Below are 55,300 nucleotides of genomic sequence, written 5' to 3'. Positions count from 1 at the left end.
CAGCGGCAACCTACTCAATAGCGCCCCCCGACCAGCCGCGGCACGCCAGCAAGATCGTGTTACGAGTTCTTAGGAGTGAGCACCACATAGGTAACGGCTGTCCCGTCATCCATGACACCCCTGAAAAATTGTTCGTTCAGCAAGGGTGAGGTGGTGAGAACGGATGCCAACACGCCCGCGGCCGAAGCGAGGAATTCTAGAACCGCAGGCGCCCCCACGAAGAGTGCGTCTTCGATTGCTTTCTGACCGGTCTCCGTTAGGAGGTCCGTCAGGAGCTCGCTGATGGCTTCTTCGACGTCACTTGGAGGGTCAGACGGGCCGTTATAGATCTGCACATAGTAGCCCCGCTCCTGGCGTGGACTGACCGTGATACGCGCATCGTCTCGAATTGGCTTACCCTGCGGTGCCTGTGAAGGTATCGGGATCAATGTGCCGTCCGGGTCGGGCGCGGCTTCAAATCGGGTCGTATCGTCGCTTGCCGGGTTGGGCAGTGCGTCTGCCATGTCGGACCCTCCGATGTTTGCCAAGTGCAATGATTGAGCTGAGCAGCAGATTCCCTCGGCGAGGAAGGCGGGATCATCGCCACCTTGGCCGGTGACGGGCGGCAGTGTGACCGGCCCATTCCGCGCACGACCGGTGCGTGTAGATCGACATCGGCCCGAGCCGCGTCCACCGCTACGCCACTGCGCTGGATGGCTCCCATGGTCCGCATCCTCGACGAGGCGTGAGTCGAAGTCTGCCCATGCACCGCGTGGCTGGGAAATGGAGCAGGTCAGGGGTTGAGGGTGATGCCGAGTGTGGTCGCGCGCCGAACGCCGTTCTCACCCATCAGTTCCGCCACGGCGGCGTTGAAGTTCGCGAGGGCCCCGTCTTCGAAGCCGTCCGCCTCCAGTCCGGCAACGATCTGCTCCGGGTAGAGTCGGCTAGCCAGCACCTTGCAGTTGCCCAGCGAGTGAAGCGTCAGGCGGTCGAGAACGTCGTCCGCGGCCGGGTCGACCTCGAACAGGACGTAGGCACGCACGATCATGGTCCATCAACCCCAGGTGGTTCAACAGGCGGCAACTTTGCCCCGCCACCGCCGTGTTCGGGCGCGCCGGGGAGTGCCTGCCACCCGTGCCGGGGCCCTCGGGAGGTACCGCGGGTGTCGTCGGCGTGGGAGGCGGCTTCAGGGTGGATTTCAGTCCACGCGGTACGTGACGTAGTACGCGGATCCCTGCGCGTCGTTTTTGGCGAGCTTGGCGAGGCTTCCCTGCCCCTGGTCCCCTTCTTCTATTTGGAACGAGCCCAGGTGCTCGTGACCGGACGTGTCTTCGTCCCAGAGGGAAACGTTCTGGGGGAACGCGACATCGATCGGGACGTTGACCGATGCCGAAGCTCCTGCCTCCACTTCCATCGAGTCCTCGTCCTCGACGTCGGCCCGGGGCCAGAAGGAGTTCTCAAGGCCGTCGTACGGAGTCTTCGTCATGTAGAGGTCGTCCGGCCACTCGCCAGCGGTGTCGATCGCCGCTGCGACTGCGGGAAACGACTTGATCGACTCGTCCAGCTGGAACACATCCGGGACGATCGCGGCCGCCAGCTCTGCCAGCCGGTTTAAGACCTCGATGTCCGTCCCGCTGGACGGCCGCACACAGAAGACGTTCTCGATCGTTGCCGTGGCCATGGTCTAACACCTCCGTCCGTCTCAGGCACTCCGAGTACCTTCCAGCGTAGATCTCCCCGGGGGCCGTCGCAGCTCCAACCAGCCAAGTCAATTTCGGTGTTCGCACCCGCATCCGCCCCTTTGGATGCAGGATCAACCAATGGGCGGAACCGCCCACCGGCTAGCGCCCGTCACTTGAATGGGAGCGCCGCTGAGGAGGCCGGCAGGAGCTGCGCACTGGCAGCCACCTGCTACCTGTGCGCTCCCCCACCCACAAGGAGCTGCTCGAGGCCGGCTGGTTGGACATGACGGGCAGCGGGGCAGCGTCAAGCACTAGCAGTTCGCCTGTCCCAATTCGAGGACCGCGACCAGGCGGGACGTCACCTGCGAGCCGTCGGAAGCTGAAGGCGATATCCGACGCAGCGTCGTGGAGTGATCGGACTCTGGAGTCGGATCGCTCCACGACGAGTGGAACTACAAGGATCGTCGCGACTCCGCTGTGCCCAGGCAATCACGGCTTGCTCAGGCACTCGGCGGCGAGACCGAGCAGCGCCTTACGCTCAGCCTCATCGGCTTCCAGGTCCCAGCGCAGCTTCGTCGATGTCCACTCGGCCGCGTACTGGCACCGGTAGTCGTCCGCCGGCGGCAGCCACCCGCGGGTCCTTGTCCGACTTGGACCGGTTCGACTTCGCGGTGACCGCGATCACGCGGGGGTCCACGATTCTCCGTCAAGTGCGCCGGCGTACTCTTCCGTCCGCGTTGCTGGGCCAAGCCCGCAGCACAACGAGCGGAGGCTCGTGAGGATCGAGGGGCATGTGGGACTTCTGGTAGCGAGGCGATCAGGTCGTGCTCACAAGGAACCCGGCGCCACTCACCGATTCGCTCACCACCGCCACCAGGTTGACATTACGGTTGGGGAGCACGCCGACTGGTGAGCTGGCGCTTTTGCGGCACGGCACACTGTTTCCTCACCACCGCAGGTCAGGGCCACCTCTTCTGCCTGAAGCACCGGGGTCGTGCAGAGGAGCGCCGGATCCAGCCAACTCACCGCGGCAGGAACCGAGTGCTTGGCCGTGCCACCCAGAAACTCACCACGCCACCCGTTGGCGATTGGCGGCCGCGGTGGGGGTCGTCGCCCGTTTGGTGACCATGGATCACACGGGCTTCAGCGTGAGGCTGTCGTGGGTGCTCGCCGCTGAGAGGCCTACGGCCAGTGAGTGCAGTCTCTTGGGTGGCAGATCTGACAGCAGCCCGAGTATCCACCGCCGCACCCGGCGTCTGGTAGCTACTCATCCCTGGTCCGATTCAGTGTCAGCGCGGGGGACCAAGCGTGGCGCGGCGGATCGCTTGATCATTCCCGTTAATCTCTCTAACGCTGCGTAGATGAACACGCCTCCTCTGCACCATATACGACAAATTGGAGAGCCCAAGATGGGTCGAACTATCAATCATCAGTCATTCTTTGACTTTGGTCTTGGTGTTGATTCGATCCAACAAAGAAACCGGGGGCGTGCCATTCGGCCCGCGGATGCGCGTCCAATGCAGGGGGCGGCCGGGCAATCAACGCTCTTCCGATTGGACATGATTGAGTCTCAACGCAATTTCGAGAAGGTTCTCAATATTGCCTCAAGCGCCTCATTGAGCTATGGGCTAGAAGCTCTGGGCGCCGGCGCCAGTGTAGATGCAAAATTCGATTTCGCAGAGGAGAACACGTACAGTGAATATAATCTCACCATTCTAGCCAGGGTGAAGGTCGAGAACCCTACACTATTGCTGCAAGCTCCTGAATTGCTGGACGAAGCGAAAGAACTCTATGCCATCAGCGCTCGTGACTTTCACGAGCGCTATGGGGACACGTTTATCAGCGGCCTCCATACGGGTGGCGAGTTTTTTGGCCTAATCATCGTAGAAACGAAGGATAAATCCAGCAAGGAATCTGTTCATGCGAATCTAACCGCATCCGGCGCCTTCGGCGCCTGGAGCGGCTCATTTGGTATTGACGTCAATAAAAAGACACTGGAAACTACTTCGACCAAGCGCACTAAGGTAATGATCTTGAGGAGTGGTGCGGGCGGAAGGGTGGAATCAGACATCAATGGGATGATGGAAATGGCGCGGAATTTCCCGAGCGAGGTCGCGGCGACAGCTGAAGGAAAAGGATGGCCGTTTGCCGTTGACTTGACGGAATATAAACTCCTCGACCTCCCACCAACGGCAAACGCATTCGACTTGGAGCGACAGCGGGAACTCCTTACATATCTAGGACAGCAGCGCACTGAGGCTCTGAGCAAGCTTAAGGAGTGCCAGTATATTCTGGCCAACCCCGGCGAGTTCGATACCACGACCGAAAGCCTTTCCCAGCTGGGGACAGAGCAGCAGCGTCTAGCCGTGCTCCTCGATGCCATTTACACACAGGCGTCGAGCTGCTTCAATAATTACAGCAAGTGCAGATTTGCTGAGGATCAATTTGTTGTTCCAGTCATTCAGCTACCCGACAGGAAGGTGCAATCCAAAGGTATCTCCTGCATCCTTACGGCAGGCCCCAATTCGTGGCCAAGATTCCCCATTAGGGAGATCAATAAGTTTCCCGACTTCGAGGCTACTGCAAAATTGACCGTGCACTACGCGGAGGAGCGGGTGCCGTCCGCGCGCTACGCAGGAATCGGAGTTTGCGACAGGAATTGGGCTGCAATGAACGCCGGTGCGGAATGGGAGGGCTTTCGCACCATGCGCGGAGTTCTGGTGACGGTAGCCAGAGCGGTTGGCTCTGCAGGCCAATTGATTGCCGCTTCGGGCGGCATGGTCTTGCGCCCCAGGCCGCCGTCCTCCCCTCCGCATGACGGCAGCTCACCAAAACCACTCCGCACACTCAGGAAAAGATCAACGGGATCCGTGCCGTCGTCAACTCCCCCGTCTGACGTATCCTCCTATAAAGGTCTGGCTAGTTCCGCAATCTACACCGACGAAACTGTGCACCTCAAATTGACTAAGATGGGGAATCTTATTTCTACCGCCTACAGCGCGGATGGGGCGGAATGGATCCCCCTTCAAAATGGATACAATGTAGGGGATCATCTTGGGGTCGATTTCGACGTTTTTCTGTTCGCTTACTCGGCCGACGCTACCCCTGTGACTGCACAATTTCATGACGTCGAAGTCAGCCCCCTGTGACCCTTCGATGCCCTTCGTCCGGGCGGAGGCGTACGCGATGTGTGCCCAACGACCTACTATTGGGTCGCTTCATCGTGTGGTGGGCTGTGGGCGGACGCGGTAGACGTGCGGCCAATGCTTCCCGGTGATGAGCAAGTCGTGAGTGGAAGTATCCACGGCGATGCCGTTCACGTTGCCGGGACGGCGAGCAGCGGGCGGAAGATCTGGGAGGGCGCCGATGTGCAGGGTTGCCTTCACGCGCCCTGTGATGGGATCGATGCGGGCGATGTCACCGGTGGGCCAGACATTGGCCCACACGTCCGTGCCGGTGCACTCAAGCTCGTTCAGCCCGCTGACGGGCCCGTTGCGGTCGTGGACCGTGATCCGGCCCAGCAGCTCGAAGGACTCCGGGTTGCGCAGCGACAGGGTTGCGCTGCCGTCACTCATCATGAGCCGACCCCTTGCTCGATCGCGGCACAGGCCCCAGCCCTCACCGTCGATTCCGGCCAGCTCACCGTGCGCCCGGAGTCGACGGCCTGAGCGACCAAGGCCCGGCTGGAGCAGACCCGGATCATCGCGGCCGCCAACAAGTCGGCGTGCCGCACGGTCGTGAACTCCCTGCGGGGCCTGCCGCCCGGAGCCGCGCCCGTCCCCAGTCCGGCCGATGCTGTCCCGGCAGACCCGGCCCCGGCCGCGCCCACCGGTCCGGCGAGGACCCGGGAGACGGCGTGCGAGGGCTACCGCCGCCCACCAGGAGGTCGCGCCGCCGCGCCGGGTGGACCCGGGCATCGCGGAGGCGGTGGAACGACAGACTGCCGCGATGCGGGAACTGTCCCGCCGTGCATTCCCTGAGACCGACGCCGCCGTTCCGGACGACGCACCGACCCCGTTCCATGCCGCCCGATCTGAGCGACGCCGCCAAGCTGAGGTCTCCCGGGCGGCCGCACTGCGCCGGGCCCGGCAAGAGCGCGCGGCCAGGGAGCCCGGGACGACGAACGGCGTCCCGGAGTCGGCTGGACTGCGGACCACGGCCTGAGCCAACTGATAGATCAGATCCCCCTGTTACTGGTGGTTGTCCCGGCGTAGCGTTACGGGTACACGTCTGGTACACCGTGCGTCGCGCACCGAAGGGGGAGTCGTGCAGGCAGGGACCGTGCTGGACGGCCGCTACCGGCTGATCGAGCCAGTCGGCGCGGGCGGGTTCGGGCAGGTCTGGCAAGCCCACGACCCGAAGGTCGACCGGCTGGTGGCGGTCAAGGTCCTCACCGGTGACGGCAGCGCCGACCACGACCGGCAGGTGGCCCGGTTCGCCCGAGAGGCCGCGGTTGCGCATCTGAGTCGCTGATGCTGTCATCTCATCCGCGCCGATTCGATGATGGATTCCGCTTCGGCCTGTGCGGCCTGGATGATGCGTTCCGCCTCAAGGCGGGCCGTGGACAAGGCCTCGGTGCCGCTATCCAGGAGGGGGTCCCGTTGCGTGCTGTGCCCGGTCTCGTGCTGAGGTTTCGATTGCTTCCGCCGCATGACGGACTGACGCTGGCAGAGCTTGACCCGCTTCCACTTCTCTCGCCATTGCTCCCGCACTCCTTGGTCAGGCCCAGCGAGCTGGCGAACCAGCTCCAGGGTGAGTCCAGCGACGGGAGCCGCTTGCCGCTGAACGCCTCGGAAATGGCAGAGGAGGACAGAGGTACGCGCCCCGCCGTCTCGGCTGCTGCCGAGATCGCGCGGTAGGAGGGGGACCCGCGGTCGACGTGCAGGACGTCTAAGGCCTCAGCGAAAGCAGTGAGTTCACGGGCGTACACGTCGGCAGGGTCGAGCTGCTCCTCGGTCGGATCGGTCGGCCTCCTCCTGGCCGTGCTGGTCACTGCCGCCAGCGTCTCCGACAACGCCGGCGGAATCCGCCTGCTCTCGAACATTGCCGAAGGCCACCCTCGCGTCACGAAGGCGTGGGCCGACAGCGGCTACCGCACCAAGGCCATCGACCACGGCGCCCGCCTGGGCATCGACGTCGAAGTCACCCAACGCGACCCCGCCCAGAAGGGCTTCAAGGTGATTCCGCGGCGCTGGGTCGTCGAGCGGACCTTCGGCTGGCTCATGCACCACCGCCGTCTCGCCCGCGACTACGAAACCCACCCACACCGCTCCGAAGCCATGATCAACATAGCGATGATCGACCTCATGAGCCGCAGACTCACCCGCGAATCAACCCATAACTGGCGCGACAGCTGAACGGCAGCAGAGTAGGGCCTCTGTGAGTCATAGCAGGTAGGGCCACAGGCTGACACTGTTCCTCTCCACAATGATCTCGACCCACGTCCCATCGACAGCAGTCGATGGCGGCGGGTCAGCGAGGTCGAAGAGGATGTGGGCTCCAGCTACTTCCAGCACGGCTCCGCCATCGCCCGTCAGGCCCAGCCGCCCCCGAAAGACGATCCGACCGCCTTCCTCCTCATCCACCCCGGGTGAAAATGAAGTGGTCGGTCGAGTGTTGCCGCCCCAAGCCGCGTCCTCTTCAACAGTCCACTCCACATGATGCTCGCACCCCACTCCCGTCGGATCACCGCACCAGAACGCCGCGGCGGCACCCACCTCCGAGCGCACCCGAACCGTCGCGCGACCGTCTGAGACCTGCCCCACCGCTTCCACTTGGACCAACACCCCGCAATCATCCATGGCAGCACTGCGTTACCAAACACTCCTGCCAGGACAAAACGCTCTTTCAAAGGTCCTGAGGTCCATGCCGGGAGTCGGCATCAGGACAGGAGCCCGCATCCTGATCGAGGTCGGCGACGGCAGCACCTTCCCAACCGCCGGCCACCTCGCCGCTTACGCCGGACTCGCACCCGCGACCCGCAGTTCAGGATCCTCGATCCGCGGCGAACAGCCCTCCAGGAGAGGAAACAAGCAGCTCAAACGAGCCTTCTTCCTCTCCGCGTTCGCCGCCCTGGGCGACCCGGCATCGCGGGCCTACTACGACAAGAAGATCGCCCAGGGCAAGCACCACACCCAAGCCTTGCTCTGCCTCGCCAGACGCCGGGCCGACGTCCTCTTCGCGATGCTCCGCGACAGAACGTTCTACGAACCGCAGCCGGTTCGGGCCGTCGCTCCGCAGACCTAGACCATGGCCAGGAGATGACCCGTGGGGCCGTAGTCGATCTTCCAGTCGGTATAGACCCCCACGGCGCCGTCCTTTTGGCACCGCAGCCCAACCGTCACCCAGCGGACCGATTTGTCACCGGCGAGCGAGAACGCGACTGCCGTCTCAAATTCCTCGCTCCCGCACGGGCAGCCGGCCTCGCCAGGATCCGCGTCCTCCCAGAACTCCTCGCTGTCCGCGATGAACGCACGGCCGCCGCAACCAGCGCACACCCGCTCGGCTCCGCCCTCGACATCGTCAACGAGGACGAAGAACACGCGCCCGTCACACCCGTCGCAGACGGAAGGAACGATCTTCACCGGACGGTCGTCGGCAGCGTTCCGGAGAAACGCCGCGAGCTCCGCAGAGACGCCTTCACCAACCTGATCATCAGCATGCACAGGCACATCGTTCCAGACGCCCGAACCGGCACCCATCTACCTTGACCAAAGACATAGGAGCACCCCCCAAGACATGCGATCGACAGGGGGAGACAGTCATGCCAACTCCGAAGGCCGGGCGCCCCGTTGCAGGGCAACCAAAACGGTAATGGGGACGTCGGCCGGCCGGAGCGCTGCGCGGGGCGGAGGAGTACCGAGGTTCTCAGCGGCGTCCGACCCATGCCTGGTGGTCAGGCGCGACGTGCCGTCCTTCGCGCACGCGGCCGCGCAGGACGCCGACGCGGGTGGCGACCGTGTTGCCCTTGAAGAACTTGCGGTACTCCAGGTAGCGCCCTGAGTGGTTCCAGGGGTAGTCGGCGAGCATGCGTTCAGCGCCCGGGAGGACCTCCTGCCAAGTGGTGCTGGTGTTCAGCCGCCGCGCCTCAGCGCAGATCGGGGAGGGGTCGTTGTCGCGGATGGCGGCGGCGGCCCGGCTGCGCGGATGGTTGACGGTGCCGTGCCGGGGCGCGCCGTTGTGCGCGGCCGAGCCCGAGCCGGAGCGGGGCCTCCGAGGGGACCAAGGACCTGCCCCCTCGGAGGCGATGGTGACCTCATTGGTGAACTCCGTGAACTCGCCGTCGCCGTCCATGGCGCGGATCTTCACCTGGTACCGGGCGTCGGGTGCATTGCCCAGGTCCACCCAGTGGGAGTTGGACAGGGTCCAGTCACAGGCCGGCCAGTACAGGAAGACGGTCTGCCGGGGTTGACCATTGATCCACTCTTCGTACATGTGGGGGTACGGCGCTTTGCCTTCGTTCCAGTCCGACGGCGGGGGCCATTGCCCCTGATCATGCGAGTTCGCCCCGATCAGCTAGCGCAAATCGATACCGAACATCTGTTCAGCGCCGTCGCTGCGCCGCTTGATCTGGGCACGCAGCTCAGAAGGAGCCGCGCTGATGAATGTGCTCATGGAGTCCCTTCGTTCGACCAGCACGTCGGTAGAGGCCGGTAGGCGGGCCCCTCAGCATGCTGACTGACTCGGGACCTGCCCCTCTCCAGGGCTGTCCATCCATCCGACATCAACATCGAGTGACTGAGCGAACACATCAAGTCGCCGAAGGGTACTGCAGTCGAGGCCGACGGGGCGCCAGCGGCGCGCTCAAGGTCTCATGTCGCAGTTCGCCGGCAGCGAGTGGCGTTTGGCACTCGGCCTGCAGCCACTACCCCTCCAGGGAGTCGTCGTGGTCGACGCCGCGGTCCTCTCCTCGCTTTTGAACCGGCGTCCGGACCCCTTCTACGCATACCTCCACAGCCTGCTGTCGGACTACGCCAGCACAATCCTCGGACAGGCAGATCACGGTTCCTGATCGCAGGTTGCCAACTAACCCGTGGAAGGGGAGCCCAGCCGGCCGAGTCCGGCGCCCGGTCGGCCAGGTACCAGCGCTCACACGGTTCGGGTGCGTGCCGGTTCGCGGGCGGTGGGGCGCATGTGCAGTCCGCGGGGGTTGAGGATGGCCCCGAGGGCGGGAGTGACGTCTGTGCCGGGGGTGTGGGTGAGGCACCAGCGGGCGGTGATGGTGGCTAGGGCGAGGGTGGCTTCGGTGACACCGAAGGTGTCGGCGATGCATTTGCGGGCGCCCCCGCCGAAGGGGATCAGCAGGCCGTTGCGGCCGGTGGCGCTCTGGCCCGTCCACCGGTCGGGATCGAAACGCTCCGGGTCCGGGTGCAGGTCTGGGTGGTGGTGGATGAGGTAGGGGCTGCACACCACGGTGGCGCCCTTGGGAATCGGGTAGCCGTCGAGGTCGGTGGGGGTGGTGGTGATGCGGGTCAGGAGCCAGCCCGGCGGGTACAGGCGCAGGATCTCGGTGATGATCCGGCCGGTGTAGGTGAGGTGGGGCAGCAGGTCGAAGGTGGCGGGAGCCCCGGCGGGCAGTGCGGCGTCGACCTCGGCGTGCAGGCGCTCTTCCGCTTGCGGGTGGCGGGCGATTTCGTGCAGGGCCCAGGCCAGGGTGGCGGCGACGGTCTCGATGCCGCCGAAGAAGAACGACATGACTTGATCGTCGATCTCGTCGTCGGTCAGGCGCTGTCCGTTCTCGGACGTGGTCAGGAGCATCGACAGCAGATCTGTCCCCTGAATGCCGCGGGCGCGGTGGTCGGCGATGATCGAGCCGATGGCTTGGTGCAGGTGCGCGCGGGCCTGGTTGTAGCGGCGGTTGGCGGGCAGGGGCAGCCGGTCGAGCGGGTGGGGCAGGAGCATTCGCTGGTAGATGCCGTGGGAGAAGATGTTGAAGCTTTTCAGCACGGCGGTGGTGTCGGTGCCGGGGGTGTCGGCGAACATCGTGGCCATGGTCGTGCGGGCGGCGATCTCCTGCATCACGGGCAGCACGTCGATGTCCCGTCCGTGGGTCCACCCGTCGACAGCGCGTGTGGCCTCGCGGGTCATGACCTCGGCGTAGGCGGGGATCCGCTGGGCGTGGAAGGCGGGCTGGGTCAGGCGGCGCTGGCGGCGGTGGTCGCCGTGCGGGCACGTTCCCAGCCCGTTGCCCAGTCCCTCGCGGACCCGCTCGATGAGCAGGCCGCCCTTGTCGAAGGTCCGGTCATCGGTCAGGACCCGCTGGACCAGGCCCGGGTCGCAGACCACCAGCGCGCGTACCGGCCCCACCCTGATCTGCACCAGATCACCGTGGGCGGGCAGCGACATCATGAACGCCAACGGGTCCCTACGCAGGGCCAGCCCGTGACCGAGCAAAGGCAGTGCGCCGGGGGCCTGGGGAACCGTGCGGACCATGCCCATGCTCACTCCTGCGGAAGAAGGGGATCGGGCGTGCGAGAGGAAGCCGAGAAGTGCGTTGGAGGTTATGTCTGAACGGTTTTCAGTGTTCCAACTCGACAAGCCCCGCACTGGAGGAAATCCGGCCATGCAGGATCTGTGAGCGTGGCCCGCACAGCCTCGTCAGGTCACCTCCGTCCCGCTCTGCCCCTGCTCCGCCGGCCCTGGTCCGGTCACCCACAGCACGACCGGCCCTGCTGGCCGCGTCCAAGCGGTTCGGGAACTGCGTCCCTGGTGAGGGCCCAGGCCGCTCTGGGCCCGGAAGGCGGCCTCGCCGTGACGGTTCATGGCTCGGCCGCCTGACCGGTGGAAGGGTGCAACCGGTCTGGCCGGTGGCTGCCCCTGCGGCCTGTTCTCGCTCTTACGCACTCCAGTGCCCTTCGGCTTCGCTGGGGTGCGATGCCTTTCCCGCGGGCGTGACAGCAACCGTGGCTGCGGTACGCGATCAAGCAGAAAGCCCGTTGTGAGCCGCACGGATGAGGACGGTCGGCATGCCGCAGGACATCGACTTCGCTCTGCCCTTCCCCTTAGGCGTCAGCGCCGACCTGGAAGGCGCGCGCGTTCGCAACCTGCGCTGGGTCCAGCAGCAGGGCCTGGTCACCAGCCAGGCCGGGTTGGAGTGGTACGTCTCGTGGGACATGCCCCGCCTGGCCGCCTACGGTTTCCCCTACGCCCAGGGCCCGGAACTGGACCTGGCCGCGGACGTGATGGGGTTCTTCTTCGTCTTCGACGACCAGCTCGACGGCCCCCTCTCCCGCCGTCCCGACAAGGTCGCCCGCGTCTGCCAGAAACTCATCGACATCGTCCACGGCGCCTCCCCGGGCCCGGGAGCCGACCCGTGCTCACGCGCGTTCGCCGGCCTGTGGCAGCGCAGCCGCCAGGGTGCGCCCGCCGGGTGGGTGGCGCGGGTGGCACACGAGTGGGAGTACTACTTCGCCGCCCAGGCCCACGAGGCCGCCGGCCGGCTGCGCGGCACCCCCACCGACATGGACACCTACCTGCAGGTCCGCCGGGGCATCGCCGGGACCGCCCTGACCATCTCCTGCGGTGAGCTGGCCGCCCACCTCGACGTACCCGCCGCCGCCTTCCACAGCCCGCAACTGCGTCTGATGCGGGAGATCGCCGTGGACGTGCCGCTGATGTGCAACGACGTGTACTCCCTGGAGAAGGAAGAAGCCCGCGGCGACATGGACAACCTCGTCCTGGTCCTCGAACACACCCACCAGTACACCCGCCCCTTGGCCGTCGAAGCCGCCCGCCGCGAAGTCACCACCCGCATCACACGCTTCCAGCACCTCGCCGGCAAGATCCCGGCTCTGTGCGCCCAGCTCGGCCTCGAGCCCCACCAGCAGACCACCGTGGAGCGGTACGTCGAGGTCATGACGGCCTGGATGTCCGGCTACCACGCCTGGCAAACCGAAACCCTGCGCTACACCCACACCAACCAGACCCTGCCGCCTTCCGGCCCCGGCTACTTCGACAACATCCTCGACGCCTGAACCTCCCGGCCGCCAAGCATCGGAAGTGCGCGCTGAACGTCGCGGAACGGCCGGCGACGCGACTGTGCGGCTGCACCCAGGAGCTGACGGACACGCACGGCTTCGCCCTCATCATCGGTTCCCCCCGACGCGGCTGACACCAGGGCACCGTCCCGTCGCAGTCCGGCCCGGCGGCCACGCACGGTGCGCACTACCGGTGCGCACTACCGGTGAGCGCGCCCCGATCTGCGCCGCCCGTCCCGTCGTCACACGCATCTGCCCGTGTCGGCTTGCCCTTGTCTCGCCATTGCTGGGGCGTTTCCTTGCGGCCGTTGGTTCGTTGGCAGCTGTGGGACATGCATATGGCCTGCATCGGGGCTGAGGGAGGGGGCGTTGATGGAGGCAGAGGGAGTCCATCATTCCTACGGCGGTCGCCGGGTATTGCGCGGTGTTGATGTCGCGTTGCCCGCGGGGTCGGTGGTGGGCATTGTCGGTGAGAACGGGGCGGGCAAGTCGACGCTGTTGAAGATCCTTTCGGGGGAGCTGCGACCGGACCGGGGCGTGGTCCGGCACGGTGGGCGGTTCGGGTACTGCCCTCAGCAGGTGGTGCTCAACGACGCGTTCACGGTGCGCCAGCACCTGGACTTATTCGCCGCGGCCTATGACGTTGCCGATCTGCGGCGGGCGGAAGAGGTCATGGAGATCCTGGGTTTCGACCAGTACGCCGGCGTCCTGGTGGGGACGCTCAGTGGCGGCACGCGGCAGAAGCTGAACCTGACGCTCGCGGTGTTGCACGACCCGCAGGTGCTGCTGCTGGATGAGCCGTACCAGGGCTTCGACTGGGAGACGTATCTGCGGTTTTGGGATCTGGTCGGAGACCTGCGTGTGGCAGGCCGATCGGTCCTGGTCGTCTCACATCTGGCCTACGACACCGAGCGGCTCGACCAGGTGTGGCGGTTGCGGGACGGTGTGCTGCATGGACGGCAGGAGGACGTGCGGTGAGGCGCGGGGTGCGGCTGTTCAAGATCGCTACGCGTTATGGGCTGGTGGAGCACGCCAGGAACCGGTTCGCCATGCTGCTCGTGGCGGTGTTTCTGCCGGTGTGGGTCATGATGACGGGCTGGGCCATCGCCCAGGAGCCGGTGCAGTTCCGGCTGCACGGCACCGGTCACGTGCTGACCGCCGGAGGTGACAAGATCACCCAGATCACCGGGGCGCTGAACGGGGTCACGCTGATCACCGGGTTCATGATGTTCGCGGCGACCTTCAGCAATGGGGCCTTCGACCGGCGTCTGTCCATGGCCGGGTTCCCCCGGGTTCCGCTGGGGCTGGCGAAGGTCGCCTGCCTGGTCATCGCGTCAGTGGTGGTCTGTTCCTACGCCACCGCGGTCATCTGCTGCTTCTGGTCGCCCAGGCAGCCTGTGCTGCTTGGCGCGGCGCTGTTTTGCACGGCGATGACCTACGGCACGCTGGGCGTCGCCCTCGGCACGCTTCTACGCCGGGAGGTGGAGGGCATGTTCACCATTGTGATGATCAGTGTCGTGGACCTGGGCTTGCAGAACCCCCTCGCCAGCGGCGGAGCGAACAGCGACATGGTGCGCTGGCTGCCCTCCTACGGTGCCATGCAGGCCGCGACGGCGGCGGGTTTCTCGACCACCGTGCCGGCGGTGGATTTCGCCGTCCAGCTGGCCTGGTTCACCGCCGTCGGCCTCATCGGCCTGCTGGCCTTCCACCGGCGCACCAGGTCCGCTCTGACAGCCACCGTACGGATCGGCCAGCAGACGGATGCCGACCCGGTGCCGTTGAGGAAGGCGGCGGATCGGTGAGACACCGTGTCCCCGCGCGGGCTGCCCGCGCGGGGACCCCGTGTCTTCAGCTCCCGGGACTAGCGCGTGGACGGGGCTGGGGCGGCAGGTCGGCTGATCTCACGGCGCAGGCGCTCCAGGTCTGGGCCCTCCGCTGCGGTATCGGGCTGATACCTTTCGGAGTCCTCCTGCCGCATATCGAGGAACAGTTTCAACATGTCGTAGATCGCCGCATACCGGTTGCCCTGGCCGGAGAGGCCGGGCAACGTGCGGAAGAGTACGGGCACGTATGTGAATACCGCGTTGAACTGGGCACGTTTCTCCGCCACCTGGCGCTCCACCCGCTCGATGGCTTCCGCGCGGCTGCACCCCAGCTCGTGACGGATCGCTCGGACGAGGTTGTAGGGGACCTGGTCTGCTTCGTCCTGGTCCACTCCCGCCATGTCGTTCTCAGCGAAGATGACGAAGAAGCCGAGGTCCTCAAGGCGTCGAACCATGCGGTGGCTGCGCACCGCCGACGGCATCTCCCGGTCCTGCACGATCTCCGAGCACGCCATGCCGACCTCGAATCCACCGGTCGACCTCCGCAACGACAGCCAGTCCGCCGGTGAGGGGATGTATCCGCTGATGCGGTGGTGCGTCTCACGCTCGCAGGCGTAGAGCCAGTCCTCGATGTTGTCGAGCAACGCCTCCTGCCATCGCACTGTCCTGCCTTTGCACAGGTGTGGCCACAACTGAGCCCAGGACGTCGGGATCGCGCCGGGTGCCCAGGGTTTGCCCGGGTCCTGGCGCAGTGTCGCCACCAGTCCTTCCCTCAGTGCGGTGACGGCTTGCGGGTCTGTCAGCTGCGGATCTTCGAACAGGTCGTCCCACACAGCGAACACCGTGCCCAAGGCTGCACTGGTCCGCTTCCTCTCAAGAAGTCCATCGTCGCTGCCATCGGCGTTGGTGGCTCCCTCTGCCACCCGGGGAAGGACCCGCTCGATCATCGACAAAGAGCCCGTCAGCCGGTGGTGATCGGCCTCGACCGGAGTGGCGGCGATGCCCGTGTCCACCAGCCAGCCCTTCATCCACTGCGTGACCTGCTGAGCTTGCATGCTGTCCTGGGGCTGAGGTGCCTGCCGGACCTGGCGGGGAACGGTCACGGGGCGGGAAGCAGCCGGCCGGTCGAGCATCGCCCGGGCGTAGGCCGCCAGCCCATCGAGCGTGTGGGGGCGATCGGCGAGATCGGCGAGCTGATCAGCGGCTGTGGTCATGTGCGCGTCGGCAACCGCCTGTGCCTCCTGCACGGCCCCGGAGGCGAGAACGAGGTCCCGGGCACGCGCGGCCTCCTCCTGCGTCAACTCCTTGCCCAAGAAGCGGGCAAGGTCGCGGTCGCGGGATGCCGCGCGGATGACCGGCAGGGTGTAGACACCCTCGGACAGATCCGTGTTGACGGGCTTACCCAGCTCCTCGACGGTGGACGTCAGGTCGAGGATGTCATCGCGCAGCTGATAGGCGCGTCCGAACTGCCAGCCGAATCCGGCCAGTGCCTCCTCCCGGCTCTCCTCCCGACCGTCCTGCCGATCGCCGGCCTTGTGCGCCTGCATTGCGCCCACCCGGCAGGCCAGAGCGAACAGCTGCGCCGTCTTGCCGTCGATCGCGTCGAAGTATGCCTGCTCGCTGCGCGAGGCCGAATGCAGGTCGGCCGCCTCCATCACCATGCCGGCGCACATCCGCTCGTTCGCCATCGTCCCGGCGATGACTTCACGCTGCCCCAGCTGCGCCAGCATGTTCAGGCCGGCGAGCATCACGCAGTCCCCGGCGAGGATGGCGAGGTGCTCACCCCACACCGCGTTGGCACTGGGGCGGCCCCGGCGCTCGTGAGCGTGGTCCACGACGTCATCGTGGTAGAGCGCGCCCAGGTGCAGCAGCTCAACGGCCGCGGCGGCACGCACCGCCCGGTCATCGGCCCGCACCGAAGGATCGGTCAGAACGTAGTACGCGAGCAAAGCAAGGGTGGGCCGGACCAGGCCACGGGACGTGCCGGGCCCTTCCTGAGTGAGCGCGTCGAGTTCGGGCCGGCCCTGGATACGCACCGGTCCCAGAACGTCACGGACCCTGTCCAAGTCCGCCTCCAGACAAGGAAAAACGGCAGGGTCAATCCCAGAGGGTGGCATTCTGCACTCCTGACACTGATCGGTGTTCAACGAGCGGAAGGACAGCCGACACGCAGCAGCAGGACATCGCAGTATCCGCTCCCCGTTGTGACCACCCCCGCGTCTCGCCACCAGGAAACAGAAACCTGTCGCAGTGCGCGCACGGTCCTGACTTAAACCACCTAATCGCATGAACTGGCCGAATCTACTGATGTGTGACTTTGGTCAGTGAGCCTTTCTCCAACCTCTCCGCGTAGCGCGGCCATTTCCCCATGCGGAACCGGCCGGCCGCCCAACATGGCGCATCTCCCGTCTGTCTCCGCCGCGGCCCGCTTCCATGAGCGTCAACGGCGCCCTGAGGGGGCCCGGTCGGGTTTCGGTGGAGCCGACCGATATCACCCACTCCACCGAGTGTCGGCGTACAAGTGGACGTGCACCACCTCGTACGGGTGAGATGCACCAAAGTTGGTGCGGTGAGAGGTGGGGTTCGGGGAGTCTGCTGTCGTCTTGTTGAAGGGGCGGCGGAGGGCGGCGAGGGTGGCCTTGGATCCGCATCGCTGGTTGGGGTTGCGGCGGTATCGCGGTCTGTACGAGTCCGGTGCGATGAGCCTGCGGGAGGTCGCGAAGGAGACCGGGCTCAACCGGCGGACGGTCGCCAAGTACTTGTCGGGAGAGACTTCGGTCGCACCGCCGAAACGGGCGGCGAACGATCAGCCACGTCGCCGGGCCGTGGACGAGGTGGCGCCGCTGATCGATGCGATGTTGAGGGCGGAGATTCTGCTCAAGGGGGCGGTGATCCACGAGCGCCTGGTGGCCGAGTACGGGTTCACCGGCAGCTACCAGCGGATCAAGATGTACTTGCAGGAAGCCCGCCCCCGGATCGCGGAAAAACTGGGCATCAGCCCGAGTGAACTGGCGGGCCTGCACCGCAGGTTCGAGGTGGTGCCCGGGGCCCAGGCCCAGGCCGACTGGGGTGGAGCGACACGAGGTCGCGTATATGAGTGAGCTCGCAGATTGAAGGCCGGTTATGCCGGTTGCGTAGTTCTCGGTCAGTGTTCGAGATCGATCTCCGCTCTGACGTGCGTTCGCGGGTCCTGCCCGTCGAGGGTGCGAAGCTCAGGGAAGACGCCCAAGGGCCCCCCGATCCGTCAGGGGGAGCAACCGGGCAAGGAGAAGGCCGGACGGACGGCCGCGAGTGAACCCCCTGTGATGCCTCGTTATCGACAAACCCGGGAGACGGGATGAATGCCGGGTTATAGGGCCTGGCCGCTGGCAAAGGCGGCGAGCGACGACCGGAGCCTGCCCCGTCGGTCGTGTGAACACCGCTGGTCCCGGGGTTTAGGGGGCGTCCTCCCCGGTCGCATCTCGTATGCGCGGAACGTGGAAACCCCGTCGGGGTCCCGGCCTTGAGGCCGGGTAGGCCGATCGCGAGAGGGGCGGAAGCCCTCGGCGGGACAGGAAGCCCAAGAAGCGGATGCCGGCCGCCGAAAGGCAAGACGAGGCCAAGATGGGCTACCTCGACCTCATCGATCTGGTGTTGTCCGAAGAGCTCGCCGTCCGCGAGGACCGCCGCTTCCGCACCGGCCTGCGAACCTCAAAACTGCCACACCACAGGACACTTGAGGACTACGACTTCTCGTTCCAGCCCGAACTCGACCCGCGCAAGGTCAAAGACCTCGCCACCCTCTCCTTCATCGAGGCCAAGGCCAACGCTGCCCTGCTTGGGCCGCCCGGAGTGGGCAAGACACACATCGCCGTCGCCCTGGCCGTCGCGGCCTGCCGGGCTGGCTACTCGATCTACTTCACCAGCCTCGACGACATGGTCCGCAACCTCCAGGCCGCCGAGGCCACCGGGCGGCTGACCAGCAAACTCGGCAGCTACCCGCGGCCTGCTGTTCTCGTGGTCGACGAAGTCGGCTACCAGCCCCTCGAACGCGCGGAGGCGAACCTCGTCCTCCAGGTGATCTCAAAACGCTGCGAAAAGGGCTCGATCATCCTGACCTCGAACTTTTCGCCCGCTGGATCCGGCCGAGCGCTGATCAATCGCGATACGTGGAGGGCGTGAAAGAGATAGCACAGAAATTCACGGAGCTGGTGCTGAAGATTGCAGAGGACCCAAGTGCGCTGGCTCGGTTCCGGGAGGACGCAACCGGCACAATGGAGGGCGCCGGTCTGACCCCCGCAGAGCAGACGGTGCTGGCAAGTGGCGAACGTCTCGGCATCTCGCGGGACAAGCCGGAACAGGTAGCCAAGGCCGCCGTGAAGGTCGGCCAGGCAGCGACGTGAGATCCAGTCAGAAACACCACGCGCCGGACGGGTTTCCCGAAGGGAATTATCATGAGCATTTGTAGCCGGAAAGCTTCAACCGCCGATCTTCCGACACCATCTGGGCATACAGCTCGGGGTTCGCCTTGCCGTTGGCCGAGTAGTGCTGTTGGCCGTCGACCTCCAGGACCAGGCGCACCCTGTGGGGCAGCCGCAGGTGGAAGTCCATGCGCTGCCTTGCCAAAGGGCCTGGCGTGGTCCCGGCCTTTGCGGTGTAGGGGTCGTTGTGGAGATACACCTCTTTCGGGAGGGGGAAGCGCGCCGCTGCGGCGTCGCCGGGGGGCTACGGCCGCGGCTGGGTGAACAAACCTTGCTCGGTCTCGACCAGGATTCTGCGCTCGGTCAGCCGTTTGAGCTTCAGGCGGGTGTTGTTGATGTTGTTGGGCGCGATCTCCAGATCCATCGCCTCGCAGACCGCCCGAGCCCGCAGCGGGGTGTCGGCCGCGGCGAACACCGCCATGATCTGCCGGTAGGCCGGATGGTCCGGCAGCTCCGCGGCCGGCGGCGTCGGCGGGGACGGATCAGGCAGCGCCAGCAGTTGTCGTCCCAGTCGTCGTCGCGCTGCATGTAGCCGAGCATCGAGCGGGAGTGCCGGGCCCAGCCGCCCTGGTCGGCGATGGCGATGCCGTCGCGGCCCTTGCGGCGGGCGACGGAGGCCAAGCCGATGCGCAGGGAGTGCCCGGTCCCAGCGATCGGCACCCCCGCCCTGTTAGAGATCCGCTTGATGGCGCGGGTGACGGAGTCCGGGCACATGCCGCCGGTGACGTGGCCCCACTGGTCGATGCCGACGAACGCCGACGTCGACGGGTCGGCCCACTGCGGGCCGTGCTCGGCGACCAGTCGGGTGCGGTAGACGGTCCAGGCCCGTACCGGGCAGAGCTCGGGATCATCGGCGTAGCGGATCTTCGCGTTGCGCAAGGAGTGCTTGGTCTTGCCGGTAAGCGCGGCGACGACCAGGCCGCGCGGGTTCAGGGTGACATCACCGGTCAGCAGCCCGGCCGGGTCCTGACTGCGCGAGGCGTAGTGGAAGCCGGTCAGAGTCAGGGCCTTGTCCCGGTCACCGGTGAGGGTGTCGGGGCAACCCGGACGATGGCACGCAGTCCGTCGAAGTCGGCTCCGACCGCCTGCCTGCGGCCGCGCCGTTCCCCAGCCTGCAGGAGCTTGACCGCCAGGCCCTCCAGCGCGGCACGGGCCTCGCGCTGGTCGTCACCGGAGGCCGTCACGCCGCGCTCGCGCAGCCCGACGACGGCAGCCGCGAGGTAGGTGGAGGCCGACGACAGGGCGTAGCCCTTGCCGTTCTGCTGACCCTCGCGCAGCAGCCACGTCACGAACGCCACCAGGGCGCCCCGGGAGCCCTCCCGTTCAGGCAGCTCGGTGACAGCGCAGAATCGGGGGTGTCGGTAAGAACCCTGTCACCAGCCGCAAACGGTGGCGATTAATATTCCAGGCCCTCACTCTCCCCCTCCGGACTCGGCGGCTGCCGCAACGTCCGGATCGCCGCCGCATGGAAGTTGAGCCGTGCCGTGTTAGCCCGGACCGTCACCGGGTTCCACTCTTCCCAGTGCGGACAGATCGCGCTGGTCGCCATTTGAGCTGCGATCACGTCCCGCATCTCCCGCAAGGCGTCCTCCATCGCCCGTACCGCGATGTCGATCCGCTGAGGGCCCAACAACTCCACACGTTCGAGATCCCTACCGACCGCGCGCCGCGCGTCTCCCAGCACACGGCTTGGTTCCTCATTCGGGTCGTCGAGTCGGTCGCCCTGCTGGTACTCACGTACCCGCGACTCCCACGACTGCTGCACACGCTGGAGGCTGTCCACCGTGGTGTCCCAGGTGTCTACGAACGCCAGGTAGGCCTGTTGGCGTTGCCCACGTAACCATTGGCCGTGTTCGACGGTGGCCTGGTCGGTGGTCTGCCGCTGGCCAGCCCTGTAGCCGATGTACGCCACTGCGAGGGCGAACAGTCCGCCCGCTATGGCAGTGAAGATGGTTGCCGCTGCGTCGCTCATGGTGCGCATTCTGCCGTTTGCGGCTGGTGACGGGGGTCTTACCGACGCCCCAGATCCCGACCTCTGACCACCGCCCTGCCGGAGCCGTTCGGGGAACGGTCACGGTAACCGTTCCCCGAACGCTTGCGCAAAGCTCCTGGTCCGGACTGACAGCCCTTGACCTGCTGCTACGGGGTTCAGAAACAGGCACTGAACTTGTTCCTTAACCTCTGCCCGTGGTCGGCCTCATCGCTGACCACGGGTTTTCGTCTTCGCAGGACAGCTGGACGACGTCCGCGTGATCATGTCCTTCGGCCGCAACGCACGATGACGACCTGAGGACGAGTGTGCTGGAGGGTGCCGATCGCGCCAGAACATTGAGCGTGATGTCCGACTTCCGCGCGGCTTTCTACGGCTGCCTCGCTACCCGGGCGGATGCACTGTTCGAGCTGACCGATGCCATGCTCTGCGCGGACGGACCGGTGAAGACCCTGGTCGACCTGACGCTGACGCCTGAGCACCGGCGAGGACACGGTGCTCTCTACGACGGATTGAACCGTGGCCGGATCGAGGTGGACCGACTCCGCGCCGAGTTGTCCAGACTGCCTCTCCCCAGAGCAGCCGACGGACGGATCGTGCTCGCGGTGGACGTAAGCCCGTGGCTGCGCTCGGACGCGCCGACCAGTGCCGAGCGGCTCTTCTGCCATGTCTACGGGCGCGCGAAGAGCACATCGCAGTTCATCCCGGGCTGGCCGTACTCCTTTGTGGCCGCGTTGGAGTCCGGCCGCACCTCGTGGACGGCGGTGCTCGATGCTGTCCGCCTCGGCCCACAGGACGACGCCACCGCGGTGACCGCCGACCAGCTCCGCGGCGTCGTTGACCGCCTGATCGTCGCTGGGCACTGGCAGGCCGACGATCCGGACATCCTCATAGTGATGGACGCCGGCTACGACGTCACCCGTCTCGCCTTCGTCCTGGCCGACCTGCCCGTGGAACTTTTCGGGCGGATCCGGTCGGACCGGGTACTGCGGCTACCGAAGCCGCCCAGGATGCCGGGGACCAATGCCGCCCGCCCAAGCACGGCCCCGAGTTCGCGCTGCGCAAGCCGGTCACCTGGCCCGAGCCTCAACACGCCACGACCACCGAGACCACTCGCTACGGCACCGCAAGGGCCAGCAGCTGGGACCGCTTGCATCCCCGCCTCACCCACCGGACCTGCTGAATCGACCACGACGGCGACCTCCCCGTGATCGAAGGGGCGTTGATCCGACTGCAGGTCGACCACCTCCCTGGTGACCGCGATCCCAAGCCCGTCTAACTGTGGTCCTCCCGCACTGGCATCACTGCCCAGGACATCGACCTTCGCTGGCAGGCATTTCTTGCCGATTCGATCTCGAACACACCTTCCGGCTGTTCAAACAGACCCTCGGCTGGACCCGCCCGAAGATCCGCGCACCCGAAGCGGATGACCGCTGGACCTGGCTGGTGATCACCGCCCATACCCAGCTCCGTCTCGCCCGACCTCTCGCCGCGGACCTCCGCCGACCATGGGAGAAGCCCGCTGCGCCCGGACGCCTCACCCGGCGCGAGTCCGGCGAGGCTTCAGAAACATTTGCGCGAAGTCCCTTCTCCCGGCCAGCGCGCCGAAACCTGGAAGACCTGGCCCAGGCCGACCACTCGGATCCGCCAACCGACAGAAGGCCCCGCGCTTCGGCGTGGGCAAGACCGAACTGCGTGACCTGACGGTCACGGAACGACGACAGCGCATGCCACAGGGAACGCGACTGCCTGACCCTGTCGTTGGTCCACCTGGAGAGGAGTGTCCGTGAAAACACGTCAGCGGGACCGAGGTGCCCCCGACCCGCAGGCACCGTGGAACGAAGTCAGGCCGCGGCTATGGCTGGGCGGGCACTTCTGGGCTGGCCCTGAAGGCGAGGTGCAAACCGCCGTTGTCGGGACTGAATTTGATTTGGTCATCAGCCTGTTCACCCGATCAGGCCATGGACCGCCCCCCGGAGTCGCCCATCTGATCAGTGAGATCCCAGACGGCCCCCTCACGGCTGAGCAACTCCACTCGGTCCAACAGCTGGCCGTGACGGCCGCTGAGGCGGTACGGAACGACCGCAACATTCTCGTGCGCTGCCACTCCGGCTACAACCGCTCCGGCCTCGTCGTCGCACAGACCTTGATCGAGCTGGGTCAGGACCCCACCACCGCCATCGCGCTTATCCGGCAGAGACGATCGCCCTGGGCTCTGCACAACCAGACCTTCGAGCAGTACCTCAACACGGGACTCGGCGTCGCCTACCTACTGGCCGGACTCGAAACCCTCAGCTGACCACCAGCGTCAGAGGTTAAAGAACAAGCTGAACCCTCGTAGCGTCACTCGAATGACTATCCCCGCAGAGACGGGGAGCAAGTACCGCTTCGTCCGGTCGTACGGGACGTCGTTGGGACCATCCCCGCAGGCGCGGGGAGCAGCCTAGGGTCCCAGGGCGCCCCTGGAGCCCTCAGGGTACGCTGCCGCGTCGCGGTGGCCCGTAAGCCGGCGCAGCTGTCCTGTGACAGCGAAGTTGGACCACCGGCCCTGCACGCCGGTTAGCGGGGTGTGCCGGCCCTGCCGTTGTGGCGGGGCCGGCACACGGTCGCGCCTCGGGGCGCGGTTGTTCTACGTGAATTGGAGGTCGATGACCTGGTAGAAGGCCTGGCCGGTGTCGGCGACCTCCCAGACGGAGAGCAGGACGTGGTGGCCGGCGCGGCGCTCGGGCAGGCGCATGGCGTGGGTGGTGGGGTTACCCGTGGCGAGCGGGTACTCCCAGTAGGGCTGTTCGGTCAGCTGGACGCTGTGGAATGGCTCGGCCTCGAACTGGGCGCGGGTCAGGGCCTGCTCCGGGTCCCAGCCGTTCTTGGTGAGGAAGTAGTTGAAGCGGCGGGTCTTGTGTTCCGCGTGGAACCCCCAGGTGATCTCCAGGTTCTGGCCGGAGGTGACCGGGTGCTTCTTCCAGTCGCGACCCACCTCGTCCAGGGAAGCCGCGTAGTCCTTCCCGGCGCTGGCGATCCGCCCGTCCGCCGGCGGCTGGGCGTTGACCACGTCACTCGGAGCGAAGGGATCGGACAGGCCCGCCTGCGTCTGAGGGAAGAACTTGCCCGCCTCCAGGCCGTTGGCCTGCCAGTCCTCCAGGTAGAGGTGTGCTCGGGAAGGGGGAGAGCTGACTGCTCCATGCCTGGGCTGCATAAGACGCTCCTTGCACTACGTGTACGTACGTTAACGGAACGCTACCGGGGCGGTGCGCCGTTCACTCGACATTCGGCCTCGCGCCGCGGTTCTCCTCGCCGGTCGGCGTTGACGTCGGCGTAGACGTCTTTGCGCCCGCGCCTGACCGCCACTCAGGAAAGCAGGGGCGCAGTGTGTGGAGGGATCAGCGCCGCCGTCACGCCACTCCCAAGGGTCTGTCCGGGCGGCACACCTCGCAGGCCGGGGCGCCGTCGGCAAGCTCCGCCAGGGCGCGCTCCCGGCTGATCGCCCGCAGCTCTTTCCTGGCAGCCCAGCAGTCACCGCGGTGAACCTCGACAACCGACCCCGGACCGGCCTCGCTGATGCCCCAGTCCGGAGGGCGCGGCTGCGGCTTCTCCTCGACCTCGCGGCGCCCCGGTCCGGCCGACTCCTCGGGTTGCGGCTTGCGCCGCCCCCGCTCCTGGTGCTCCTGGGCTTCGAGGTCCCGGATCCGCCCCCGAACCTGCCGCAGCTGAAACTCCAGCCACTGCGCCAACGCCTTGTACTTCTCCAGCGGAGTCGGCTCACGCAGGTTGTCGTCCGGGGGCGGGGCGGCTTCGTACCGGCGCGCGTCGCGTACGGCGGCGTCCGGAGACATACGCGGCCACTGCGGCCGTGCGGCCCGTGGGTACGGGGGCGGCGATAACCCTGACCAACACGTCACCTCTCCGGTCGGCCCCGAGCTCCCCGACGCAGGTCCGGCCGGGACCAGCGAGCACGACCAGGACGGCATCGCCGCAGCGGCCCTCCGGCCGGTACGGCGTGGCAGGGCCGGTGCGACGTCCTCGGGGAAATCTGCGAGGCACCGCCCGCCGCTGACCCGATCCCTGACCCGACCTCTTCCACAGCACTACGAGGGAAGGCCGGCACCATGTGACGGAACACCCGCCCTAAACCCTGCGGGACCATCCCGACGCCGCGAGGACGCCCGCGAGGGGGTGCACCCGGATTGGGGCGCGGGTGGACGCAGAGGGCCCGTCGTGATGACAGGGCCCTCTGCGTTGCAGCGCGGCACACCCGACAAGTCCACCACAGCGTGACCACCGCAATGAGTACGACAAAGCCTCCCACATGCGATTCGGCTGAGACGTAGAAGGAAGAGGGGCCGGTTATGGAGACCGGCCCCTCTTCCGCAGTGAGGACGAGGCATGTGATCACCGCCCTCACCTCCCCGCACCGAGCACAACCATGCTCACTTCATCGCGTGACCTTCCGGACGCAGCACGGCCCCGCCGGAGCAGAGCTCCGCGGGGCCGCGAGTGCTGGTGCTAGGTATCGAGCGACGTCAGTCAGTGAGGGCGTCCTTGACCTTCTCCTTGGCCTGACGGGCATCGCCCTTGGCCTGGTCGGCCCGGCCTTCGGCCGTGAGCCGCTCGTTGCCGACAGTCCGGCCGACAGCTTCCTTGACCTTGCCCTTGGCCTGCTCCGTCTTGGCCTGGGTCTTCTCATCAGCAGCCATGTCACTCACACCTTTGCTGTGCTCGACGTTGCGGTCCCCCACCACCTGACCACCGAAACCGCATCCAAACCTGCCGCTCTGAAAGTCCGCAGGTGGGCCGCTCCCTGCGGGGACCGCCTGAGGGAGCGGGACGGTGACCCGAACCTCCGCCTGGATGCCGGTCGCCGGGGCCGGCGTCGAGGCCGCACCGGCGCAACCCGAGCAGCGCCCCGCCCAACTCCGCAATCGGGTCAGCTCAGGAAGCCGAAGAGGCCGTTCCTCTTGGCCTCTTGCCGGCCTTCCGCCTCCCCCGCGGCATGGGCCGTAGCCTTCTCCTGTTCGCGCCGAGACCGAGCAGCCGACGAACGCGCGCACCGTCCGCGACACCGGGCGGTTCTGGCCGGTGTCGGGGGGACGCTGCAGGAGCCGGCGTGGAGCCAAATCCGGGCGAAGGCGGCCGAGGGGCGCACGCGCCTGTGGTCCGCCGCCGTCGCGCAGCTGTTCGTACACCGGGGCAACATCTTCTCCGCGCTCGGTCTCTTCGGCCGCACGGAGGCAAGGGAAGGCGCCGGGCAGGATCCGAGGCCGCTCGCGGAGCTGCTCCTGGGGGCGGAAGCCGGTGACGCGGCCGTCTGGGCCGCCCTGGTCCAGCGGATGGCACCGGCACTGATCCACGCTCGCAGCCGTTCATCACCCCCGGGCAGGGCAGTGAGGCGGGCGAGGGGCGCAACAGGCGCGCCGGGCGTCAGCCGGGCCCTTCTCCTCGCCTTCGCGAAGGCCGTGCTGGAGCACCCGGACGCGGTGCGGCCGCCCGAGTCGGACGACGGTACGTCCCTGGTCTGCTACGGCGAGCAGGACTGGGCCGAGAAGGACCGGACAGCGATCACTGCGGGGATGGTGATCGCTCCGGATGCCGAGGGCCGGCCCGCCCGTTACATCGCCGACAAGGAGTGGTTCGACGAGCTGTTCCCCGTCGCCCTCGGTACCCCGGCGTCGGCCGCGTCCAAGGACACCGCCAACGCGCCTGCGGGCACCGGGAACACCGCGGACGCCGGTACCGCGACCACCACGCACGGCGAGGCGGCTGCCGACCCCCGAGACCAGTTGGCCACGCTGCGCCGGGAGCTGCCGGCACGGGTCGAACTGGTCGAGGGCAGTTACCTGAAGGCAGTGGATGCCGCCCACGTCCTGATGACGGACTTCGAGGACGCACACCGCCTGCGCGTTCAGCTCGGGGAGGAGCCGCTCCTGGCCGAGCAGCGGATCGAGTGGATGGAGAAACTCGCGAAGGTACGGGCCGCCGCACAGGCCAGCGTGACAACGCTCGAGCAGGTGGAAGCGCTGATCCTGAAGGTCTGACCGGCCTGAACGAGGAGGGCCCCGCAGCGATCGGGGCCCTCCTCGTTCCTTCCCGGCCAGCGGTAGACGGCCTTGTTGCCAGGATCCGTGACCCGCGGGACTACGTGGACCCGGCTGGTCGCCGTCGCAGCCCACGACGCAGCTCCAGCCAGGCCGGGCGGTCCAGTGGTCAAGCCCTTCGGCGAAGCGGTCCAGGAAGGCGAACGGTTCGGTGCGCGCGTCCGCCAGAGACCTCGGGGTACACGCGGGACCGGGGGCGGGCACACCCGGATACCGGGCTCGGCGCGGCGCTCTGTCGGGCGTATCAGAGCGTTTGCGCGCGGCCAGGCGCGGCGGCGCTCACGTGAAGCGTGCGCCGTTTCAGCTCGGCCCGGGCAGCAGGCGTGCCGGCTGCGGTGGACCAGAACGGATGCCACTGGATCCGCGTGGACAGGTGGAGCAGGCGGCGGCGCAGCTCGGTGGCGCGGCGCGGACGCGGCGCGGCGAGCGCGCGGTAGGTGTCGTGCCACTCTCGCTGGGCGCGGATCAGGTCGTTGGGGAAGAGGTGGGGGTCCATCCTTCAATTAGATCGTATGTTCGAATTTCGGTGCCAGTCCGTGCCCGACCTGGGCGGGGGTCGTTGACCGGGCATGAAGCGACTTCTCCGCGTCCTGGCCGTGGGCCTCACCGTCACCGCTCTCGCCATCGCTCTGGACGTCCCCGCGCATGCCGCCACCTCGGCCTGCACCCATCACTTCTCCGGCCCGCAGGTCTGCATCTCCACAAACGGGGCGGCGGGCAGTGAGAACCCGGGGGTCGTAACCACCGCTTGGATCAACCCGCCGCAGGGCAGGCGGACCGCGACGGTGCACATCACCGAGCCCGGCGGCCAGCGCTACACCCTCACCGCCCACCGCTCTCACGGCCAGCTCATCGCTTCCCTTCACCCCCGGTGCCCTCCCGGACGGCAAACTCTGCGCCTGCTACCAGGTCAGCTCCCGCACGGCGTGCGTACAGATCATCGACCGCACCTGACCACCTCACCCCAGTTGCGGGCGAAGTGGTCAGCGGACCCGTGCGACGGTCAGCGTGCCGTGACGGCCCGACCCCGCGAGCACTCCACCACCAGGCCGGTGTCCAGCGCGGCGTACGCCTCACTGCTCATACGGCGCTGCCCCGTGACGGGCAGTTCGCGCGCTTCCTCACCCGCTACGGACACGACGCGAGTGCCTGGACAGCCCGCCGACCCGCCAGCCGGTGGCGACGAGATCGGGGCCGAGGAACCCCTGCACTGCCTGGACCACAGCGGCCGGTGCCTCGCCGAGCACCCCGAAGCGGCCGCGGCAGTAGAAGCCGCGCCCCGGGGCGAATCCGGCGCGCAGGCCGACGGCTGCGGTCGCGTCGTCGGACATGAACTCGTCGCCGAAGTCGTGGACCGGCCTGGCCACGGCGGCGATGCAGTCGAAGATCTCCATGCGCAGAAGGTCGCTCACTTCAACTCGGCAGGTCAAGGGGGTGATTCCTGATGGGACCCTTTAGGTAATCTGTCGAGTCTCGCTGGATATCCGCCGTCTGCACATGCTGAAGACCGTCGCCGCCCGCGGCTCCATCACCGCGGCGGCCCAGTCCCTGGAGCTGTCCGCCGGTGCCGTGTCCCAGCAACTGGCCGCACTGAGACACGACGTCAGGACCGATCTCCTGCGTCCCGACGGGCGAACCGTCGCACTCACGGAGGCCCGCCGTGTCCTCCTTCGACACGCCGACCGGATCCTCGCCGTCATGGAGGAAGCCGAGTGCGCCGTCGCGGCAGTCAAGGGCAGGGTCGGCGCCACCGCCACGCTCGCCGCGCTTCCGTCGACCGTCGCCACGATCGTGGCCCCTGCGCTGACCGCGCTCGGCGCGGACCATCCGCAGCTCGCCGTGACCTGTCTCGTCACCGACCAGACACAACTGCGCGAACTCACACTCGGCACCGTCGACGTAGCGCTGGGCCAGCGCTACCACCACCTGCGGGAGACCACACCCCAAGGCATCGTGGTCTCGCCGCTGCCGACGACCCGCTGCTCGTCGTCACCGCCGACAACGGATCTGACGGAAGGCCCTTCGAACTGCGCGAACTGGCCACGCACCAACTCGTCGTGCCACCCGCGACCACGGACTGCGGACAGGCCATCCTGCACGCCTGCCAGCAGGTCGGCTTCACCCCCACGACGCGCTACATCACCACCGACATAGCCTCCCAGATCACCCTCGCCCGGTCCGGCCTCGCCACCGCACTCGTCCCCCGGACGGCCATCGATCCGACTACACCAGGCATCCGCACGGCCCCTATTGAGGACCACCCGACCCAACGCCTCCTGTTCGCCGCGACCCGCCACACCGAAACGACCAACCCGACGACCGCGGCCGTCATCGCGGCGCTCGGCACAGCGGCGCAGCAGGACCACATCACATTCTCCTCGGAGCCGAAGCTGACCCCGTGCCGAGGGCAGGCGCTCCAGGAGAGGGCCTAGGCCAGCCAGCCAGTCGTGCCGACGTACTGTGGGGTCAGAGGGGGCAACACCGACGAGGAGCGGAAAAGGACATCCGCACTTGGGGCGCCAACCGGAACCAGGACCGCAAGCACTTTGTAGGAATGAAGGCAACTGACGCGACCCTCGAGCCCGTCACCTCATATTGCCGACGGCTTCCTGACCCGGGAAAACAGGTTGTGTGTGCAAATCTCGGCGCTGGTCGTCCGGGCGGGTGGCGCGATTGAGGGTGGCGCACATCCGTGCCGCCAGGCCGTGCAGAATCGCGGTGCCTGGGTCGTCGGCGAGCAGGCGCACGATCCCGGTGACCACGGAAGCCACCGTGACGAGCCGGCCGCTAGCGGGAAGCTGTTTGACGCCCAGTTGCTTGGTCAGGTGGCCCTTCGGATCGTAGTCCATGAGGAGCACACGTAGTTGGGGGCGGTGTACGCGCTGTCTGCCTCGACGGGCGTGGGCACGGCGGTCTCGGACTCTTGCTCAGCCAGGAGGGCGGCGATCCGTGCGTTCTCAATGTCTCCGAGAAGGCTCCGCCGGCGAGGCGCGCCAGTTTGGCGTCCTCGGCGAACGCGCCTCCGACCCCGGCATGATCCAAGGCCCAGCCGGAGCGGGCCCGCGATCCCGGGCTGCGGGGCAAGTGCCTGCGGCCCGGCCCGTGGTCAGCGCCGGCGGCGGCCCTTCAGCGCAACGTCAGCAAGCCGTTCTGTTCGACCACGTCCAGGGAGAGCGTGCGGTAGCCGGCCGTCTCGAACAGCACGGTCAGCCGACGGCCGTCCTGGCTCATCACCGAGCCGTCCCCCCATTGGCCGTGCCGGACCCGGGCGCCGAGCCGGAAGGGGTGCGGGGCGTCGTCGGCGCGGCTCACCTCCTGCGGGACCACCGGTCCGCCGATGCCGGCCAGCACCCCCGCGGCCGCCTTCGGGCCGTCCGGGGAGAGTGCGGCGGCCTCGCAGCGGTCGCAGGAGCCGCAGGATCCCCCGGCTTCCGATTCCTGCCCGAAGTAGCCGAGCAGGAACCGCCGCAGGCAGCCCGTGTTCTCCGCGTAACCCCGCATCATGTCGACCCGCGATCGCTCCAGCTGCTGGTGTGCGTCACCGAGTTCGACGGCCTTGCGGGCGGCCTCTGCCGGATCGGCGGCGCCGGTGGTCTCCAGGGCTCCCGATTCGGTGGTGCGTACCGCTTCGACCTGTTCCAGTAGATTGACGACGGCCGTCAGTCGACTGGCCGTCAGGCCCGTCTCGCTGCGCAGGTCGCTCGGCCGGACCGGGCCAGCGTGTTCCTCCAGTGTGCCGGCTACCTGGGCGACGGTGTCCGGATCGGGGCGTCCGGCGGCGAAGAACCGCTGCATGCCGAGGTCCTGCGACCGGTAGGCGAGGATCGCCCGGGCCGGCTTTTCGTCTCGTCCGGCGCGGCCTATCTCCTGATAGTAGGCGTCCAGGGAGCCGGGCACCGAGGCGTGCAGCACGAACCGGACGTCCGGCTTGTCGATGCCCATCCCGAAGGCGGAGGTGGCTACCACCACGTCCAGCTCCCCCGCGAGAAAACGGTCGTGCACCGCGCCGCGTTCCTTGACGGGCAGGCCAGCGTGGTACGCCGCCACGCCCAGCCCCAGGTCGCCCAGCTCGCGGGCGTACTCCTCGCACTCCTTGCGGGTCGCTGCGTAGACCAGCCCGGGCTTGGGTTCGGCGGCGGCACGTTCGACCACCGCCCGGCGCTTGTCGGCGGCGCTCCGGAAGGGGATGACCTCCAGGTGGATGTTGGGCCGGTCGAAGCCGGTGACCACCTCCCGCACGTCGCGCATGCCGAGCCGCTGGACAATGTCCGCCCGCACCGGGGCGGCGGCGCTCGCCGTGAGGGCGAGCACTGGCGGGCGGCCGATCCGGTCGATCACCTGGCCCAGCCGCAGGTACTCGGGCCGGAAGTCGTGCCCCCAGGTCGACACGCACTGTGCCTCGTCCACGACGAACAGCGCGGGCCGTGCCGCCGCGAGCTGCTCGACCACTTCGTCCTTGGCCAGCTGCTCCGGGGCGAGGAAGACGAAGTCGACGTCTCCCTCGCTGATCCGGTCCCACACCGCGTCGTTCTCGCCGCGGCTCTGGGTGGAGTTCACGGCCGCGGCGTCCGCACCGGCCCGTCTCAACAGGCCGCTCACCTGGTCCCGTTGCAGGGCGATCAGAGGGGAGACGACGACGGTGGGGCCGGACAGAAGCACCCCGGGCACCTGGTAGACGGCGGACTTCCCTGCGCCGGTCGGCATCACCACGAGAGTGTCGCGCTGTTCCATGACCGACTTCATCGCCCGCAACTGCTCCGGGCGCAGCCGCTCCCATCCGAACACCTTGCGCGCACTGCGCTGCAGTCGCCGGGACAACGCGCTGAAGGTGAACATGGTGCTCCTCGAGGGCTGCGGGATCGTGCCGGGCGGCAAAAGCGCCGTCCGAGTGACCTCCGACTACCCCGCGTCCGCCACCTCACGGCACCGAATGCGGCCGATCCCGTCGGCCGGCAAACGAAGTCAGGCGAAGAGGAGCCACCCCTTGCGGGCCCTCGGGGGTGGTGTCCTCGGCTCGCGCGGCGACCGCCCGGCTCCAAGCAGGAACCAGCCGTCGACCTCCACCGCCCGGCGCTCCCTGGCTGCCACCCACCGGCCAACACCACGTCGAGCAAGGCCCGGACGGCGCCGGGCTCGTGCAGGTTCAGCCCTGCACCCCGGATGAAGCCCACGTCCCCGGACCCGAACGGGGCCCCGCCCGGGACGTATCGACAAGGACCGGCGGCAAACACAACGCGCAGAGGGCCGCCGGTGCCGACCGGTTGCGGTGACAGAGACAGGGTTTGGCGGCAGTCCACAGACCGGCCGTCGGCGTCCTTTCGGTGGCTGTGGCGCATTGTCCACATGTACACGCGTCCGTTGGCGACCAGCCGACGGGGCTTCTTCGAGTGGCGGGGCACGCAGCCAAGGGTACGCAGCCTGGGCTACGAGACACCCCGTGCAGAGAAGCTGGCAGCCGTCGGGATTCGGCCGCTTGTTCGCTCACCGGTCGCTGAACCCCGTGGCCTACTGCTGCTCCGGGGTCAGCGCTTGACGCGATTGCGGACCGCCAGCACAGCAAGGCCGAAAAGAATGGGCTCTGCAACGCGGGAGCCCATCTCGATGTACGTACCAGAGGTAGTCAGGTCCTGCCCAGAGGAACGGAAAACCACCGAGTTGAGCGTGACGTTCAGCGCCTTCTCGAACCGCTCTCCCGTGCGCCAGTCCCCAGTGGGGTTCTGAGGATCGGCTTTGTCGATCTCAAAGGTGACCTTCCCTCCCCCGGCGGGCACCGTCCCGGTGGCCTCCTGCTTTGGTTTCTCGTTCGGTAGCCCCCACAGCATGATTGTCGCGACCGTGACGCCCAAGGCCGCGCCCGGCCAGACGAGTGCGCGGGTGACGCGCAGGCCGTACCCCGAGATGGCCCGGTACGTGCGCAGTAGCCACCGTTCAGCCCGCGGGCGGCGCCTGTCGTAGCGGCGCATCTCGCACTCGCCGTAGTAGAAGTCGGCCGCGTCCGGCTCGTTCTTCCCGTCCTCGAGCGACTTGCACAGCTGCCGGTACAGCACCGCCACCGCAGCCGGCTCCAGTTTCGGTGCCTCCTCGCTAGGCACCGTCCAGCCGCGGCTGCGTCTAGGACGGCGCGCACCTCGCACGCGCCAGTGAGACTCCTCCGCCAGGATCTGCCGCCGACTCCATCGCCAGGGGTAGCGCCAACTCCATCCTGCGGGGGTGGTTGCGAAGGTGCACCAGCCGTCTACCTTCAGCTGGTCAAGGTGTACCGCGCCTGCGAACAGGCACTCGGTCAGGTCGATGTCGGCGAGGACCAGGTGCGCAGCGTCCACACCACGCAGCGAGGTCAGCCGCACCGTGCTGGAGGCCCCGGCAAGCACCTGCTCCTGCAGCAGGGCGCCGCCGGGAAGTGGGAAGGGATCAGGCTCTGTGGCAATGGTCAGGGGGTACTCGAAGACCGCGTAGGAGAAGTCCACCGTGGCGTAGCGCAGCCGCACCTCGGCAGTCGACGACCAGCGGGTGCGCTGGCACTCCACTCGACGCGCAGCAAGTGTGAGGGTGACCGGCCCACCAAACACTGCCCAGGACAGCATTACCCGCCCAGCCGGTCGTGACGCCTACCTGGCCTCCCTGTCCCCTGGCGCCGACGTTGACCACGGCGGAACCACGTTCAGGCCGCCAGGACCTCAGCCGCCCCATGCGTCGTTCGACGGGTGCCCGGGCCGTGCGTCTGCTTTGCGGCACGACGAGGGAGTGACCGGCGATTCGGCGGCGGCTGTTGCCTGACGTCGTGCCGGTCGCGGGGCCGGCTCGTCAGGGGCGGTGGGCGTCAGCCCGCGATCAAGATCCCTCCCGCCACGGCCGCAGCGACCCCCACGAGAAGGGCCCCGACAGCGAACGCGATCTCGCCGACGTGGGGGCGGTGTTCGGCGGCGAGGTCTGTGGTGAAGACGACCGGGTCGTCGGGGCGGTAGTGGATCGTGAGGTCCCGGCCGCGCGAGCGGGCGGGATCGCTCAGCCCTACGGTGCGGTAGGCGGTGACGGCGGTGCCGTCGTGGGTGGTGAAGGCGACGACCGGGGTGTGGCTGGTGGCGGTTTCGCCGTCCTCGTCGACGGTGACGTCCTTCAGTACGGCGATGACGCGGCCCGGGACCGGGCCGCCGGAGGCGAGGCCCTCGATGCGTAGGCGTGAGTCGCGTATGGCCCCGGGCAGGTAGGTCGCGCCCAGCAGCGTCCAGGGCACGCCGAAGCCGATGAGGGCCCACGGCCAGCCCCAGTCGATCGAGGCGACGACGACCAGCCCGACGTAGATGAGGAAGACCGCGAAGTTGGGCCAGCCGAGGCCGCTCCGTCCGGCGTCCGGGTCGGTGGTGAAGCGGTAGGCGTGCGGGCGGCCGGGAGGGTAGCGGATGCCGATCTCCCGGCCCCTCCAGGCCGTGCTGATTCGGTCGCCGCACTCGCCGTCATTGGTGACGGTGAACTCCTGAGACCCTACCGACCGGCCCCCCTCGGCCGCTGGGCCCGCCGACCCCGGCACCTCGTCCACCACGATCGTCTCGGCCGCGGCCGGCACCGTCGCCCTCGGCCCCGGACAGTCCCTGTCTGACGAGGGCCGGCTAGACGGTCCTGCACGACGACGGTGATAGCCTGGCGCTTTCTGCCGTTGCCCTTGGTGAGCGAATCGACCGCCAAACGCCCGGCACCGCTCACGCCTACGCCGGTGCGGTCATCGACCTTTTGGCCGACCGGGCGCCGGGCCTGCTGAAGGTCCTGCGCGAGACCGATCCGGAGTACGTAATGCTCGACGGGACGCTCGCCGAGTGCGACCGAGTAGGCGACGGCCAGGCCGACTACTCCCACAAGCACCGCCGCCACGGCGTGAACGTGCAGGTCGTGACCGACCCAGTCAGCAAGGTCAGGTGGATCTCTCCCGCCTTGCCCGGCAGGTGCCACGACCTGACCGCGGCCTGCACCCACAGGATCATCCGGATCTGCGAACGCCAGGGAGTCCCCATCCTGGCCGACGTGCCTACACAGGGGCCGGCCCCTGGCTCACCACCGGCCGCAGACGCCCACCCGAAGGGCAGCTGTCCCTAATACAGCAAACGGTTAACCGGGCACTGGCCACGGCCCGGGCACCCGTCGAACGCGGCATGGCACGACTCAAGTCCTGGCGAATCTTCCGAAGATCGCGATGCAGCCCGAACCGCATGACGTCAATCGCCAAAGCCGTCCTCCCAAAGCCGTCCTCCTCCTGGAGAGGCAACGGTGAACACGCTCCCTGACTCCGGCCGATGGCGGTGACAGCGAAGCCTTGTGCGTTGCGGTCCTCACCTCAACCTCACCGGGATCACCCGATCAGTGGCCACGCTGAAGTCCCCGGCGGCCGGGTAGCGCTGTGCGAGGCCGGTGACGTGGGAGGCGAGGACGGTCGCCTGGTGGGTGCGTACGTGATCGGGATGTCCGATCAGCTGACTTAAGCGTCATGGGTGATCAGGGCCTGCGGGGCGTACTGCCCTGATGGAGGCGATGATCGTTTCGATCAACTCGTCGATCGGGGTGTCGCGCGGCTGCGGCCGACCCGGGGCCGACTCGGGGACGCGCTCATCGGCGTGGCCGAGTAGTCGCGGTTTCCCGGTGCCCGGAACGGTCATCGTAATCGGCCACCTGCCTGCGATGCCTGGGAGGTGACGACATCCGTCCCCAGCAACGCCGTGGGGGAGAGAGAAAGGCGCCTGGACGCCTACCGGGCCGCGGCCCGGGCCGCCACAATCTCGGTATGACGATCACGCCGGCCCCTCCGAGCGCACTGCCGACGCGCCGCACCCCCCTCGACCTCGCCTGCGGGATCCTCACGGGCGCGGTGATCGGGAGCTCGCTCGCCGCACTCGTCGTCGGCACTGTCCTCGAACGCGTTCCCCTGCTGGTCGGCGGCTTGGCCGTCCCCATCGCCTACGGACTGCTGGTCCTCGCCGCTGGGGCGCCCCAGCGCGCACGCGAGGCGGCCATCGTCCCCCGTACCACGCTCGCCAAGATCGAGAGCCTGCGCGCCACCAGCGGGGAGACCAGCGACGTGCCCGTCCGCTTCGACCTCACCGTCGCCCCGGACGGCGGACCGGCGTACCGCGTCGAGTCCACCCAGTCCGTCAATCTCGTCGACCTGCCCGACTACAAACCAGGCGGCATCGTCGTCGTCCAGTAGACCTCTTCGGCCCGGAACCGATATGCCGAAGGCCGCTGCGATCTGGGCCAGGGTGTCGTGCTTGCGCAGGTGCACCAGAGCGACCAGCGCGCGCCTGTGCGGCGGGAGTTTGCAGCGGCGGTCAGGCTCGCGGGTGACGATGAGCATGGTGACCCACTCGACCACCGCATGAGGCAGGTCGAGCGCGGCAGGATAGGGAACCAACGAGGCACCTGCGCTGAAGAGTTGAGATGTCGAACATCTCCCTCAACGGCGCGGGTGCCTCGTGCGTTGCGCCCCTCGTCGCAGGGGTCACTCGATCGGTGGCCACTCTGAAAACGCTCAATCAGCTGGTCCCGACTGTGCAGGCAGCCGCCGTCACCGATCAGATCGCCCACGCCGACTCCGAGAGCCGGTCGGTGCTCACAGACCTGCTGAGCATCCTGCGCGGGCGCAGTCGGAGCGCCTGACGGCACGGGACCCCGGCTCTGCAAGGTCTTCACTCCGCCCCCCAGCCAGCAGAGCGTAGGCCAACCGTGGGGCAGCGGAAGGCCCGGCCCGGGGCTGTTCTCAGTGGTTTGCCGGGCAGGCGCTGGTCCCTCCGAGGCCCGGCTGCTTGCTTGGCTCACCGTCGTCACGGCCCTGGTATCGGTCGCCGTCGCCTTCATCCTGGCGATGACCGGCCACTCCGATGTCGCCAAGGCGGTCGCCGTCGTCGGCGGCACGGTCGGTGTGGCCGGCGGCATTCGAGTGATCGTCCAAATCGCGACGTAGTCAGGCTTCCGGCCCACCGGGCGCGGCAATCTCCTCGCAGACGGGGTGCCGTGACCTTCGTTCCAGACCTCGCGGCCGTGTCAGCTGTTCGCCGGCACGGCCGCTTTGCTGCACCGCTGCCCGGAACCGCCGCGCCGTACACCGACAGCCGCACGTCCCCGAGCATTAACACATCAGGGCGTCAAACGCCAGGCTCGGGCCGGATCGTGTCCGACCCGGGCTGCCAAGCCCCGGGCCTACGGTTCGGGGAACCTGTCGAGGAGTCCGAAGTGGCTACGGGTTCTTCTCGATCTCGTAGCCGTACGGCTTGTCGACGTTCGTGCTGAAGAAGAGCACCTGGGGCGGACCGTCCTCGGCGACCATGAGGGTGGCGACCTCCTCATCGGTGGGGAACGAGCCGCCGGCGTCGATCATCAGTTGCAGGCTGTCCTCGTCGACGTCCTGCTGCTGCCAGGTTCCCGCACCCGAGACTCTGGTCGCACCGTTCCGCGGCTCGCTCCAGGTGAAGTCGACGGATTTGGCGGGAATCCCCTTCATACTGAACCAGCCATCCGCGTGGAACTCGACCCGGCCGCCGCCGCTCCCGGTCCAGACGCCCGGCAGCCCGTCGGTGTCCACGGCCGTGGTGCCGGCAGTGGAACACCCGCTCAGGGTCACCGCCAGCCCCAGGGCCCGGGACATGGCGGCGCATCGCCCTCTTCCCACCGACATGCTCCCCGTCCCCCTACTTGTAGATGGTCTCTTGCCAGCGGATCTCGACCCGGTAGCCGGCGAAGAATCCTCCCGTGTGTTTGGGACCATTGTTGGCGGCCTCCTGCCACTTGGCGTGCATCGGTATGAACGACTCGTTGTTGATGTCCGTCGTGGCGGTGTACTTCACCGTGAGGGTGCTGCCCTTGCTCTCGGTGATCGTGTAACTGAGGTCGTAGGACCCGAGTACTCTCTGGGCCTTCTTGTCGTCCTTCCCTATGAGCAGTCCGCCGACGTCGGAAACGTAGACACCGACCGGAGTCCGAGGTAGCCGTCGCCCAGGAGGGGAAGCCTTGGCGGATGAGGCGTCCGAAGCGGCTGCGGGTGACGTTGAAGGCCGCCTCGTCGGTGGGCATGCCGAGGAGATCGTGCAGTGCACGGGCTGACGCGACGAAGGCACTCACTTGGTGGGCTCGCGATTGTAGAGCTTCTTGGCCCATAGGTAGGCGCCCAGAGTGATCAGGAAGCACCAACCGGTGGCCAGGATTGCGCTGTTGTCGATCGGGGTGCCCATCAGCAGCCCGCGCAGGGTCTCGATGAAAGGGGTGAAAGGCTGGTAATCGGCGAACCATTTCAGCCCGGCCGGCATCGATTCGGTGGGGACGAACCCGCTGCCCATCATGGGCAGGATCATCAGCGGCGTCAGCATGCTGCTCGCGGTGGCGACGCTCTTGGCGACCATGGCCAGTGCGACCGACAGCCAGGTGAGCGCGAGGATGATCATCACGAGAACTCCGATCGCGCCGAGCCATTCGCCGAAGTCCGCGGTCGGCTCGAATCCCACCATCAGCGCGACGCCGATGACGGCAGCGATGCTCAACAGGGTCTGGGCCAGGCTGCCGAGCACATGACCGGTGAGCACAGAGACCCTGGCGATGGCCATCGTGCGGAACCGGGCGACGATGCCCTCGGTCATGTCGATGGCTACGGAGATCGCCGTGCCCTGGGCCGCGGTCGCCACAGTCATCAGAACGATGCCGGGGACGACGTAGTTCACGTAGGCGTCCCGGCCGCCCGACGGCCCGCCAAGGCCAGTACCGAGGATGCCACCGAGAACGTAGACGAACAGCAGCAGGAAGACCACCGGAACGCCGACGGCCGTCAGCATGAGCGTCGGATAACGCAGCATGTGCCGCAACTGGCGGCGAAACATGGTCGCCGAGTCGACAAAGGCGTGGGACAGAGTAGTGGAAACGCTGCCTGAAACGGCACTCATCGGACGGGCTCCTGTTCCATGACCGGGTTGCCCGTCAGGGCGAAGAAGACGTCATCGAGATCGGGGGTGTGGACCTGCAGTTCGTCCACGGAGAGCGAGGCACGGTCGAGCCAGTCCAGCAATGCGCGCAACGACCGGACATCGCCCTGGCTGGCGATCTGCAGGGTGCATGCCTCATCGTTGCGGGAGACCACGTCCAGCGTCCGGGCCGCGTGGTCGTAGCCGCGTGGGTCGGTGAATCGCAGGGTGATGTGGCCGCCGCCGACCTGCCGCTTGAGCTCCTCCGGCGAGCCTTCCGCCACCAGCTTTCCCCGGTGCAGCACCGCGATCCGGTCGGCGAGCCGGTCGGCCTCCTCCAGGTACTGGGTGGTGAGGAAGATGGTGACACCCTCGTCCGACACCAGCGTGCGGATGACCTCCCACATGGTCCGCCTGCTGCGCGGGTCCAGCCCGGTGGTCGGCTCGTCGAGGAAGATCACGCGGGGCCGGCCGACCAGCGTCATCGCGAGGTCCAGGCGGCGGCGCATCCCGCCGGAGTACGTCGCAGCAGGCTTGCGGGCTGCGTCCATCAGATCGAACCGCGCCAGCAGGTCGGCGGCACGCTGCTGCCGTTGCCTGCGGGGCAGGCGGTTCAGGTCGGCCATCAGCAGCAGGTTCTCCTCGCCGGTGAGGAAGTTGTCCACCGCCGAGAACTGGCCGGTGACGCCGATCGCGGCACGGACCGCGTCCGCATCTCGGAGCACGTCGTGGCCGGCGACCCGCATGTCGCCGGCGTCGGCGCGGATGAGCGTGGACAGGATCTGCACCACGGTGGTCTTGCCTGCGCCATTCGGGCCGAGCAACGCGAAGACAGACCCCGCAGGGATGTCGAGATCGATGCCGTCGAGCACCACATGGTCGCCGTACGCCTTGCGCACCGCAGTCGCCGCGACCGCGGGTCGACCTGGATCTGTAGTCATCGGCATCACTCCCGTTGGTGAGATCCGGCGCCGCACGGACACCTTCACAATTTGACGAAAATTACGTTGCATATACGAGATCGTCAATCGGATCCATGCGATGCAAACAACAAACATGCAGGTAGGCGGGTTCAAATCATTGCATGACCCATGGCGGCTAATGCAACAGCGTTGCGTTGCATTAAGCTGGCCTCGACGCCGATAGCGGAGGACACGCAATGCCTGGTGACAGACTCACCCTCCAGGACCGGCAGCAGATCGCCGCGGGGCTGCGCGAGGAGTTGACCTACGCCGCCATCGGCCGCCGCATCGGGCGGCCGACCTCCACCGTCACCCGCGAGGTGATGCGCAACGGCGGGCCGCGGCGCTACCACGCCGAGGCGGCCGACCGGGGCGGCACACGACACGCGCGTCAGCGCAAGACCACTCCGCCGACACCTTCCCCAGGAAGGGCCCACTTCGGTGGGCGCGATCCACGCCTCGTGGACGAGGTGGACGCGCAGAGCGTGGAACTGATGATGCGGGCAGGCCTTCCACCGATGATGGCCAGGGTGCTCGCCGCGCTTTTCACCACCGACAGTGGCAGCTTCACCTCCGCGGAACTCGTGCAGCGCCTGGAAGTCAGCCCCGCCTCCATCTCCAAGGCCGTCGGCTACCTGGAAAGCCAGGCACTCATCAAACGCGAGCGCGACCCTCGCAGCCGCGCCGAACGCTACGCCATCGACGACGACGTAGCGTTTCAGTCCATCATGGCAAGCGCGCATGCCCAGACCCAGATTGCCGAAGCCTGCAAGACCGCAGCCCGGAAACTCGGCACCACCACCCCCGCCGGCGCCCGGCTGGAGAGCATGAGCCAGTTCCTCCTCCACGTCATCGACGACCTGGTCTGCTCGGCCCAGCACTGGCACGAGATCTACCCCACCCAGCCGCGGAAGACGTCCGAAGCCGGCGACTGAACAGATCACGTTGGCCTCAGAAGACGGTGCGTCCGTCCTCGGTTCGTGATCGCTCGATCGTGGTGACGATCGTCGTGCGGGCCATCTGTTGGGCATGCCGATGTTCGGATACGGGGCATGGAGCGAGAGCCGTACCCGAGCGACTTGGCGGACGAGCAGTGGGCTGGCTTTGTTCACGAGTGTCGGCTCTGGCTCAACTTCTGTGAAGCCGCCCCGACCGAGTTCGTACCCGCCCTTCGGCAAGCCTCCGGTCTGCCGGTTCGTCACGAATATACCGACCCCGGACACCGAGGATCGGCTCGATTTCACAGAAGTTGTGCCAGAGCCCGAGTGTCCGACAGCGATTGTTCAGCGCTTCGGGAGGCACCGACACCGTGCTGTGTTCGATGGTCAAGAGGGATGACAGCGCCCGGTCCGTGGCGCCTCAGTCCTCCCGGTGGATGGCGACGGCGTCATCACCGAAGGACGCGGCGAGCGCCCGTGTGACCAGGTCGGGCAGCTTGGTGTGTCCGTCGTCTTCGGTCCAACGCGTCAGCGCCGTGTGCATCGCGGCCATGCAGGCGCTGGTCGCCGCCTGGGCGCGGAACGCGGCGTCGGGATCGGTCGCGTCATCCCCGAGGGCGTCGACGATGGCCTGTTGCAGCGCGTACTGGCTGTCCAGGTGCCGGGCCCGCAGCGCAGGCGTCGAGACCATGAGCCGGAGGCAGTCCAGCAGGAACCGCTCGTTCGCCCCCGGTTCGTCCCCGTTGCCGCCGGTCAAGGCCGTGGCCGCGTCGATGAGCGCGCCGCCGACGCGGCGCACCAGGGGGTGTGTCGCGGACGACGCGGCGACCTGCTCGGCGATGAGCTGGGCCGGCTGGTCAATGAGGACGAGGTCCTCCTTGGTGGGAAAGTGCCGGTACACGGTCATTGCCGAGACGCCGGCGGCCTCGGCGACGTCGGCCACCGTCACCGCGTCGTAGCCGTGGTCGGTGAACAGCCGCACCGCGTGCGCTTGGACCAGGCGCCGCGTCTCGGATCGCCGTCGTTCCCGCAGGGTTGGTTGCCGCTCACTCATGTGCTAGACACTACCATCATGTTAGTGACTAACACGTGGATGGAGTGAAGACATGGGTGATCTGACGGGCAGAACGGCTCTGGTGACGGGCGCGTCGCGCGGCATCGGGCAGGCAATTGCCATTCGACTCGGGGTCGAAGGGGCCACGGTCATCGTGCACTTCGGCACGGATGAGAGCGGGGCGGCTGCGACGGTCGACGCGACAGAACGCGCCGGTGGGACCGCCCTCTCCGTCCGAGCCGAACTGGGCGTGGACGGCGATGTCGAGACGCTGTTCGCCGGTGTGGAGGCCGGCTTGGCCGGTCGGCCGCTCGACATCCTCGTCAACAATGCGGCGGCCGCACCGGCCGGTCCGCTCGGCGTGACGACCCGGGCGGAGTTCGACCACTTGTTCGCGGTGAACGTGCGAGCGCCGTACTTCATCATCGAGCGGGCGCTGTCTCTGTTGAGCGAGGGCGCCCGGATCGTCTCGGTCTCGTCGGTGGCGACCCGGATGGCCAACTCAACCCAGACATCCTTCGCCATGACGAAGGGCGCGATCGAGACGATGACCAAGACCATCGCCGTCCAACTCGGCCCCCGAAGGATCACGGTGAACGCGGTCGCTCCTGGGGCCACCAGGACGGCGACCAACGGAGTTGCCTTCGACGCGCCGGGCCTCAAAGAACAGATATCCGGTATGACGGCACTCAACCGGCTGGGCGGGCCCGACGACGTAGCCGATGTGGTCGCCTTCCTCGCCTCCGATGCCGCCCGCTGGGTCACTGGTCAGATCATCGACGCGAGCGGTGGCCTGTTCCTCGGCCCACGCATCTGACCAGCGAAGGCTTGGCGAGGGCAGCGCATCGCGCAACTCCACACACCGTTCCGGCTCCGCGGCATCCGGCCACGGAACGCACGCAGGAACTCGTTCGGCGGGCCGACTCGGCCAGAACCTGCGCTGCCCGAAATCGTGGACCGTTCGATTTCTGCGGCGCTTCGAGCGCCGCCCGATCCCGTGTACAGGTGCTGTCGGTTCTCGGGTTCCGTCTCAAGTTCTGTGGTCTGTGACTTTGGGTCACCGATTAGATCTCGAAGAGAGCTTCCTCTTGTGGCGGGATCGGAGGGTCAAGGAGGTCGCGGAGGTGGGTGATCTCCTGACGCCAAGGGGCGGCGGCGGGTACAGCCGGCGAGGGAGCCTCGGGAACCGGTGTCACCGGAGCAGTCAGATCGACCGGAGCCGCCTTCAGGGCGGCGGGGTACAGCTCGGCGAGCTTGTCCTGGAGCCGTCGTTGCCGAAGGGGCGAAGGTGGGGCGGCCGCCGGTCTGGCCTCGGCGGCAGTTGATCGACGGCATGCGGCTTCGGGTCCGGACCGGTGTTCCGTGGCGGGACGTGCCTGTCGAGTACGGGCCGTGGGGCCGGATCTACGACCTGGCGAGACCATCGGGCTGCGCCCGCCGGCCCCGGCGGCCGCTCCAGAAGTGGACTGACCAGCAAGATTCACCTGGTCTGCGATGCAACACTAGATCAGCCCTCCGCACCCGCTACGCCTTCCGTGCGGACGTCCAGCCTTGGCAGCGGAGGCTTTCGAAGCCGTCCAGGAGGAGGTCGAGGGCGAATTCGAACTCGAACTGGTCATCGCAGCCGCCACCGACCGGGGAACCCCCGTCGTGTGCGGCCGTCGCGGCCAGCTCCGCGATGTGCGGGTAGCGCACCGCCAGCTCGGGGCTCGGCGGGCCGGAGGGGCCCGGGGTGTCGAACAGTTCCTGGCTGAAGCCCAGCAGGCGGCTGCCCATCGCGTGCATGACGTGGTGCGTAAGGTCGGCGGAAAGGCCGCCGCCCCGGAAGCTCCCGGCCATGGAGTCCAGATACGCCAGCACGGCCGGGGTGGGGCCGGTCCGCGATTCGATGACCCGGGCCGCCCAGGGGTGGCGCAGCAGGACCCGTCGGGCCGAGAGGATCCGCCCACGGACCACGCTCTGCCAGTCGGGGCCCGCAGTCGGCGGGGCGATCTCGCCGACCACTGTGTCGACCATGCCGTCGAGCAGCTCCTCCTTGTTGGCCACGTGCTTGTAGAGGGCCATCGGTACAACGTCCAGCTCCTGCGCGAGCCTGCGCATGCTGAGCGCGTCGATGCCGGTGGCGTCGGCGAGCGCGACGGCGGCGCGCAGGACGCGGTCCTTGTTTAGGGGGGTCCGGTGCGTATGTGTGGCTTTGTGTCGGCTCATTCCGGTCTACCCCTTCCCTCCTCGACCACGCTCTCTCCTTGACGAGTGTACGCCGTACACCTATGCTCCGCCAGGTGTACGGCGTACACCACCACCGAGCGAGAGGTACCGAGAAGATGAGTCCGGATCGAAGAACCGCGGTGGCCACCGGGTCGCTGTTCCTGCTGACCGAGGCCGCCGCGATAGCGGGGGCCGTTCTGTACCGCCCCCTGCTCGGAGCGGCGGACGGCCGGCTCGCGCAAGGCGCCGACATGCGGGCGCTGCTCGGGGTGCTCTGCGAGGTGGTGCTGGTGGTGGCGGTGGCCGGTACCGGGGCGGCACTGTTCCCCGTCCTGCGGCGCCACGGCGAGGGGCTCGCGCTCGGGTACGCCTTCGGGCGGCTGCTGGAGGCGGCCGTCATCACCCTCGGGATCGCCGCCGTCCTGGCGCTCGTCACCCTGCGGCGGGACACGGAGGCGGCGGCAGGCGCCGACATCGCGCTGGTGGCCGTGCACGACTGGACGTTCCTGCTCGGACCCAACATCGCCCTCGGCCTGAACAGCGTCCTGCTTGCCTACCTTGCGTACCGCACACGGCTCGTGCCGCGCTTCATCGCCGTGCTCGGCCTGGTTGGCGGGCCGCTGATCTGCGCCTCGGCCGTCGCCGTGATGTTCGGGACCTACCCGCAGCTCTCCGTGGCGGGGGCGGCCGCCGCGCTCCCGGTGTTCGCGTGGGAGCTGGGGCTGGCCGGGTGGCTGATCGCCAAGGGGTTCGGGCCCGGCTCAGGCGCCGCGTCCCGGGCAGACGGAGAGGTGGCTGATCCGGCAGGTGTCCGTCGGTGAGGTCGGCCCGAGCTTGACGACAGAGCCGTCCAGGGGACGCGCCAGCCCTGCCCGGGCAGGGGAACGTCATGAGCTGCGAGAAGCAACGGCCAACACGCGCTCGAACGGCATCAGCGGCCGCAGAACCCGCACCCGTCCGCCCCGGCTACAGCCTCGTGGGTGGTCGCCACGCTGCTTGTCCTGGTCGCCGTGGTCGGTGTGGCGCTCTGTGTGGGGGCTGCCGCCCTCGTGTGGGCCAGGCCCGGCGCCGTGGGGCCGTTAACCGCGGCGCTGAGCGTGGGGGCGTTCCTAATCGGCCTGGCAGCCCTGGTCGTGTCCGTGCTCGCCCGCCGGTAGACGCGCCCGGGCGCTGTCTTGTACCGGGCCACGATGGCTGTTGCCGGGCTTATGTGTGGGCGAGTTCCTGCAGCAACGCGTCGAGGAACTCCGGGTCGCCCTCGTCGTGGAGGCCGATCTGTGCGCCCCGCCCCGGTCGACGAGGAACTGGCTTCGCTCTCGCGTGACGGCCGGTACCACGCACCTCCGAACTACTCAAAAACCGTCCTCCACAGGTACGTTGCCGCTGGCAGGATGTGAAGCTATGGCAAACCATTTGAATGAAGAACTACAAGCGATCGCTAAGGTATTCCCCGAGGACCTGGAGGAGTGGCCCACTATCCCGTGTCCCACGTGCATGCGAGGGGTCTTGTTGCCGGACCCCGACTCGTTCGTGGATGAGGAGACGGTCACCAGCAAGTCCTTGCAGAGTCATGACGAGTGGGACCCCGAGTGGATCCAGGGCTACTTCCAGTGCGTGCTCGTATGCAGAAAGGCCACCTGCGACCGGGTGCGGGTGATCGGGGAGTCATCAGTCGGTCCGGGAGGCTCGTACGACGTTCAGTGGGAGAAGCTACTGAGGCCGACCATGTTCTTCCCTGCGTTGCCCCTGCTCCAAAGCCACAAGCATTGCCCCCGCGCGGTCTGGGAGCGGGTCAGCGCCGCATCCAAGATTCTCTGGCTCGACCCCAGTGCTGCCGCGAACAGGATCCGGGCAGCGATCGAGACCTTGTTGGACGACCAGAAGACCATCCGCGAGAAGGCCAATCCCGATGGGAAGGTCATCAGGCTCAGCCTCGACAGCCGGATCACGACCTTCAAAAGAGCACTGCCGCAGCATGCAGAAGCTGCCGACCTGCTCTTGGCCGTCAAGTGGATCGGAAACGTGGGCAGCCACGAGGACGTTCTCCGCATCTCTGACGTCCTGGAGGGAGTCGGGTTTCTGGACCACGCGCTGTCCCTGATTTACGACACGAACCACAGCGACATGAGAAAGAGGGCGTCTGAGGTCACAGCCCGGCGAGGACGGCCCGGCACCAAGTAGGGCCCGTCCGAGGGCTGAGCAAGGGACAGGCCCCGAACCGCGGGGTCGCGTTGCTAAGAGCTGTCCCGTAAATGATCTCTGAGTCGTGTGGACGCGGTCGGTGGCCAACCCGACCGCTCGTCTATCCGGCGAGGTTGAGGTTGTGCAGGCGGGCGATTCCGAGCATGGCGTGGTGGACGCCGTCGCCCCTGAGCACGGTGTCCTTCGCGAACCGCTTGCGGGGTGGAGGGCGAGCATCAGCCCGAGGTGATCGATGGTCCGGTCCGCGGCCGACTTGGACACCCCGAACAGCGGAGCGAGCTGCCGCACAGTCAGATTCGTGCGCCAGTAGGCCGCGACCAGCAGGGCCCGGTCCTCCAGCGGCAGGCTCCACGGCCGGCCCCTGCGGACCGCGTCCGCATCCTCACGCCGCAGAAGTGTCACCAACTTTGCGAACAGACGAGGGCTCAGCCCGGTGAACTGGGCTATCCAGGACGGCTCCGAAGCCGCGATCACACCAGACACCACAAGATCATTCCATGATGTTTTGTATGGCATCGAGAATGTCCATATGACTGTAGAACTGGTGAGGTTCATCGAGGCGCGGCTGGACGAGGAGGCCGACTTGGCTCGGCGCTGCGACGGTGACGGATGCGGGGAGTGGTCGGCCCACGGTCACACGGTCGACTTCTGCCAGGTTGACCTCACTGGCTTCCACCCCGCGGTTGCGCTGCACGTGGCTCTGCACGACCCGGCCCGCGTCCTGCGCGAGATCGAGGCCAAGCGGCGCATCCTGGCCCGTCACGCCCGCGACCCCTGGCCGTGCCACGACCTGCGTGACCTTGCCTCGCCCTACACCGACCATCCTGACTTCCCCGCAAGGGCCTGAAGCGGCGCAGTACATGAGTAGAAGCCCCAGCAAAGCCGCGAGACCAGGCGTCACGTCGGCCTCGGAAGATCATTACGGGACAGGACTCAGGGATCGTCGCATTGACCGCTGACAGAGAGGTCACGAGGCGAGCAGTACCCGCTTGCGCAGAAGTTTGAAGCCAGCTCGTCCCTACATCTGCCGCTTGATCATTTTAATGCGGTTGACATGGCCTTCGACGACGCCTGAGCTCCAGGGCAGGGTCAGGCCGGCGGTGACGGCCGCTCGGTCACGTTCGAGGCCGTTGATGAAGGTGTGCATGCTGGGCAGGTCGTCGGCCCGGACCGCCGCAATCCACTCGGGGAGCCGTTCTTTCTGCAGCTGGGTGAGCATCTGTCCGAAGGAGCGGACGTGCCCGGCGAGGGCGTCCAGCTCAGGGCAGTGGGCCAGAACGGACTTCAGCTTCAGTTGCTCCTTCTCCGGAAGGGCGTCTGGGTGAGATCCACCCGGCCACAGTTCTGGGCGACGCCGGCCGTCCCTCCGGCGCGGCATCTTGGAAGGGACGAAGGTAGGCACGGACGGCACCGTATCCGCCTGCGTATCCGTGGCTCTGGATTTCCTTCCAGAGAGTCCAGGCATTCGTGCAGCCCTCGGCCCATCGCTCGTGCAAGTGCGGCTTGAAGTCGTCGAGCTTCGTTCTGCGGCTCTGCCACTGTCCTTGGAAGAGTTCTTCCGGGCTTGCCGCGTCGGCCAGGCGCGCTTCCCTCCCGTAGCGGTTATGTGGCTGCATTCGCACTGTCTTGTGAGGCGTCTTCCTTGGAATGCGGCTTCAGGACGCCTCGCCGCCGCGTTCGGTCTATCTCGCGCCACTCCGGCCGCAGTCCAGCCAGATTCGTGGTGAGGAAGTAAGCGGCGCCGCAGGTGAGCAGCACCGGCACGAGTCCGACAGCGGTCACCGCCGCCCCGGCGATCAGCCCGCCGAGAGGGATACCTGCCCAGGCCAGCGAGTCACCGAGCGCGTTGACCCGGCCCAGCATCCGGCGTGGCACCCGCTCGACGAGGACGGCCCCCAGCACTGGGTTGACGAAGCCGGCGCCGAACCCGCTGACCGCGAAAACGGCGAGTACCACCCCCAGCGGGGCATCGAAGGCGAGGATCAGGAACCTCGGTGCCCCGGCCAGCAGGAACCCGGTGAGAACCACCATCCGCCGCCTCAGCCGGTGCGCAACCATCGCCGCGATCAGGCTCCCGCCGACTCCTGCGGCCCCCATCACGCTGCCCATCAGACCGATCGCGGCCGGCCCGTAGCCGGACTCCCTGGCCCAGACGGGTACGAGCACCGAGGTGATCGCCGCGTCCAGCAGGTTGGTGACGCCGACCATGACGATGACGGTGAGCAGCAGCGGCTCGCCGCGCAGGAAGGTGAAGCTCTCGCCGAACCGCCGCCAGTAGCCCGGTTCCGTCTTCCCGGCCGCCGAGAGGGCTTCCTCGGCCGTGTGCCCCATGCCGCGCGGCAGCGCGAGTTTGATGATCACCGATCCGAGGGCGAAGCAGCCCGCGTTGACGGCGAGTGCGGCCAGGGGGCCGAGGAGCGCCACCAGGGATCCGCCGATCGCCAGGCCGACGGTGGAGGCGAGCCGCTCGATCACGCCGGACAGACCGGTGGCGCGCTCCAGCGGTACTCGGCCGCGCTCGGCTGCCTCCGGGACCATCACCTCCTTGGCCAGGTCGCCGGGTCCCCGGGCCGCGCCGATCAGTGCGACCAGAACCAGCAGAAGGGGAAAGGAGAGCAGGTCCAGGGCGTGGAGCAGGGGAACTGCGGCGGCGGCGGTCGCGCTGGCCAGATCGGTGGTCCAGGAAACGGCCCGCGGGCCGATCCGGTCCACCAGCGGTCCGGTGAACGCCTTGACCACCACGTAGGGAGTCATCTCGCAGAAGGTGACGAGTCCGGTCTGGGTGGCGCTGCCGGTGGTGACGAGGACGAACCAGGGCAGTGCCACAACGGAGATGCGCGTGCCGGTCAGCGACACGGCCATGGCCGCCAGCACCCCGCCCAGCGGCCGTAAGGACCTCTTGCCAGGTATGCCGCGGGCCTCCGAGGCGTCGTTGGTCATGACGTCGGGATTCCTTCCTCTTCCTGAGGGCCGGAAGGGGGCGACGGCGCGGCAGCCGCGTCCAGTTCGGGCAGGACATACGTGATCACGGCGACCCGCTCGGCTCCTTCGGGGGCGCTTGCCGCTGCACCCGGGTCGTCCCGCCGGTAGCGCGAGATGACGTCCTTCAACTCCCGGTCCAGGGCGGCGGCCTCCTCGGGCGTGAGCCGCAGGGCCCAGTCGCTCATGTCGAAGGTGTTCCGCCAGGCGCGGGGCATCGTCTGAAGCCCGTTCAGGGTCTGCTGCGTGCGCAGGGTGTAGATGGCGGCGACCGACTGGTGGTAGGCCAGTGCGGCCTCGGGCTCCCGGTCGGCTAGTTCCGGATCGTTGAACCAGGTAGTCCGGTGCACCGACCGCCACCAGCGCTCGCGCGCGTTGCCGCGTTCGGTGTCCTCCTCGACGAAACCGGCCGCGCCGAGCTGCCGAAGGTGGTAGCTGGCCGTGCCGGAATTCACACCCAGCCGCTCCGCGAGGCGGGTGGCCGTCGACGGGCCGTACTTCCGCAGTAGCCCGACCAACTGCACGCGCACCGGATGTGCCAGGGCACGCAGCCCCTTGGCATCCAGGACAACCGAGTCCTCTTCAACGTTCGGGCCATCCGGCCTCTCCGCTGCATCAACCATGCGACATACGGTAGACCGCGAAGAGTTCTTCGCAAAGAGGTATTCGCAAAGAAGTCTTTGCGGTTCAGCCTGCCTGCAAGGCGGCACTGCTCATCTGTCGACCGATTCATGAGCAAGATCAATAAGCGGCGGCGCCCAGCCGGATCGACGCCGGATCATGCCCATAAAACGGTGTCAGAAAGTCGATGCGCTCGCGAACTTGAGCAGCACCGTTTTCTGTACGATCTGGCAGGTGCAGCCACTTCAGGATGACGACGCCGCCGATCTCCTCGCCCCCGTTCCGCCCGTACGGACCGGCAGGCTCGTGGGATACGCACGCGTGTCCACCAAGGGGGCAGTTGCTCGACCGGCAGATCCACGCACTCAACACAGCGGGATGCATCCGGATCCTCGCCGACAAGAAGTCCGGCAAGAACGCCGAGCGCGAGGAGCTGTGAAAGGCCCTCGACTTCTTGCGCGAGGGCGACACGCTCGTCGTCCCGTCGATGGACCGGCTCGGCCGCTCCATCCAGGACCTCATCGCGATCGTGTCCGGCCTGCGTAAGCGCGGCATCGGGTTCACCTCGCTGCACGAGGCGCTCGACACAACCACGCCCGGCGGGCGCCTGGTCTTCCACGTGTTCGCGGCCCTGGCGGAGTTCATCCGCGAACTCATCGTGCAGGGCATGAACGAAGGCCTGGACGCAGCCCGCGGCGCCAGGCTCGGCCGCCCGCCGGCGATGACCGAGGAACAGGTACGTCACGCCCGCGACCTACTCGCCCGCCCGGAGAACACCGTCACCTCGATCGCCAAGCTCCTCGGCGTCCCGTAACACCATCACAACTACGTGCCCGGACTCAAGGGTGGTCGCCTCGCGCTCGCTGGGGCGACCCAGACGGCGGAACTGCCCGGCCCTCCAGGTCAGAGAACTGACCACCGCCGTTTGCGGCTGGTGACAGCGTTCTTACCGGCACCCCTGGTCGGAGGCGGCCACATGTCGTGGTCAACGAGTGCTGTGCCGACGTGAGGCCCTACAGGTTGAATTCGATGTGCTCGACGTCGGTGAACTCCACGAGGAGTCCGCCCGCCCGTCGGCCGCCGTCGCGGAAGTACGTCTCCTGGAGGGCTTCGGCGGCAATGTCCTGCAACTGCTGGTCGGTGGCGCCTTGGTCGCGGGCTTCGAAGAGGCGGGCGGCGTAGGTGGGTGGGAGGGCGACGGTGAGGTGGCGCAGGCGGGCGTCGTCGGTACTGCCGGGGGCAGCGGTGTAGCCGAAGCGGGCGCGTGTGTCGATGACGATGCCGTGGGTGGTGGCGGCCTTCTGCTTGGCCTGGGCGCGGATCTGTGGCTGCCAGCGCTTGGTGACTTCGCCTTCCAGTCGGGTGGCGAGGTCCTTGCGGGGCGTTTTGATCTGGTTCTTGACGTAGCGTTCGACGGTGCGCTGGCTGATGCCGAGCTGCTGGGCTGCGGCTCTGGTGGATTCCAGCTGTCGCACGAGGTAGCGCATGCGGGCGCCGGCCGAGGTGGGGATCGGCCGGGTGAAGGCTTTGTGGACGGCTTTGTCGAGCCCGTCGGCGAGCTGTCCCATCGGTTGCTTCCTACTCCCCGTTGTCGGTTCGGGTGACCTGGCCGTCCTTGATGTACCGGGCGATGTTCTCGTCCCGGCCGTGCTGTTCGTAGACACTTTCGGCCCACAGGGTGGTCTGGGTGCCTTCATGCTTGACCATGCCGGGGCTGACGCCGAGGCGGAATCCTCCGGGCAGGGGCTTGTCGTCCTTGTAGGGGAGGAAGTCGAGGGGGCTGGGGCCGTCGCTGGCGTAGACGGCGCAGTCGGAGAGGATCGCGAGCGGGTATTGGCCGGTGGCGTCGGCGAGTTTGAGCATCTTGCGGTGCATGTTGGTGCGGGCCTTGGAGATGACGGCGGCGCGGATGTCGGGGCGCCAGGTGGGGCGGGACAGGGCCCTCCAGGGCTCCCCCGGTTTCCAGCCTTCGCCGCGGGGGCGTTCGCGGAGTTTGCCGAGGCCGCCCTTGACGGTGGCCTTGACAGCGGACAGGAGGGTCGCCATCTGCGGGTCGCGCAGGCGGTGGCCTTCCATGGCCGCCAGGAAGTCAGCCGGGGCCAGGTCGGTGGTGACGCCGAGGTCGGCCATCGTCGCGATGTAGGCGTCGCGCAGCCGGTTGTACCAGCCGTCCAGGTAGCGGCCGCTCTCATGACGGACGTACGCCTCGGCGGGGGTGACCTGGTAGCCGAGTTCGACGGCGTAGGCGACGGTCGGTGTCGCGTACCAGGCCGGACCGGGGGGCCTCTCGCCCCGTGGGGTGAAGGGTGAGGGGAGGCGGTCGTCGAGTTCGATGTGGGAGAGGTCGACGAGCCAGGAGCCGGGCAGCTTCGGGTCGAAGGCAGGCTGGCGCACGTGGGTGGGCGCTCCCAGGCCGACGGTGGTGCCGTTGGCGGCGGCGGCGAAGGCCATGTTGACGTCGATGCCCACGACGTACCGCTTGGCGCACTCCTCGTCGGTGAGCGGGCGTGCCCAGTCGTAGGCCTCTTCCATCAGCATCTCTGCGGGGGTGCGCTGATGGAAGCGCGGCAGGCCGGCCAGGAGAGGGTGGCCGTCCGGTGCCTCGCACGGTGCGCAGTCCACCGGCTCCTTGCCGAGCGAGCCGGGGTTGTGCTGGCTGTGCCTTTTGCCGGTGTGGTCAGGTTCGCTGGCACGGGTGGGCGGGTGCAGTGCGGTCATCAGTTCCAGGCCGGTGACGGCCGTGGACCCGCGCGGGGTGATCACGCGGGTGGCGTAGGTGCCCAGCAGGCGGGCGAGTTCGGGGGCGGGGAGCTGTCCGGTGTCACCCCAGCTGCGTTTGTCGAGCGCGTTCCAGGAGGGGATGCACAGCTGCACGCACGCCCGCTTGCCGCCTTGGGCGGGGCGGTAGATGCGGGCCCACGGGCCGAAGCCACGGCGGGTGAGCTGCCAGTCGGCCCGGGCGAGCTGCTTGATGACCTTGTGGCCTTCCGGGAGCCGTCCGGCGCTGCGTTCCTCATCGCTGAGCCGGACCGGTAGACCATAGCGTTCACACGCGGCGGGGGTGAGCACGATCAGCGGGTCGGCGTCCTTGCCGGACCCGTTGAGCCGGGCGGCGCCCAGCTTCGCCTCGTTCAGCGTCCAGTCGACCAGAGCGGGGACGGACCTGGCGGGCACGTCGAGGACGAGACCGCCCACGCAGTACGCCACGGTGTGCCCGTCCTCGATGTCGACAACGGCCAGTGGGCCGTTCGCGAACCGCGGATCAGCCTGCGCCGGTGGCACGGTGGTCTTCGCGGCCGCCGGGCGACGGGGCACCGTGCGCGCCGCGCCCGCGGGGGCGGGTGCGTGGACAGCCCGGGCGGCACCGGCGGCCGGAGCAGCAGGGGACGGCGTGCCGGTGGAAGGGGCGGCGTCGGGTACGGCCGGCGAGGGAGCCTCGGGAACCGGTGTCACCGGAGCGGTCAGATCGGCGGGGTACAGCTCGGCAAGCTTGTCCAACAGCCGCGCGTATGCCTCACGTTGTGGAGGGCGTGGTTCTGTCTTGCCGTTCTCCCAGGACACGACGGTCGCGCGGCGTACATCCAGCGCCTTGGCGACCTCGTCCTGCGTCAGACCGTGCGCCTTGCGCAGGCGCTCCCGCTCCTGCGGTCGCGGCAAATATGCGCGGCCCGCGATGAGGGCATCGACCGCATCAAACAGTTCAGACATCACATGCCTCCTGAATCCTGTTCCGAACCTACCTCTCACACCTCGATGAAATCAACTTTTTCCGGACTTTCCCCGAGCATTAGGCGTACTTCAGTACCGGTACGTGAGCACGGGTACCCGTCCGGCTCCGCCAGGAGCGGGCCTGCGCGAGCCCGGCGGTCGGCAGCTGCCGTCCTTCGAGATATGCAGCCGCCGGGCGCAGCGTTGGCCAAAGGCTGGTGGGGCGGTCCGCGGCGAAGCCGACCTCTGGCCTCCCCCAGCAAAAAAGGCCGGAAAGCGCGGGCGGCTGCGAGGTCCGCACTTCGCAGCGTGCGGGGATGGCAGGAGGTCCACGCAGCTGGTCAGGGCACCAGGTGCTGGCCCTTGGAGGCGGCGGTAATGGGCAGGACAGCGCAGATGCGGGTGCGAGATCCTTGAGCGCGGGGGTCCGGGCAGACGGAGGCGGTCGTGCAAAGCACCCTGCGTCTCGACACGGTACGTCGGCCCGGCTTCGGAAGGCCCGCGTTCAGGCGGCGGTCCGTCCGCGCCAGGTGCGCGGCGGGCGACCTTATCGGAGGCCGCGGTTCGGATCGGCAGTACGACCGCGACCGTGCGTGGTTTGATCACCGACTGGTCCGCGTGAGGCCCGCCGGTGTCCCGGCGGGCGCGAAGAGCGCTTCAGGCCGCGGATGGTGTGCTGGCCGGCGTGATGCCTCGGTGGGATTCGGTGTTGAGGCGCTGGGCTTCTTCGAGCTGGTCCTCGAGGATGACGATGCGGCAGGCGGCCTCGATGGGGGTACCGGCATCTACGAGTTCTCGGGCGCGGGCAGCGATACGCAGTTGGTAGCGGGAGTAGCGGCGGTGGCCGCCCGGGGAGCGCAGTGGGGTGATGAGGCGGGCTTCGCCGATGGCGCGGAGGAAGCTCTGGGTGGTGTTGAGCATGTCGGCGGCGCGGCCCATGGTGTAGGCGGGGTAGTCGTCGTCATCGAGACGGCTGAACGAGTCGTCTGCTGTCATCTGTACCTTCCTGTGGAACACGCGTGGAGGGGCCCTGGTGCCTGTGGCACCAGGGCCCCGAAGGAACTGCTACACCATCTGCCGGCCCTGGTACTGCGCCGGCCTTCTGTTTCCGCCGACCCGACCTGAACTCTGTCGGGGGTGCGGGGATCGCGGTTGCTTGACCGGAGACCACCTCACTAACGATGTCCTGCGGTACCCAGGCTCAGACTTCTACCCGGGCGATCCTGATGGCGCTCAACTCCTCCGTTCTTCCCTCTGGGGATCACTTGCGAATTGCGGATGCTGCTCATTCGGTACTGCTGGTGATGCGAACTGCTCGTGGCTTGATCAAGCGCCACTCTTCGGCAGCCAGCCCCGTCGCCTGTCCTGCATCTGCTCTGGCTTAGAACCCCACTGCCGAACTTCCCGGTACGCGCGCCACGGTCTGACGCCTTTTGCCGAGGGACCACTGGTACTGCGGACTGCACTTGCGTACTCCGGTACTGCTCGCGGTGGCCCCTGATCACTGCGGGCCACCCGGTCCGGGGTCAGTCCCGTCGCCGTCCTGCAACCGCTCTGGCTTCGAAACTCCACCACCGCACCGCTCTACTGGTGGCCTGTGAAAGCGCCACTCTTCGGCAGCCAGCCCCGTCGCCTGTCCTGCATCTGCTCTGGCTTAGAACCCCACTGCCGAACTTCCCGGTACGCGCGCCACGGT

The 55,300-nt window shown here is 67.6% G+C and carries 52 protein-coding genes and 9 pseudogenes; 25 read left to right on the top strand and 36 right to left on the bottom strand.

The genetic code is table 11. The features are described 5' to 3' along the window. Positions 1–59: 59 nt before the first annotated feature. From ACFWVP_RS20155 to ACFWVP_RS20145, 3 genes are all read right to left on the bottom strand, one after another. Complete coding sequence (locus tag ACFWVP_RS20155; protein ID WP_384498368.1) at positions 60–503, bottom strand: hypothetical protein; 444 nt, start codon at positions 501–503, stop codon at positions 60–62. Positions 504–772: 269 nt separating this feature from the next. After that, positions 773–1,027, bottom strand: a complete 255-nt coding sequence (locus ACFWVP_RS20150) for a hypothetical protein (RefSeq protein WP_384498367.1) — start codon at positions 1,025–1,027, stop codon at positions 773–775. Positions 1,028–1,177: 150 nt separating this feature from the next. Then, a complete protein-coding gene (locus tag ACFWVP_RS20145; protein WP_384498366.1) occupies positions 1,178–1,660 on the bottom strand; it encodes a hypothetical protein in 483 nt (160 codons plus the stop codon). Positions 1,661–3,022: 1,362 nt separating this feature from the next. On the opposite strand from ACFWVP_RS20145, the gene ACFWVP_RS20140 reads away from it, so the two are divergent. Then, on the top strand, positions 3,023–4,810 hold the full coding sequence (locus tag ACFWVP_RS20140) for a hypothetical protein (protein WP_384498364.1): 1,788 nt from the start codon (positions 3,023–3,025) through the stop codon (positions 4,808–4,810). A gap of 69 nt (positions 4,811–4,879) precedes the next feature. Here ACFWVP_RS20140 and ACFWVP_RS20135 read toward each other — a convergent pair whose 3' ends face one another. Then, complete coding sequence (locus ACFWVP_RS20135) at positions 4,880–5,578, bottom strand: glutaminyl-peptide cyclotransferase (protein WP_384498362.1); 699 nt, start codon at positions 5,576–5,578, stop codon at positions 4,880–4,882. Between the two features lie 349 nt (positions 5,579–5,927). On the opposite strand from ACFWVP_RS20135, the gene ACFWVP_RS20130 reads away from it, so the two are divergent. From ACFWVP_RS20130 to ACFWVP_RS20120, 3 genes and pseudogenes are all read left to right on the top strand, one after another. Further along, a complete protein-coding gene (locus ACFWVP_RS20130) occupies positions 5,928–6,134 on the top strand; it encodes a hypothetical protein (RefSeq protein ID WP_384498360.1) in 207 nt (68 codons plus the stop codon). A gap of 482 nt (positions 6,135–6,616) precedes the next feature. Next, positions 6,617–7,018: pseudogene (locus tag ACFWVP_RS20125) on the top strand (transposase); the annotation flags it as partial. Between the two features lie 487 nt (positions 7,019–7,505). Then, positions 7,506–7,907, top strand: a pseudogene (locus ACFWVP_RS20120) (transposase); the annotation flags it as partial. Here ACFWVP_RS20120 and ACFWVP_RS20115 read toward each other — a convergent pair. After that, positions 7,904–8,326: a hypothetical protein gene (locus tag ACFWVP_RS20115; RefSeq protein ID WP_384498358.1), complete on the bottom strand. Its 423-nt coding sequence runs from the start codon at positions 8,324–8,326 to the stop codon at positions 7,904–7,906. The pseudogene ACFWVP_RS20120 and the gene ACFWVP_RS20115 overlap by 4 nt on opposite strands. Before the next feature lie 202 nt (positions 8,327–8,528). Next, on the bottom strand, positions 8,529–9,095 hold the full coding sequence (locus ACFWVP_RS20110; protein WP_384498356.1) for a hypothetical protein: 567 nt from the start codon (positions 9,093–9,095) through the stop codon (positions 8,529–8,531). Positions 9,096–9,474: 379 nt separating this feature from the next. Here ACFWVP_RS20110 and ACFWVP_RS20105 point away from each other — a divergent pair, with 379 nt between their 5' ends. Further along, complete coding sequence (locus ACFWVP_RS20105; RefSeq protein ID WP_384498355.1) at positions 9,475–9,672, top strand: hypothetical protein; 198 nt, start codon at positions 9,475–9,477, stop codon at positions 9,670–9,672. A gap of 77 nt (positions 9,673–9,749) precedes the next feature. On the opposite strand, the gene ACFWVP_RS20100 is transcribed toward ACFWVP_RS20105, so the two are convergent. After that, positions 9,750–11,099: a cytochrome P450 gene (locus ACFWVP_RS20100; protein ID WP_384498353.1), complete on the bottom strand. Its 1,350-nt coding sequence runs from the start codon at positions 11,097–11,099 to the stop codon at positions 9,750–9,752. Positions 11,100–11,626: 527 nt separating this feature from the next. On the opposite strand from ACFWVP_RS20100, the gene ACFWVP_RS20095 reads away from it, so the two are divergent. The 3 genes from ACFWVP_RS20095 to ACFWVP_RS20085 all read left to right on the top strand — a co-directional run bounded on the left by ACFWVP_RS20095 (position 11,627) and on the right by ACFWVP_RS20085 (position 14,439). Further along, on the top strand, positions 11,627–12,634 hold the full coding sequence (locus ACFWVP_RS20095) for a terpene cyclase (protein WP_384498351.1): 1,008 nt from the start codon (positions 11,627–11,629) through the stop codon (positions 12,632–12,634). Positions 12,635–13,009: 375 nt separating this feature from the next. Beyond that, positions 13,010–13,615, top strand: coding sequence for an ABC transporter ATP-binding protein (locus ACFWVP_RS20090; protein WP_384498390.1), 606 nt, complete (start codon positions 13,010–13,012; stop codon positions 13,613–13,615). A gap of 8 nt (positions 13,616–13,623) precedes the next feature. Further along, complete coding sequence (locus ACFWVP_RS20085) at positions 13,624–14,439, top strand: ABC transporter permease (RefSeq protein ID WP_384498350.1); 816 nt, start codon at positions 13,624–13,626, stop codon at positions 14,437–14,439. Between the two features lie 59 nt (positions 14,440–14,498). Here ACFWVP_RS20085 and ACFWVP_RS20080 read toward each other — a convergent pair whose 3' ends face one another. After that, entirely contained in the window at positions 14,499–16,526 is a 2,028-nt protein-coding gene (locus ACFWVP_RS20080) for a polyprenyl synthetase family protein (protein ID WP_384498348.1), read from the bottom strand. Positions 16,527–17,093: 567 nt separating this feature from the next. Here ACFWVP_RS20080 and ACFWVP_RS20075 point away from each other — a divergent pair. From ACFWVP_RS20075 to ACFWVP_RS20065, 3 genes and pseudogenes are all read left to right on the top strand, one after another. Next, positions 17,094–17,531 (top strand): annotated as a pseudogene (locus ACFWVP_RS20075) (IS21 family transposase); the annotation flags it as partial. 514 nt (positions 17,532–18,045) lie between these two features. Continuing rightward, a pseudogene (locus ACFWVP_RS20070) lies at positions 18,046–18,564 on the top strand (ATP-binding protein); the annotation flags it as partial. Positions 18,565–18,617: 53 nt separating this feature from the next. Beyond that, positions 18,618–18,842: a hypothetical protein gene (locus ACFWVP_RS20065; protein ID WP_384498347.1), complete on the top strand. Its 225-nt coding sequence runs from the start codon at positions 18,618–18,620 to the stop codon at positions 18,840–18,842. Between the two features lie 49 nt (positions 18,843–18,891). Here the strand turns inward: ACFWVP_RS20065 and ACFWVP_RS20060 are convergent, their stop codons facing one another. The 4 genes from ACFWVP_RS20060 to ACFWVP_RS20045 all read right to left on the bottom strand — a co-directional run bounded on the left by ACFWVP_RS20060 (position 18,892) and on the right by ACFWVP_RS20045 (position 20,892). Then, entirely contained in the window at positions 18,892–19,050 is a 159-nt protein-coding gene (locus ACFWVP_RS20060) for a hypothetical protein (protein WP_384498345.1), read from the bottom strand. 114 nt (positions 19,051–19,164) lie between these two features. Then, on the bottom strand, positions 19,165–19,341 hold the full coding sequence (locus ACFWVP_RS20055; RefSeq protein ID WP_384498344.1) for a hypothetical protein: 177 nt from the start codon (positions 19,339–19,341) through the stop codon (positions 19,165–19,167). 580 nt (positions 19,342–19,921) lie between these two features. Continuing rightward, positions 19,922–20,218, bottom strand: coding sequence for a hypothetical protein (locus ACFWVP_RS20050; RefSeq protein WP_384498342.1), 297 nt, complete (start codon positions 20,216–20,218; stop codon positions 19,922–19,924). A gap of 98 nt (positions 20,219–20,316) precedes the next feature. Next, positions 20,317–20,892 (bottom strand): hypothetical protein, encoded by a 576-nt coding sequence (locus tag ACFWVP_RS20045; protein ID WP_384498340.1) that lies wholly within the window; start codon positions 20,890–20,892, stop codon positions 20,317–20,319. Between the two features lie 365 nt (positions 20,893–21,257). Here ACFWVP_RS20045 and ACFWVP_RS20040 point away from each other — a divergent pair, with 365 nt between their 5' ends. Both ACFWVP_RS20040 and ACFWVP_RS20035 read left to right on the top strand, forming a co-directional pair. After that, entirely contained in the window at positions 21,258–22,121 is an 864-nt protein-coding gene (locus ACFWVP_RS20040; protein WP_384498338.1) for a transposase, read from the top strand. 842 nt (positions 22,122–22,963) lie between these two features. After that, complete coding sequence (locus ACFWVP_RS20035; RefSeq protein WP_384498336.1) at positions 22,964–23,209, top strand: hypothetical protein; 246 nt, start codon at positions 22,964–22,966, stop codon at positions 23,207–23,209. Between the two features lie 330 nt (positions 23,210–23,539). Here the strand turns inward: ACFWVP_RS20035 and ACFWVP_RS20030 are convergent, their stop codons facing one another. From ACFWVP_RS20030 to ACFWVP_RS20020, 3 genes are all read right to left on the bottom strand, one after another. Beyond that, the gene (locus ACFWVP_RS20030; RefSeq protein ID WP_384498334.1) at positions 23,540–24,106 is read right to left on the bottom strand and encodes a lytic polysaccharide monooxygenase auxiliary activity family 9 protein; all 567 of its coding nucleotides are present in this window, start codon (positions 24,104–24,106) and stop codon (positions 23,540–23,542) included. A 196-nt stretch (positions 24,107–24,302) separates the two neighbouring features. Then, positions 24,303–24,743: a DUF6233 domain-containing protein gene (locus ACFWVP_RS20025; protein ID WP_384498332.1), complete on the bottom strand. Its 441-nt coding sequence runs from the start codon at positions 24,741–24,743 to the stop codon at positions 24,303–24,305. Between the two features lie 687 nt (positions 24,744–25,430). After that, the gene (locus ACFWVP_RS20020) at positions 25,431–25,604 is read right to left on the bottom strand and encodes a CsbD family protein (protein WP_384498331.1); all 174 of its coding nucleotides are present in this window, start codon (positions 25,602–25,604) and stop codon (positions 25,431–25,433) included. Positions 25,605–26,363: 759 nt separating this feature from the next. Here ACFWVP_RS20020 and ACFWVP_RS20015 point away from each other — a divergent pair. Continuing rightward, positions 26,364–26,942: a hypothetical protein gene (locus ACFWVP_RS20015; RefSeq protein ID WP_384498329.1), complete on the top strand. Its 579-nt coding sequence runs from the start codon at positions 26,364–26,366 to the stop codon at positions 26,940–26,942. Between the two features lie 304 nt (positions 26,943–27,246). On the opposite strand, the gene ACFWVP_RS20010 is transcribed toward ACFWVP_RS20015, so the two are convergent. The 3 genes from ACFWVP_RS20010 to ACFWVP_RS20000 form a co-directional block, all read right to left on the bottom strand. Next, complete coding sequence (locus tag ACFWVP_RS20010) at positions 27,247–27,498, bottom strand: hypothetical protein (RefSeq protein ID WP_384498327.1); 252 nt, start codon at positions 27,496–27,498, stop codon at positions 27,247–27,249. Positions 27,499–28,005: 507 nt separating this feature from the next. Further along, a complete protein-coding gene (locus tag ACFWVP_RS20005) occupies positions 28,006–28,140 on the bottom strand; it encodes a hypothetical protein (protein WP_384498325.1) in 135 nt (44 codons plus the stop codon). Further along, on the bottom strand, positions 28,124–28,414 hold the full coding sequence (locus tag ACFWVP_RS20000; RefSeq protein WP_384498323.1) for a hypothetical protein: 291 nt from the start codon (positions 28,412–28,414) through the stop codon (positions 28,124–28,126). Before ACFWVP_RS20000 ends, ACFWVP_RS20005 begins: the two co-directional genes overlap by 17 nt. Positions 28,415–28,499: 85 nt before the next feature. On the opposite strand from ACFWVP_RS20000, the pseudogene ACFWVP_RS19995 reads away from it, so the two are divergent. Next, positions 28,500–28,598: pseudogene (locus ACFWVP_RS19995) on the top strand (LysR family transcriptional regulator); the annotation flags it as partial. Positions 28,599–28,714: 116 nt separating this feature from the next. Then, positions 28,715–29,434 (top strand): LysR family transcriptional regulator substrate-binding protein, encoded by a 720-nt coding sequence (locus ACFWVP_RS19990; RefSeq protein ID WP_384498388.1) that lies wholly within the window; start codon positions 28,715–28,717, stop codon positions 29,432–29,434. Between the two features lie 153 nt (positions 29,435–29,587). On the opposite strand, the gene ACFWVP_RS19985 is transcribed toward ACFWVP_RS19990, so the two are convergent. The 4 genes from ACFWVP_RS19985 to ACFWVP_RS19970 all read right to left on the bottom strand — a co-directional run bounded on the left by ACFWVP_RS19985 (position 29,588) and on the right by ACFWVP_RS19970 (position 34,566). After that, positions 29,588–29,851, bottom strand: a complete 264-nt coding sequence (locus ACFWVP_RS19985; RefSeq protein ID WP_384498321.1) for a hypothetical protein — start codon at positions 29,849–29,851, stop codon at positions 29,588–29,590. 277 nt (positions 29,852–30,128) lie between these two features. Beyond that, entirely contained in the window at positions 30,129–31,838 is a 1,710-nt protein-coding gene (locus tag ACFWVP_RS19980; protein ID WP_384498319.1) for a RecQ family ATP-dependent DNA helicase, read from the bottom strand. Between the two features lie 686 nt (positions 31,839–32,524). Then, the gene (locus tag ACFWVP_RS19975; RefSeq protein WP_384498317.1) at positions 32,525–33,490 is read right to left on the bottom strand and encodes a hypothetical protein; all 966 of its coding nucleotides are present in this window, start codon (positions 33,488–33,490) and stop codon (positions 32,525–32,527) included. Between the two features lie 332 nt (positions 33,491–33,822). Next, positions 33,823–34,566 (bottom strand): DUF3592 domain-containing protein, encoded by a 744-nt coding sequence (locus ACFWVP_RS19970; protein WP_384498315.1) that lies wholly within the window; start codon positions 34,564–34,566, stop codon positions 33,823–33,825. Between the two features lie 125 nt (positions 34,567–34,691). Between ACFWVP_RS19970 and ACFWVP_RS19965 the strand changes: the two are divergent. Both ACFWVP_RS19965 and ACFWVP_RS19960 read left to right on the top strand, forming a co-directional pair. Beyond that, positions 34,692–35,278: pseudogene (locus tag ACFWVP_RS19965) on the top strand (transposase family protein); the annotation flags it as partial. A 494-nt stretch (positions 35,279–35,772) separates the two neighbouring features. Beyond that, a pseudogene (locus tag ACFWVP_RS19960) lies at positions 35,773–36,192 on the top strand (hypothetical protein); the annotation flags it as partial. Between the two features lie 18 nt (positions 36,193–36,210). Here ACFWVP_RS19960 and ACFWVP_RS19955 read toward each other — a convergent pair. Next, positions 36,211–36,399, bottom strand: a pseudogene (locus ACFWVP_RS19955) (transposase family protein); the annotation flags it as partial. Between the two features lie 26 nt (positions 36,400–36,425). On the opposite strand from ACFWVP_RS19955, the gene ACFWVP_RS19950 reads away from it, so the two are divergent. Next, positions 36,426–36,644, top strand: coding sequence for a hypothetical protein (locus ACFWVP_RS19950; RefSeq protein ID WP_384498313.1), 219 nt, complete (start codon positions 36,426–36,428; stop codon positions 36,642–36,644). A 577-nt stretch (positions 36,645–37,221) separates the two neighbouring features. On the opposite strand, the gene ACFWVP_RS19945 is transcribed toward ACFWVP_RS19950, so the two are convergent. The 4 genes from ACFWVP_RS19945 to ACFWVP_RS19930 form a co-directional block, all read right to left on the bottom strand. Then, positions 37,222–37,629 (bottom strand): hypothetical protein, encoded by a 408-nt coding sequence (locus ACFWVP_RS19945; protein WP_384498312.1) that lies wholly within the window; start codon positions 37,627–37,629, stop codon positions 37,222–37,224. A gap of 43 nt (positions 37,630–37,672) precedes the next feature. Then, positions 37,673–37,828: a hypothetical protein gene (locus tag ACFWVP_RS19940; protein ID WP_384498310.1), complete on the bottom strand. Its 156-nt coding sequence runs from the start codon at positions 37,826–37,828 to the stop codon at positions 37,673–37,675. A gap of 270 nt (positions 37,829–38,098) precedes the next feature. Beyond that, entirely contained in the window at positions 38,099–38,914 is an 816-nt protein-coding gene (locus ACFWVP_RS19935; protein WP_384498308.1) for an ABC transporter permease, read from the bottom strand. Then, positions 38,911–39,873 (bottom strand): ATP-binding cassette domain-containing protein, encoded by a 963-nt coding sequence (locus tag ACFWVP_RS19930; RefSeq protein WP_384498307.1) that lies wholly within the window; start codon positions 39,871–39,873, stop codon positions 38,911–38,913. The genes ACFWVP_RS19935 and ACFWVP_RS19930 overlap by 4 nt, the downstream gene beginning before the upstream one ends. A 218-nt stretch (positions 39,874–40,091) precedes the next feature. On the opposite strand from ACFWVP_RS19930, the gene ACFWVP_RS19925 reads away from it, so the two are divergent. Next, on the top strand, positions 40,092–40,829 hold the full coding sequence (locus ACFWVP_RS19925; RefSeq protein ID WP_384498305.1) for a helix-turn-helix domain-containing protein: 738 nt from the start codon (positions 40,092–40,094) through the stop codon (positions 40,827–40,829). A 424-nt stretch (positions 40,830–41,253) separates the two neighbouring features. Here ACFWVP_RS19925 and ACFWVP_RS19920 read toward each other — a convergent pair whose 3' ends face one another. Continuing rightward, positions 41,254–41,886 carry a helix-turn-helix domain-containing protein gene (locus ACFWVP_RS19920; protein ID WP_384498303.1) on the bottom strand — a complete coding sequence of 211 codons (633 nt, stop codon included), beginning with the start codon at positions 41,884–41,886 and terminating at the stop codon, positions 41,254–41,256. Positions 41,887–41,938: 52 nt separating this feature from the next. Here ACFWVP_RS19920 and ACFWVP_RS19915 point away from each other — a divergent pair, with 52 nt between their 5' ends. Next, positions 41,939–42,703, top strand: coding sequence for an SDR family oxidoreductase (locus tag ACFWVP_RS19915; protein WP_384498301.1), 765 nt, complete (start codon positions 41,939–41,941; stop codon positions 42,701–42,703). Positions 42,704–43,410: 707 nt separating this feature from the next. Here the strand turns inward: ACFWVP_RS19915 and ACFWVP_RS19910 are convergent. After that, positions 43,411–44,094, bottom strand: coding sequence for a TetR/AcrR family transcriptional regulator C-terminal domain-containing protein (locus tag ACFWVP_RS19910; RefSeq protein ID WP_384498300.1), 684 nt, complete (start codon positions 44,092–44,094; stop codon positions 43,411–43,413). Positions 44,095–44,210: 116 nt separating this feature from the next. On the opposite strand from ACFWVP_RS19910, the gene ACFWVP_RS19905 reads away from it, so the two are divergent. After that, positions 44,211–44,915, top strand: a complete 705-nt coding sequence (locus tag ACFWVP_RS19905) for a DUF4386 domain-containing protein (RefSeq protein WP_384498298.1) — start codon at positions 44,211–44,213, stop codon at positions 44,913–44,915. A gap of 580 nt (positions 44,916–45,495) precedes the next feature. Further along, positions 45,496–46,275 (top strand): DUF4145 domain-containing protein, encoded by a 780-nt coding sequence (locus ACFWVP_RS19900; RefSeq protein ID WP_384498296.1) that lies wholly within the window; start codon positions 45,496–45,498, stop codon positions 46,273–46,275. 178 nt (positions 46,276–46,453) lie between these two features. Here ACFWVP_RS19900 and ACFWVP_RS19895 read toward each other — a convergent pair. Further along, a pseudogene (locus ACFWVP_RS19895) lies at positions 46,454–46,779 on the bottom strand (transposase family protein); the annotation flags it as partial. Between the two features lie 46 nt (positions 46,780–46,825). Between ACFWVP_RS19895 and ACFWVP_RS19890 the strand changes: the two are divergent. Then, positions 46,826–47,143: a DUF6221 family protein gene (locus ACFWVP_RS19890; protein ID WP_384498294.1), complete on the top strand. Its 318-nt coding sequence runs from the start codon at positions 46,826–46,828 to the stop codon at positions 47,141–47,143. 171 nt (positions 47,144–47,314) lie between these two features. Here ACFWVP_RS19890 and ACFWVP_RS19885 read toward each other — a convergent pair whose 3' ends face one another. The 3 genes from ACFWVP_RS19885 to ACFWVP_RS19875 form a co-directional block, all read right to left on the bottom strand. Then, entirely contained in the window at positions 47,315–47,698 is a 384-nt protein-coding gene (locus ACFWVP_RS19885) for a transposase (protein ID WP_384498292.1), read from the bottom strand. Between the two features lie 200 nt (positions 47,699–47,898). Further along, a complete protein-coding gene (locus tag ACFWVP_RS19880) occupies positions 47,899–49,236 on the bottom strand; it encodes an MFS transporter (protein ID WP_384498290.1) in 1,338 nt (445 codons plus the stop codon). Next, a complete protein-coding gene (locus ACFWVP_RS19875) occupies positions 49,233–49,898 on the bottom strand; it encodes an ArsR/SmtB family transcription factor (protein ID WP_384498288.1) in 666 nt (221 codons plus the stop codon). Before ACFWVP_RS19875 ends, ACFWVP_RS19880 begins: the two co-directional genes overlap by 4 nt. Positions 49,899–50,350: 452 nt before the next feature. On the opposite strand from ACFWVP_RS19875, the gene ACFWVP_RS19870 reads away from it, so the two are divergent. Further along, positions 50,351–50,710, top strand: coding sequence for a recombinase family protein (locus ACFWVP_RS19870; protein ID WP_384498286.1), 360 nt, complete (start codon positions 50,351–50,353; stop codon positions 50,708–50,710). 199 nt (positions 50,711–50,909) lie between these two features. Here the strand turns inward: ACFWVP_RS19870 and tpg are convergent, their stop codons facing one another. The 3 genes from tpg to ACFWVP_RS19855 form a co-directional block, all read right to left on the bottom strand. Continuing rightward, the gene (gene tpg / locus ACFWVP_RS19865; protein WP_384498284.1) at positions 50,910–51,464 is read right to left on the bottom strand and encodes a telomere-protecting terminal protein Tpg; all 555 of its coding nucleotides are present in this window, start codon (positions 51,462–51,464) and stop codon (positions 50,910–50,912) included. 10 nt (positions 51,465–51,474) lie between these two features. Continuing rightward, positions 51,475–53,604 (bottom strand): telomere-associated protein Tap, encoded by a 2,130-nt coding sequence (tap, locus tag ACFWVP_RS19860; protein WP_384498282.1) that lies wholly within the window; start codon positions 53,602–53,604, stop codon positions 51,475–51,477. 657 nt (positions 53,605–54,261) lie between these two features. Next, positions 54,262–54,600 carry a MerR family transcriptional regulator gene (locus tag ACFWVP_RS19855; RefSeq protein WP_384498280.1) on the bottom strand — a complete coding sequence of 113 codons (339 nt, stop codon included), beginning with the start codon at positions 54,598–54,600 and terminating at the stop codon, positions 54,262–54,264. Between the last annotated feature and the right edge of the window lie 700 nt (positions 54,601–55,300).

Origin of the sequence: Streptomyces sp. NPDC058637, assembly GCF_042717325.1 — a bacterium.
Lineage (GTDB): Bacteria > Actinomycetota > Actinomycetes > Streptomycetales > Streptomycetaceae > Streptomyces.
This window is presented reverse-complemented; position numbering and strand designations above follow the sequence as displayed.

Coding starts and splice junctions, on each gene's coding strand:
- ACFWVP_RS20155 (WP_384498368.1), bottom strand. CDS start 503: ATGGCAGACGCACTGCCCAACCCGGCAAGCGACGATACGACCCGATTT.
- ACFWVP_RS19880 (WP_384498290.1), bottom strand. CDS start 49,236: ATGACCAACGACGCCTCGGAGGCCCGCGGCATACCTGGCAAGAGGTCC.
- ACFWVP_RS20060 (WP_384498345.1), bottom strand. CDS start 19,050: ATGGACTTCCACCTGCGGCTGCCCCACAGGGTGCGCCTGGTCCTGGAG.
- ACFWVP_RS19945 (WP_384498312.1), bottom strand. CDS start 37,629: ATGTCCCGGGCCCTGGGGCTGGCGGTGACCCTGAGCGGGTGTTCCACT.
- ACFWVP_RS19930 (WP_384498307.1), bottom strand. CDS start 39,873: ATGACTACAGATCCAGGTCGACCCGCGGTCGCGGCGACTGCGGTGCGC.
- ACFWVP_RS19980 (WP_384498319.1), bottom strand. CDS start 31,838: ATGTTCACCTTCAGCGCGTTGTCCCGGCGACTGCAGCGCAGTGCGCGC.
- ACFWVP_RS19915 (WP_384498301.1), top strand. CDS start 41,939: ATGGGTGATCTGACGGGCAGAACGGCTCTGGTGACGGGCGCGTCGCGC.
- ACFWVP_RS19910 (WP_384498300.1), bottom strand. CDS start 44,094: ATGAGCCGACACAAAGCCACACATACGCACCGGACCCCCCTAAACAAG.
- tap (WP_384498282.1), bottom strand. CDS start 53,604: ATGTCTGAACTGTTTGATGCGGTCGATGCCCTCATCGCGGGCCGCGCA.
- tpg (WP_384498284.1), bottom strand. CDS start 51,464: ATGGGACAGCTCGCCGACGGGCTCGACAAAGCCGTCCACAAAGCCTTC.
- ACFWVP_RS20135 (WP_384498362.1), bottom strand. CDS start 5,578: ATGCCCGGGTCCACCCGGCGCGGCGGCGCGACCTCCTGGTGGGCGGCG.
- ACFWVP_RS19920 (WP_384498303.1), bottom strand. CDS start 41,886: ATGAGTGAGCGGCAACCAACCCTGCGGGAACGACGGCGATCCGAGACG.
- ACFWVP_RS19900 (WP_384498296.1), top strand. CDS start 45,496: ATGGCAAACCATTTGAATGAAGAACTACAAGCGATCGCTAAGGTATTC.
- ACFWVP_RS20040 (WP_384498338.1), top strand. CDS start 21,258: ATGTCCGACTTCCGCGCGGCTTTCTACGGCTGCCTCGCTACCCGGGCG.
- ACFWVP_RS20010 (WP_384498327.1), bottom strand. CDS start 27,498: ATGGACCCCCACCTCTTCCCCAACGACCTGATCCGCGCCCAGCGAGAG.
- ACFWVP_RS19950 (WP_384498313.1), top strand. CDS start 36,426: ATGTCGAACATCTCCCTCAACGGCGCGGGTGCCTCGTGCGTTGCGCCC.
- ACFWVP_RS20140 (WP_384498364.1), top strand. CDS start 3,023: ATGAACACGCCTCCTCTGCACCATATACGACAAATTGGAGAGCCCAAG.
- ACFWVP_RS20145 (WP_384498366.1), bottom strand. CDS start 1,660: ATGGCCACGGCAACGATCGAGAACGTCTTCTGTGTGCGGCCGTCCAGC.
- ACFWVP_RS19935 (WP_384498308.1), bottom strand. CDS start 38,914: ATGAGTGCCGTTTCAGGCAGCGTTTCCACTACTCTGTCCCACGCCTTT.
- ACFWVP_RS20055 (WP_384498344.1), bottom strand. CDS start 19,341: ATGGCGGTGTTCGCCGCGGCCGACACCCCGCTGCGGGCTCGGGCGGTC.
- ACFWVP_RS20150 (WP_384498367.1), bottom strand. CDS start 1,027: ATGATCGTGCGTGCCTACGTCCTGTTCGAGGTCGACCCGGCCGCGGAC.
- ACFWVP_RS19855 (WP_384498280.1), bottom strand. CDS start 54,600: ATGACAGCAGACGACTCGTTCAGCCGTCTCGATGACGACGACTACCCC.
- ACFWVP_RS19875 (WP_384498288.1), bottom strand. CDS start 49,898: ATGGTTGATGCAGCGGAGAGGCCGGATGGCCCGAACGTTGAAGAGGAC.
- ACFWVP_RS20100 (WP_384498353.1), bottom strand. CDS start 11,099: ATGGGCATGGTCCGCACGGTTCCCCAGGCCCCCGGCGCACTGCCTTTG.
- ACFWVP_RS20095 (WP_384498351.1), top strand. CDS start 11,627: ATGCCGCAGGACATCGACTTCGCTCTGCCCTTCCCCTTAGGCGTCAGC.
- ACFWVP_RS20090 (WP_384498390.1), top strand. CDS start 13,010: ATGGAGGCAGAGGGAGTCCATCATTCCTACGGCGGTCGCCGGGTATTG.
- ACFWVP_RS19905 (WP_384498298.1), top strand. CDS start 44,211: ATGAGTCCGGATCGAAGAACCGCGGTGGCCACCGGGTCGCTGTTCCTG.
- ACFWVP_RS20110 (WP_384498356.1), bottom strand. CDS start 9,095: ATGTACGAAGAGTGGATCAATGGTCAACCCCGGCAGACCGTCTTCCTG.
- ACFWVP_RS19890 (WP_384498294.1), top strand. CDS start 46,826: ATGACTGTAGAACTGGTGAGGTTCATCGAGGCGCGGCTGGACGAGGAG.
- ACFWVP_RS20030 (WP_384498334.1), bottom strand. CDS start 24,106: ATGCAGCCCAGGCATGGAGCAGTCAGCTCTCCCCCTTCCCGAGCACAC.
- ACFWVP_RS19985 (WP_384498321.1), bottom strand. CDS start 29,851: ATGGACTACGATCCGAAGGGCCACCTGACCAAGCAACTGGGCGTCAAA.
- ACFWVP_RS20025 (WP_384498332.1), bottom strand. CDS start 24,743: ATGTCTCCGGACGCCGCCGTACGCGACGCGCGCCGGTACGAAGCCGCC.
- ACFWVP_RS20045 (WP_384498340.1), bottom strand. CDS start 20,892: ATGAGCGACGCAGCGGCAACCATCTTCACTGCCATAGCGGGCGGACTG.
- ACFWVP_RS20020 (WP_384498331.1), bottom strand. CDS start 25,604: ATGGCTGCTGATGAGAAGACCCAGGCCAAGACGGAGCAGGCCAAGGGC.
- ACFWVP_RS20105 (WP_384498355.1), top strand. CDS start 9,475: ATGTCGCAGTTCGCCGGCAGCGAGTGGCGTTTGGCACTCGGCCTGCAG.
- ACFWVP_RS19925 (WP_384498305.1), top strand. CDS start 40,092: ATGCCTGGTGACAGACTCACCCTCCAGGACCGGCAGCAGATCGCCGCG.